This is a genomic window from Oceanicola sp. S124 (genome assembly GCF_000220565.1).
In the GTDB taxonomy this organism is placed as follows: domain Bacteria; phylum Pseudomonadota; class Alphaproteobacteria; order Rhodobacterales; family Rhodobacteraceae; genus Pseudooceanicola.
In genome coordinates this window covers 1-46,633 of sequence record NZ_AFPM01000230.1, presented here as the reverse complement: position 1 = coordinate 46,633, position 46,633 = coordinate 1, and the positions used below count along the sequence as shown (strand labels likewise).

Genomic DNA, 46,633 nt, shown 5'->3' with positions numbered 1-46,633 from the left:
TCGTCGGTCAGGTAGCTGACCGACGCGCGGCACACCGACTGCCCCGGCGCGCCGAGGGTGGCATAGGGCGCGACACTGCCGGGCATGGCCTTCACCGAGATGTCGCGCAGCGCCAGCTCATGCTGGATCCGCGCCGCACTGAGGCCCGGGTGCAGGAAGGTGGTGATATGGCTTTCGGCCGGCCCGTCCTCGCGCAGCACCAGCCCCGGCACCTGCCGCAGGGCCCGGCGCAGCGCCTCCGAGCGCTCAAGCACCCGGTCGCGGATCTCCTCGGCGCCCAGCCGGTTGGCCAGCCGCAGCGCCGCCCCCAGGCCCAGCCGCAGCGCGGGCGAGAACTCGGCCGCCTCGAAGCGCCCGGCATCAGAGCGCAGCACGATGCTGCCGGTCACCACCGAGGCCGCGTGAAGGTTCAGCGCGAAGGGCTTCAGCCCGGCGAGGAAACCCTCGCGGACATAGAGGAAGCCGGTGCCCTTCGGCCCCCGCAGGGACTTGCGGCCGGGCGCCACCAGCACGTCGCAGCCGATCCGCGCCACGTCGATTGGCAGCACGCCGGCCACCTGAGCGGCATCGACGAAATAGGGAATACCGTGCGCCCGGGCCAGCTCTCCGAGCTTCGCCACCGGCACCGCATGGCCCAGGTGCGCCCCGACCCAGGTCACGGCGATCAGGCGCAGCCGTGCATCGACAATCTGCGCCAGTTCGGAAAGGTCCATGCGGCCATCCGGCGTCTCGGGGAGACGCTCCAGCCGGGCACCGACGCGGGCGCATTCCTGGGCCAGGGTCAGCACGTTACCGCCCCACTCTCCCGAGCCGACAAGCACGCGGTCGCCGGGGCGCAGGGGCGGCAGGGCCCCGAAGGCGGCATTCCAGCCATCCGCCGTGCCCGTGGTGAAGGCGATCTCGAAAGGAGTGGCGCCGATCAGCCGGGCGGCTTCCTCGCGGGCGTCCTCGATTGCGGCGGCGACGCCCTGCGCGGCCGTGCCACCATCACTGCGCAACTCTCGCGCGAGGTGATCCTGAAAGACCTCGGCGACCTCGGCAGGCAGCAACCCGTTGCCGGCAGCGTTGAAATGCACGATCCCCGGCAGGGCGGGCGTCGCCCTGCGCAGCGCATCGACATCAAGGCCGGCTGCGGCCTGCAAACTCGTGAACATGTAAGAACCCACCAAGCGATCACGTAAGGACTTCCCGTCCGACGCAGTTCACGCCACGACGGTGACGGGTTCAAGAACCTTTTCCATACACCTTTTCGCCCCGTGACCTCTTTCCCATGGCCCGGGTGCCTTCCCCCCGGGGCCGCCCGGAGACGGTCCCGAAGAGGGCGGGGTCAGACTGCCATCTCCAGCAGTTCGGGGGGCAGGTCACAGGCGGTTTCCGCCAAGGTCATCTGCGCCGAGGCGAAATGCAGATGGTAGCGCGCCCATGCGCTGCCCTGCGCCCCCAGACCAGCCATCCGCGTCGCCAGCAGGGCCGAGGTGGCGGCAAAACCGGCGCGCAGATAGCCATCGGCCTGCCCCAGAAGATCGCTCATCGGCGCACCCGAGCCCGCAATGCGGCCCGCAAGCGCCTCGAAGCGGTCGAGCACCGCCCCGGCCTCTGCCGCGCCTGGGGGGGAGGCTGCCAGCTCTGCCCGGGCAGCTGCGAGGAAGGCCGCAAGGCTGCGCCCCTCGTCCTTCAGCAGGCGACGGACCAGGAAGTCCTGGGCCTGCATGCCCGTCGTGCCCTCGTAGATCGTGATGATCCGCGCATCGCGCAGGTAGCGCTCGGCGGGCCATTCGCGGGTGTAGCCCGCCCCGCCCAGCACCTGCATGGCACCGGAGGCGGTCTCGAAGGCCAGTTCTCCGCCGAAATTCTTGGCCAGGGGCAACAGGAAGGCCTGGCGCAGTTCGGCGCCCTCGTCCCCGGTACGGGCCTGGTCGGCGGCCACGGCCGCCTCGAGCACCAGCGCCACCAGCAGCGCCGCCTGGGCATCCAGATGCAGCAGCTGGCGACGGACATCCGGGTGCGACAGGATCGGCACCGGCGCCGCATCCGGGCGGCCGCCCTGCAGCCGCTCGCCCGCGTAGCGCCGCGCCAGCGCCGCCGCCCGCAGGGCAATCCCCGCCCCCTGGCAGCCGGTCTGCAACCGCATCCTCTCGATCATCGCGAAAAGCGCCGACAGGCCACGCCCCGGAGCGCCCAGCATCTGCGCCTCGGCCCCCTCGAAGGACAGCACGCAGGTCGGAGAGCCATGCAGGCCCAGCTTTTCCTCGATCCGCTCCAGCCGGATCGCATTGCGGCGGCCATCGTCCAGCACGTCCGGGATCAGGAACAGCGACAGGCCCCGGGTGCCCTCTTCCGGCGCGCCGGTGCGGGCCAGGCAGAGGTGGCCGATACGCGTCGTCATGTCGTGATCCCCGAAGGAGATCCAGCACTTCTGGCCGGTGATCCGCCAGTGATCCCCCTGCGCCTCGGCGCGGGTACGGATGCGTCCCACGTCCGAGCCCGCGTCAGGCTCGGAAATGCAGATCGTCGCCGCCCAGTCGCCCGAGGCCAGTTTCGGCGCCCAGGTCGCGGCCAGCTCCGGCGCAGCCGAGAGCAGGCAATGCGCCGCCGCCCGGGTCGAACCGGCCAGCATCATGAAGGGCATGGCCGCGCCCTCGAAGCCCAGCGAAGTCGCCGCGTGGATCGCCAGCGGCAGGCCCTGCCCGCCCACGTCTTCCGGCAGGTCGGCCGCCAGCCAGCCATCGGCGCCGAGACGTGCAAAGGCCTCGGCATAGCCGTCAGGGGTGCGCAGGCGCCCGTTCTCGATCCGGCACCCCACCTCGTCGGCATGGGCGGCCAGCGGCTCCAGCAGCGCTTCGCCGAGGCGCCAGGCCTCGGAAAGGATCATGGCGGTGTCGTCGGCCTCGAGCCCCGCCGAGGCTTCCAGCGCGTCCCAGCCCGGCGTGGCCTGCAACAGGCCCGCGATCAGCTCGACGCTCATTTCGGTTGCATGCGGACCGCGCCGTCCAGGCGGATCACCTCGGCGTTCAGATAGGCGGTTTCGAAGATGTATTTCACCGTCGCACCGTATTCCGCCGGATCGCCGAGGCGCTGCGGGAAGGGAATGGTGGCGGCGATGGACTTCTGCACCTCTTCGCCCAGGCCTTCCAGCAGCGGCGTCAGGAAGAGACCCGGAGCGATGGTGTTCACCCGGATGCCGAACCGCGCCAGCTCTCGGGCGATCGGAAGCGCCATGGCGACGATGCCGCCCTTGGAGGCCGAATAGGCCGCCTGCCCGATCTGGCCGTCGAAGGCCGCGACCGAGGCAGTGTTGACGATCACGCCGCGCTCGCCATCTTCCAGCGGGTCCTGCAGGGTCATCCGCGCCGCGGCCAGCCGCAGCATATTGAAAGAGCCCAGCAGGTTGACCCGGATGGTGCGCTCGAAGTCCTCGAAGGGCAGCGGGCCCTCGCGGCCCACTACGCGGCCCGCCTCGCCGATGCCGGCGCAGTTGACCAGCCCGCGCAGGGGGCCCAGTGCCGCGATGGCTTCGTCCAGCGCCGTCTCGGCGGCGACGGGATCGGCCACGTCGATCACCTTTGCCACGCCCGACAGCTCTGCCGCGACGGCCTCGGCCGCTGCGGCATTGCGGTCGATGATGGTGATCTTCGCGCCCGCCGCATGAAGCGCGCGCGCGGTCGCCGCGCCCAGCCCCGATCCGCCGCCGGTGACGGCCACATGCACATCCTGCAGTTTCATGACTTCAGCCTTTCTTCACAGTCAGCCACGCGGCGGCACCTAAAGGGCCGGCGCGCGACGCAATTCTCAGACGCGTTCGCGCGACAGCAAAATCACCCGGGGATCCTCGGACCAGAGGTTGCCCACCAGGTCGGCCCGGTGGCGCAGCACCGCGCGCTGGTTGATCGAGCCCTTGTCGGTGACCTCGCCCTTCTCGAACGAAAGCGGCACCTCGAGGAACATCATCCGCGTCACCCGGCTGGCCGAGCCGGTGGCCCGCGCCGCATGGGCATCCAGCAGGTCGGAAGCGACCCGGCGCACCTTCGGGTGGTTCAGCAGGGCCTCGCCCTCCAGCCCCTTCTCGTCGACCAGCGCGCGCAGGGCATCCCAGTCAGGCACCACCAGCGCACCAAGATCCGTGTGCCCCTCGCCCGCGATGACGACGTCCGAGGCCAGGCCCTTCAGGTCATTGGTCAGCTTGGCGCGCAGCGCGCCGACGGCGACCCAGGTGCCAGAAGCCAGCTTGAAGTTCTCGGCCAGGCGGCCGTCGAAGTAGAAGCCCGCCGCCGCATTGCCCGGCTCGACGAAGCGGAAGGCATCGCCGAAGCAATAGAAGCCCTCTTCGTCGAAGGCCTCGGCGGACAGCTTCTCGTTGCGCCAGTAGCCGGGGGTGATGTTGGGCCCCTTGACCCGCGCCTCGTACTTGTCGCCCTGCGGTGCCAGCTTCAGGATGATCCCGCGCGAAGGCACGCCAAGGTTGCCGGCGGTGTCCTGCTTCTCGCAGCACATGAGCGAGAACGGCCCGGTCTCGGTCGAGCCGAAGCCGGTAGCCAGCACCACGCCGCCCTCGACCTCCTGTTCGGCGATGCGGGTGATGCGGTCCCAGACCGGCTGGGACATGCCCGCGCCGGCGTACATCAGCATCTTCACGCGCTTGAAGAAGGTCTTGCGCAGATCGGCGTCGGTTTCCATCGCGTCCAGCAGCATCTGGTAGCCGAGCGGAACGTTGAAGTACCAGGTGGGCGAGACCTCGCGCAGGTTGCGGATGGTCTTGCCGATGTCCTTCGGCGTCGGCTTGCCATCGTCGAGATAAAGCGTGCCGCCGTTGTAGATCACCAGGTTGAAGACCTTGTTGCCGGCGGCGGTGTGGTTCCAGGGCGCCCAGTCGCAGACGACGGGCGGTTCGTGGTTCAGGAAGCGGTAGCTGTCGTTGATCATCACCTGGTTGGAACAGAGCATCCGCTGGGTCTGGATCACCGCCTTGGGCGAGCCGGTGGTGCCCGAGGTGAACAGGAACTTGGCCACGGTATCGGGGCCGAGCGCCTCGTAGGCGGCCTGCATCGCCTCGGAGGGCGCGGTGGCGGCGAGGCTGTCGAAGCTCAGCACCTCGCGGTCGGACAGGCGGCCCTGCGCGCAGACCACCGGGATATCGGCGGCGAAGACCTCGGCGATGGCACGGCCGAAGGGGGTGGCATCCTCGGCGTAGACCATGCCGGGGGTCAGCTGCGCCGCCACGTCGACCAGCTTGCCCAGGTCGCCCTTGGCCAGCGCATAGGCGGGGGCCAGCGCCGCCGAGGGCACGCCCACATGCTGCGCCGCCAGCGCCATGATGGCATGCCGCACTGAGTTGCCCGAGAGAATCAGCAGCGGGTTTTCCGGCGACAACCCCATGGACAGCAGCGCCGAGCCGATGGCGCGAATCTTCCCTGCCGCCTCGCCATAGCTCATGTGCTCCCAGGAGCCATCTGCGCCGCGTTCGACCATCCAGCTGCGATCCGGCGCGACCTCGGCCCAGTGCAGGAATTTCTCGGTCATGCAACGGGGATACGGCCCCAGTTCGTCCTCCTGCCAGACAAGGATAGAACCGTCCTCGCGGGTCTCGGAATGGATAACGGGCGCCCAGAAATCGAGGGCCTCGGAATTGTCTGGCATAGCCACCTCCCATGTCTTGCCCGGCACGGGGATCTCTCTCCATTCCCTGTCCCGGCGTTGATCGGAGATTGACTCAGCAATTTAATTTTGTCTACTAGGAAACAAATAACGATCGACAGACGATGTGAGAGGATGGGTCGCGTATGGCTGGTTCGGACGAAAAAACCTTTGTTTCCTACGAGATGCGCGGTGATATTGCGATCATCGGCCTGACCCGGCCGGAGAAGCGCAACGCCATCAGCGATGCGGTCATCGAAGAGTTCGCCCTCAAGGTCGACCGCGCCAGCGCCGAGGCGAAGGCCGCCGTGATCTTCGGTGAGGGCCAGCATTTCTGCGCCGGTCTCGACCTGCTCGAGCACTCCGCGAAGCCGCTGCTGGAATCGGTTCTGGGCTCGCGCCGCTGGCACGAGGTCTTCGCCCGCATGGAGCGCGGCCGCATCCCCTTCATCGCCGCCCTGCATGGCGCGGTGGTCGGTGGCGGCTTCGAGCTGGCCTCGGCCTGCCATCTGCGCGTCGCGGATGAGACGACCTATTTCGGCCTGCCCGAGGGGCAGCGCGGCATCTTCGTCGGCGGCGGCGGCTCGGTGCGCATCGAGCGGCTGATCGGCACCAGCCGGATGACCGACATGATGCTGACCGGCCGCGTCGCCAAGGCCGCCGAAATGGAACGCTGGGGCGGCGTCAACTACGTGGTCGAGGCTGGCGGATCGCTGGACAAGGCCGTGGCACTGGCCGAGGTCACCGCGACCAATTCGACCTTCTCGAACTACGCGATCATGAACGCCCTGCCCCGCATCCGCGACATGTCCTCGGAAGACGGCCTGTTCGTGGAATCGGCGGTCTCGGCGCTGGCCTCGATGACGCCCGAGGCCCAGGACCGTCTGCGGGCCTTCCTCGAGAAGCGCGCCGGCAAGGTTCTGGCGAACTGATGCGATGAACCAGCCGGGCGGGATCGACAAGCCAGAGGAAGGCATCAGCAAGGAGAGCCTGCGCGGCTCTCTCGGCTTCCTGCTGCGTGTCGCCCAGTTGCGCAGTTTCAGCCACTTCTTCACCGTGCTGGCCGATGAGAACATCCGCCCCGGCGAGGCGACGGTGCTGGACCTGGTGCGCGAGAACCCCGGCATCCGTCAGGGCGCTGTCTCGAAGACGCTGAAGATCAAGCGCGCCCAGATGTCGAAGATGGTGCGCGAAATGGAGGCCTCGGGCCTGATCTCGCGCCGGGTGCCGCCCGAGGACCGCCGCTCGGTCGAGCTGCGGCTGACGCCCGAGGGCGCGGCGCGCATCGCCCAGATCACCACGCATTTTCCCGAGGTCGAGAAGCGCACCGTCAAGCGCCTCACCCCGGGCGAGGCACGCGAACTCAGGCGCCTTCTGATCAAGATGGCCGGGTTCGAGGAAAGCAAGGGAGAGTAGACCATGAGCCCTACCATGAATGTCGACGAGCTGGTCGCCATCGATTTCCACACCCATGCCGAAGAGCCCTGCAAATGCGGGCGGGATGACGGCTACAACGAATTCCAGGCCGGCATGGCCAAGTACTTCAGGAACCCCGCGGGGGCCGACGGGATGCTGCCGACCGTGCCGCAGACCGCCGCGTACTTCCGCGAGCGCAAGATCGGCGCGGTGATCTTCCCCGTCGATGCAGAGCGCGAGACCGGGTTCCACCGCTATTCCAACGAGGAAGTGGCCGAGCTTGCGAATGAGAACGGCGACGTGCTGATCCCCTTCGCCTCGATCGACCCCCACAAGGGCAAGGCCGGTGCGCGGGAAGCGCGCCGCCTGGTGCGCGACTTCGGGGTGAAGGGCTTCAAGTTCCATCCCACGATGCAGGGCTTCTTCCCCAATGACCGCATGGCCTATGACCTCTACGAGGCGATTGCCGAGGAAGGCGCCATCGCGCTGTTCCACTCGGGGCAGACCGGGGTCGGCTCGGGGATGCGCGGCGGCATGGGGATGCGGCTGAAGTATTCCAACCCGATGCATGTCGATGACGTGGCGGTGGATTTCCCGGACATGCCCATCGTGCTGGCGCATCCGGGTTTCCCCTGGACCGAAGAGGGCCTGTCGGTGGCCACCCACAAGCCCAATGTCTACATCGACATGTCCGGCTGGGCGCCGAAGTACTTCCCGCCGATCTTCGTGAAATACGCCAATTCGATCCTGAAGAAGAAGATGCTTTTCGGCTCTGACTGGCCGGCGATCACGCCGGACCGCTGGCTGGCCGAATTCGACGAACTTGACCTCCGCGAGGAGGTGAAGCCGCTGATCTTGAAGGAGAACGCTAGGAGGCTCCTCAAGATCTGATAAACGCAAAGCAACCAGGGAGGAGAAAATGGGAGCTTTCAGCAAGACACTGATGGTGGCCGCGGCTTTCGGGCTGGGTCTGACGGCAGCCGCTGACGCGCGGGACCTGCGCATCGCTTCGGGGGCGCCGCCCGCGCACCCGTCGAACGGCTATCTCTACAAGCCCTTTGCCGAATACCTGGCAGAGGAAACCAACGGCGAACTGACCACCATCGAGCTTGGAACCGAGGTGGTGGGTCTGGGCCAGATGAAGGACGCCCTGCAAACCGGGCTGGTGGATGTCGGCAACCTGCTGCCGCTCTACTTCCCGGCCGAGCTGCCGAACTTCGCCCTGGCGGGTGAACTGGCGCTTTCGGGCCGCGATGCCCATGCCATGGGCGCAGCGCTGACCGAATACACCGTGACCTGCGACACCTGCCAGAAAGAGCTGTCGGACTTCGGTATGGTCTACCTGGGCTCGGGCTCGTCCGACCAGTATGCGCTGCTGACCAAGACGCCGGTCTCGACCCAGGCCGATGTCGAGGGCCTGCGCCTGCGCTCGGGCGGCGCCCCCTACTCCCGCTGGGCCGAGCACTTCGGCGCGACTCCGGTATCGGTGTCGGTGCTGGAGACCTTCGAGGCGATGTCCCAGGGCACCATCGACGGCTCCATGGCCTCGATCGGCGACCTGCTGGCCTTCCGGCTGGTCGAACTGGTGAAGAACGTGACCGTGCTGCCGCTCGGCACCTACTTCGCCACCTCGAACCTGACCACCGCCGCGCCGACCTGGGCCTCGCTCAGCCCCGAGCAGCGTGAGGCCATGGCGCGGGCCGCCAACCGTGCCAATGCCGACATGACCCAACGCTGGGGGTACGACTTCCCGCAGATCGCCGAGAAGGCGGCCCTGGAAGCCGGCATCACCATCGCCGAGGCCGACCCGGCCTTCGTGCAGGCCGCGGCCGATTTCGCCAAGGCCGACCAGGAGGCCGCCGCGGCCATCTCGGCCGAGCGCTACGGCATGGAGGACGCCCCCGAACGGATCGCCGAGTTCAACCGCCTGATCGCGAAGTGGGAAGCCATTTCCGAAGAGGTCGGCCATGATCGCGACGCCATCGTCGAACGGGTCTGGGACGAAGTCTGGAGCAAGGTCGACTTCGCCACTTACGGCATGTGACCTGCCCTGCCCGCGGCCAGGCACCCCCTGGCCGCGGGTTCCCCTTCCGACCCCCTCACATCGGATACTGCCATGAAAAGCTTGGAAAAGGCCGCCGACCGCCTGTCGCAGGGCCTCGCCCTCATCGGGTCGATCGGGCTGCTGGCGATGCTGGTGCATGTCACGCTGGACGTGGCGCTGCGCAACTTCGCCGATACGCCGATCCCCGCCACCAACGAGATCGTCTCGCGCTACTACATGGTGCTGATCGTCTTCCTGCCCCTGGCCTGGGTCGAACGCCAGCGCACCATGATCACCGTCGAGGTGATGGAGATGCTGCTGACCCCCACGGGGCGCCGTATCTCGGATGGGGCGGTCGCCCTGCTGGCCACCGTGATCTATGCCGCCATCGGCTGGGTCACCTGGGCGGTGGCGCTGAAGAACCTCTCCATCGGCACCTTCGTGGACGTGCTGGGGCACAAGGTCGCGGTCTGGCCCAGCTATTTCCTTCCCACCCTGGGCTTCTTCCTGGCCGCTGCCATGACCGCCCTGCGTCTTGTCATCATCATCGCGGGCCCCTCGGCCCCTGCCCAGGAAGGCGCTGAAACATGAGTGTTGAAACCGGCTTCTACGGCATCGCCGCGCTTCTGGTGCTGCTGATCCTGCGGGTGCCCGTGGCGCTGGCGATGATCGCGGTCAGCTTCGGCGGCATCGTCTCGCTTCTGGGCACGACGCCTGCTGTCGGCATCCTGCAGAACACGCCCTACGACTTTGCCGCCAAGTGGACGATGTCCGCGGTGCCGATGTTCCTGCTGATGGGCTTCGTGGCCTACCATTCCAACCTGACCTCGGGGCTGTTCACCGCCGCCAAGGTGGCCTTGAGGAGGATCCCCGGCGCGCTGGCCATCGCCTCGATCTTCACCTGTTCGGGGTTCGCGGCGGTCTGTGGCAGTTCGATTGCCACCGCCGCCTCGATGGGCCGCATCGCCATCCCCGAGATGGTCAAGGCGGGCTACTCGCCCTCCATCGCCGCCGGATCCATCGCGGCCGGCGGCACCATCGGCGCGCTGATCCCGCCCTCGATCATCATGATCATCTACGGGGTCTTTGCCGAAACCTCGATCACCCAGGTCTTCATGGGCGGCGTCACCATAGGCATCATGACCGCGATCTCCTACGCCGTGGTGATCCTGATCGGCGCCTGGCTGCGCCCCGACCTGATCCCGCGCCAGCCCATCGAGGAAGACACCCCTCCGCTCGGGCGGGCGCTGATCGACACCTGGCCGGTGCTGGCGCTGATCGCGCTGGTCTTCGGCGGTCTCTTCTCGGGCCTGTTCAGCGCCACCGAGGCGGGCGCGGTCGGCGCCGCGGGCGCGGTTCTGTGCGCCATGGCGGTCGGTCGGCTGAACTGGACCGTGCTGCGCACCTCGCTGCTGGAGACCCTTCAGACCACCGCCTCGCTGCTGATCATCGGCATCGGCGCGGCGATGTTCACCCGCTTCCTCGGGATCACCGGCCTGTCGAACTTCATCGCCGCCCAGGTCAGCGGAGCCGACCTTTCCTACTATCACCTGATGCTGATCGTCGTGGTGATCTACTTCCTGCTGGGCATGGTGATGGAGCCCTTCGGCGCCATGCTGGTCACCCTGCCGATCTTCATCCCGATCCTGAACGCGGAAGGGATCAGCCTGGTCTGGTTCGGCGTGCTGGTGGTGAAGCTGCTGGAAATCGGCATGGTGACCCCGCCCGTAGGCCTGAACGTCTTCGTCATCCGCAATGTCGCCTCCGAGCATGTCACCACCATGCAGGTCTTCAAGGGCGTCGGCCCCTTCCTGCTGTCCGACCTCGTGGTCACGGCGCTGGTGGTGATATTCCCGGGAGTGGTGCTCTACCTGCCGCAGCTGATGCAATAGCGCGGCTGCGCCCCCCGAAACCTCCTGTCGAGGGCGGCCGACGACCGGCCGCCCTTGGCGTTTCAGCCTTCCAGGTTGCCCAGAAAGCGGCGCATGACGTCAAGAAAGGCCAGTCTTTCCTCTTCGGACACGCCCTGAAGCATCCGCGTCTCGGTCTCGAGAGCGACCACCAGCAGATCCTCGAACAGCACCTGCCCCCTGTCAGACAACCGCCACTCGCGCCGCCGCATGTCGCCCGTGGGTGCCTCGTGGTCCAGGTAGCCCCGTTCCGCCAGCAGGTGCAGCGAACGGCTGATTGCGGACTTGTCCATGCGCAGCAACTCGCAGATCTGTGATGCGGCGATCCCCGGCTGGGCCGACAGCACCGCCACCACGCGCCATTCCACCACCCCCATGGCGAACCTGTCCTTGAAGACGCCGGCGATCTGCCGCGTCCAGGCCAGCGACACGGCATTCAACAGGAATGGCGCATATTCATCCAGGTCCAACGCTGGCACGCGCCCTTCGGGTTTCTCCCTGGTGGCGTCCAGCACTGCGGCCGAGCCCCCTTGTCCCTCGCTCATACGGCTGCCCTCCTCCGGCTCCGGTTGGCTTTCTCTGCGCGACAGAATGTCACGAAATCCGCCGAGATGACCAGACCGTGAACAGGCAAAAAGGCGTCCCCGCCTGAGGTTGCACGGTTTAGACACCTCTTGTCGGCCGCGCAGGCGAAAGGGGCCTTGACCCCTCCCCGGAGGATGCTCTAGTCATCGGGTCCAGCCCGAGCGGGCGTTGTGTAATGGTAAGACCCTTGCCTTCCAAGCAAGAGATACGGGTTCGATTCCCGTCGCCCGCTCCATTCCCAATCACAAGATCATTATATTTCTGCCTCTTAAGGGCGAAAGTGTCCCATGTAGGATTGGCACATGGGACACATCGGCCGCTGACCATTCGCGAGATGGACGCGACCGACGGTCCGAACCTTCGCTTCACAACGTGAAATCTGAGCCAAACCCTCGGATCGAGGACGTCAGATAGCCTATCCCCGTCTCCTCCTAAGCTCCGGTTCTGCACCATCGATCCTGCGGACATCCACGCCTGCCGCAGGGTAGTGGCCAGCATAGGCAGGCAGGGCGGAGAGCCGCCGTGCGCTGCGCCCTGAACGAACATCAGAGAAGCGCAGGAAGCGGACAAGCCAAACAGACTGTCTCCAGCCGCACCTTCCGGCGTTTTCGGCCCGGAGCTGCCGTTGAGCGAGTCGAGCCAAGCCGCAGCGCAGCATCGCCGAACCGGCCCTAAGCCGACCTTCGCCAGGTCTGGCCTCGCTGCGGTGCAGCTTCCCTAGAGCGATCATTCGCGGCATCGTGCAGCATGGCGGTGCAGGCGCAGATCACCAACGCGGAGCAAGCTGACATCCGCCATACCCGAGGCCATAACGGCTTCGGGGCTGTCTCTGGCCAAATAAGTCCTTGCGCTCAAGCTTTTGATGCAAACATTCGTAAAACCCGCTCACGACGAAGCGACCAGCCATCTTGGCCGTAAGTGCTCGATTGCGACCGCCTACTAGAGAGCGGCGTGATGGCCTAACCCGCTGCCGATGAAGAAGAGCTTGGTCATCAGGCGGCGCTCGGCTGTGGCGGCAGGCAGAGGCTTGCTTCGATCTTGGCTAGAGAGGCGTCGACCTTGGCGATGAAGTCGTTAACCGGCCCGCCGCGCAGGATCTCATGTGCAGGGGCGACGACGAGTTCTCGTACGCGCTTGGTGCTGGTCAGAAAATCGAGGGGCACAGCGTAGAACCAGCTCTTGTCCTCGTTGTCCTCTGGGCGCCAGAAGCGCTGTTCGGCGACGCAATATTCTGTCTGCCCCGCCTCGTTGACGGCGTCCGTTGTGAATTCCCATGCATCCTGGATCTCGTTGCCGATCGAATACCCGACTATGACCTTTGACCGCTTGCCGTATACCCAATCGGCCTCCGTGCCTTCGTCCGCGGTTAGCTGGATGGCGATAGTCACGAATCCTCAGGTTTTGCTGTTTGCGCGCGTGTTCCTCCGGTGGCGGAAATAGGTGTTCCAAACAGGCTGGATGAAATCCGATACAGATTCGTCTTCGTCGAACGCTTCGATTTTCAGGTCAGCGTCGCTGCATTCGATCTGCCAGAAGGCGTCATACAACTTATTTAGGTGTTTGATCCCACGGTTTGATGGTGTGATCCTTTCGAAGGAATGGAAGGATGCCCTATGGGACAGGTTCGTCACGGAAGCGCCACGACCACGCACGCCGTCAGAGCAGCAATACAGCAATCGCAAGCTTCGCTCGCGACGCTGAGCCGGGAGTTGGGGATCAACCCAAAGACGGTTGCGAAGTGGCGTAAACGGCAGACGGTCGATGATCTCAAGACCGGCCCAAAGGAGCCACGTTCGACGGTCCTCACGGAGGCTGAGGAGGCGGCCATCGTCGCGTTTCGGCGCCACACGCTGCTGCCGCTTGATGACTGCCTATATGCCCTTCAGCCGTCCATCCCGCACCTGACACGCTCGGCGCTGCACCGCTGTCTACAGCGGCATGGTATCTCACGCTTGCCTGACGTCGAGGGCGACAAACCGAGGCGGTCGAAGTTCAAAAGCTACCCGATCGGCTTCTTCCACATAGACATTGCCGAAGTGCAGACTGCTGAAGGAAAGCTCTTCCTGTTCGTTGGCATCGACCGCACGAGCAAGTTTGCGGTGACCCAGCTCGTCGAGAAAGCAGACAGGAAGACGGCCTGGGAGTTCCTGCAACACATGCTCGAAGCCGTGCCATATCAGGTTCACACTGTCCTCACCGACAATGGCATTCAGTTCGCTGAGCAGCCTCGGAACCGGAACACTGCTTATTCTCGGCCCATGCGTTTCGACATGATCTGTGAGGGCGAGCCTTTGTCCGCCATTGGTCCGAGGACAATGGCGAGCGGGATTGAGCACCGGCTGACCAAACCCAACCATCCCTGGACCAACGGACAGGTCGAACGGATGAACCGCACGATCAAGGAGGCCACCGTCAAACGCTTCCACTACGAAAGCCATGATCAGCTGCAAACGCACCTCTCGGACTTCATGGCAGCATACAACTTCGCGCGCCGGCTCAAGACCCTCAACGGGCTCACACCCTACGAATACATCTGCAAGATCTGGACATCAGAGCCGGACAGATTCATCTTGCATCCGATCCACCAGATGCCGGGACTGAACACCTAGTTGTCCGCTGCATAGAAACTGACATGGATCCGGCATTCTATCTTCGTTCTGTTCGAGGATGAGAGGGGCCCTGACCTGCTCCCCTAAAAAGTCCGCCCATTGAAGTTAGTCTGTTCTCCACATGAGGAGACAGACGATGCGGAAGAGCCGTCTCGGCAAAGAGCAGATCATTGGCGTCCTGAAGGAGCACCAAGCCGGAATAGGCGCCAGGGAGCTCTGCCGGCAGCACGGGACAAGCTATGGCATGTTCTACAAGTGGCGCTCGAAGAATGGCGGCCTGGCTGCACCTCTAGCGCAGGCCATCGCGGCGGGTCAGCACCAGCAGCAGGTAGGCACCGCCGAGGCTGCCGGTGACCAGCCCGATCGGCATCACCAGGCCAAAGCTGGCCGCCTGGCTGATCAGATCCGCCGCCAGCATCAGAACCGCCCCACACAGCGCCCCGGTTACCATCGGCACGTCCGAGGAACGGGACAGCGCCCGGGCGATCTGCGGCGTGGCCAGGGCGATGAAGGCGATCGGTCCCGCCGCAGCCGTGGCCAGCGACGTCAGGCCGACGGCGGTGACGACCGTCATGATGCGGGTCGATGCCACAGGCAGGCCCAGCTGGCGCGCCATGTCCTGACCCATTTCCAGCACCGCGAGGCGGCGCGACAGGGCGACCAGCACCGGCCCGAAGAGCATGAGGCCGGTGCCCGCGATCCAGACATGGCCCCAGTTGCGGGCATTCAACGAGCCCGCCAGCCACAGCTGCGCCGACATTACCCGGTCCAGCGCGCCCTTGGCCAGGAGCAGGGTGTTCAGCCCGGTCAGTACCGCGCCGACACCGATCCCGATCAGAACTAGACGGTAACCGCCGCCCGCCCCGCCCCGGCCCGACAGGACCAGTACGGCCAGCGCCGTCAGCATCCCGGTTGCCACTGCGGCCGCGGCGGTGTCGAAGGCCCCGGGGGTGCCGAAGACCAGCAAGGCGATGGCCCCGGTCGCGGCCCCGGTGGTGAAGCCGATCACATCGGGCGAGCCGAGCGCGTTGCGCGAGATCGACTGGAACGCCGCCCCCGCCATGCCAAGCGTCGCACCGACGCAAGCGGCGGTCAGCAGGCGCGGCAGACGCACGTATTGCAGGATGCGGTTGGCGACCGGGTCCTCGCCGCTGCCCGACAGGGCCGACAGGACTTGCGTCGGGGACAACTGCATTGTCCCGGTGCCCAGCAAGAGCAGCGCCAGACCGAGCGCCAGCACCAACGCGCTCAGTCCCACCGCCAGGGCGCGCGGGCGCCACAGTAAGCTGACGCGACCGACGCGCAGCAGGCGTTGCCCCCCCGGCGTCACAGCTGCACCAGGCGGTAGCGCCGCACCACATGCACGAAGAATGGCCCGCCGATCAGCGCCGCCACGATCCCGGCGGCCACCTCGCCCGGCATGGCCACGACCCGGCCCAGGATGTCGGCGGCCAGCAGCATGATGCCCCCATCAGGGCCGAAAGCGGCAGCACGCTGCGGTTCGCGGGCCCGGCCAGCATTCGCGCCACGTGAGGCGAGATCAGCCCGACAAAGGCGATGGGTCCGGCGGTGGCCGTGGCGGCGCCCGCCAGCAGCATCACCGCCAGGCAGGCCAGCGCCCAGATCCGGCGCGGGTCCAGCCCCAGGGTACGGCCCAGGTCCTGGCCAAGCGCCAGGGCATCCAGCGCGGGCGCCACGATCACGCTGGCCACAGCTCCTGCCAGCAGCGCCAGCGCCATGACGCCCGCCGCCCCGTAGCCGCGCCCGTCCAGCGTTCCGGTCTGCCAGTTGCGCAGCATGTCGAGGACCCGCAGGTCCGAATTGAGCATCAACAGGCTGGTCAGTGTGCCCAGCAGGATGGTCAGCCCGGCCCCGGCCAGGATCAGTCGAACCGGGTCGGTGCCACTGTCATGGGCGCGGCCCAGCACGAAAACGGCGACACCCGCGAGGCCGGCACCGAGGAAGCCGAACCAGACATAGCCCGCAACGGAGGTCAGCCCGAAAGCCATGGTGCCCAGCACTACCGCCAGCGCGGCGCCCGCGTTCACCCCCAGAAGCCCGGGCTCCGCCAACGGGTTGCGCGTCAGCGATTGCATCAGGGCGCCCGCAAGGCCGAGCGCCGCACCGGCACTGACTGCCAGCAGGTCGCGCGGCAGCCGCAGCGCCCGGACGATCACGTGCAGATCACTGCCCGGGTCAAAGGCCACCAGAGCGCGCCAGACCTCGGCGGGCGGGATGGGGCGTGACCCGATGGCGAGACCCAGCACGAAGAGAAGGGTCAGCACCGCAAGCCCTGCCAGCACCCCCGTCCTGACCCGCTGCAGGCGCCCTGCCCCGGTCATTCGGCGAACTGCGCCGCGATCCTGTCGACCATCGCCCGCCCGGAATAGTAGTCCATGCGGAAGGATGTGGCCCCCAGCGGGTAGACCCGACCGGCCCTCACTGCCGGCAGATTGGCCAGCACCGGATCGTCCAGCACCGCCTGCACGTCCTCCGGCTCTGCCGCCAGAAGGAAGATCGTGTCGCCGCTGATCGCAGCCGAGAGATTCTCATGCGAGACGAAGTCGAACTCGCGCGAGGCCTGCACCAGACCCTGTGACGCCTGCGGCACGCCGGTCACCTTGAACCCCATCTCGGCCAGGACGCGGGCCTGGGCGCCCTCCGGCTTGCTCACGCCGTAGGAGCCGTAGAAGTTGTAGGAAATGATGCTGACGCTGCCCTCGGGGTGGGGGATGGCACGCCCCGCCGCCCGGGCATGCTCCGCGAAGGCCTGGGTGACGGCCCGGGCTTCGGCCTCTTGCCCGGTGGCGCGACCCAGGGTCTGTGCCAGCGCCTCCCAGGGGTTGATGCCGTAATTCAGCACCAGCACCGGGAAGCCCATGGCCTCCAGTTCGGGCACGAACTCGACCGCGCTGTCGCCGCCGGTCTGCGAGACGACGATCAGATCGGGATTGGCCAGGATCACCGCCTCGATGTCGAAGCTGAGGTCGGGGTACAGCATCTCGACCCCGCGCGCATGGGCCACGTCGGCCCACTGGCGAAAGAAGCCGTCATCGTCGGACAACTGGCTGCGGGTGGCCGCAGCGGTGGCGATCAGCGGCGCCTCGATGGCCAAAAGGGTGCCGGTCAGGCTGGGGGAGGTCGACACGATCCGCTCGGGCGGCGCGGGCAAGGTCAGCGTGCCGTTGGCGTGCTCGATCCGGCGCGGCCAGCCCTCCTCGGCCAGGGTCAGCGCGGGCAGCAGGGCAAGGGCAAGGGCAAGGGCGGCGAAAGTCTGTCTGAACATGCGTCTGTCTTCCGGTTCAGATGTCGAGGTCGGCGTCGCTGAGGTTGTCCAGCCCCGCGCCACGCGCCTTCAGCGCCTCATAGGCGGCCAGGCGGTGGCGGTCGATTTCGGAACTGCTCATCCCCCGCTTCCAGTAGCCCATGATCTGCTGGCCCTCGCGGCCAATGCCCTTGTCAGCGCAGACCGCGCGGATCTCGCGCATATCGCGGCGCTCTCCCGCGGCCCAGACCGTCCAGTTGCCATCGGTGATCGCCGCGCGGGCGGCAGCGGCCAGGGCACCGGTGGTGCCGGCGGGCGCCTCGGGGGCGCGCGGCAGGTGGTGCAGGGTCACGCCCCTGGGCCGGGGCAGCTCATCGAAGGCCGCGCGGTCGGCGGTCTCGATCCAGGCTTCGGCGGTTTCTCCCTCGGGCCAGGCATCAAGGATCGAAAGTACCGCGGGAATGGCGGTTTCATCGGCCAGAATCGCGACCTTCCTGCCCGCGTCGAAGGCGGGCGAGAAATGCGGGCGCGGCCCGATCATCTGTGCCGTGGTGCCGGGGCGAGCGGCGCGCAGCCAGAGCATCGCCGGGCTGTCGTCCTCGTGCAGCACAAAATCGATCTCGGCCTCGCAGGTCTCGGGATCGAAGCGGCGGATGGTGTAAATGCGAGAGATCGGACGATGCCCCTCGATTTCCGCCACTTCCAGCCGGACGGCGACATTCGGCACGCTCCAGGCGGCGGGGTCCTCGGTGTGAATGCGGACCGTCACACGGGCCACTGTCGGGAACGGGTGATCGATCTTCAGCACGGTCAGCTGCACCCGGGCCATGTCGCCCATGTGATCCTTGCCCGCCAGCGCATTGGTCCGGTCTTCGACAACTTCGTTTCGCAAATCTGGCATGGCGGCCTTTCTTCCGGGCGTGAAGGGGCCCGGTTCGCGTGTAGGAGTGGTGATGATGGCTGGCTGCCGCAAAGCGAGACGCGTGGCGTTGCTCAACGTGGCTGCAACCATATTGCAGAGCGCATTCCGCAATGCAATACGGGTGCCGACCGGCAGAGAGGCCGGAACGCCACCGGAGACGGAGATGACGGATCGCCTGAGTGCCGAAGACCTGACGCTGCGCTACGAGGCGCGGGTGATCTCGGAAGGTCTGTCTCTGTCCATTCCCGATGGCGGGTTCAGCGTGATCGTTGGTCCCAATGCCTGCGGAAAGTCGACCCTGCTGCGCGCCCTGTCACGCCTGCTGCCACCAGAAGCCGGGCAGGTCATCCTAGACGGCAAGGCAATCAGCGAACTGCCCTCGCGCGAGGTCGCGCGGCGTCTGGGCATGTTGCCGCAATCGCCCGTGGCGCCCGACGGCATCACCGTTTCGGACCTGGTGGCGCGCGGACGCTTCCCGCATCAAAGCTTTCTGCGCCAGTGGTCTCCGGAGGACGAGCGCGCCACCCGCGACGCCCTGGCGCTGACCGGCACGCTGGATCTGGCAGAGCGCCGCATTGCGGAGCTGTCGGGCGGGCAGCGCCAGCGGGTCTGGATAGCCATGGCACTGGCCCAGGAAACGCCCATCCTGTTGCTGGACGAACCCACGACCTTCCTCGACATCGCGCATCAGATCGAGGTGCTGGAGCTCTTGTCGCGGCTCAACCGGCAGGGGCGCACGGTGGTGGCGGTGTTGCACGAGCTGAACCTGGCGATCCGCTACGCCAGCCACCTGATCGCCATGCGCGACGGCGCCGTGGTGGCCCGGGGCGCGCCCGAAGAGGTCGTCACCGAGGCGCTGATCCAAGAGGTCTTTACCCTGCCCGCCCGCGTCATGACCGACCCCGAAACCGGACGCCCGATGATCATTCCGCGCCGGCCGACCGCAGGCTGATCGACCCCGGTCAGCCCAGTCAGGCCTGCCTATCCTAGCCAGGCCTGACCGCCCGTGGCGCGGTTCACCAGCCGGGCCACGTCTTGCAGCACCAGCCGGTCATCAGCGGTGCGCAGGCGGCCAAGGTCGGTCGTCGTGGTCACGACACAGGCCAGCTGCCCCTGGGCATCCAGGATCGGCGCGGCCTGGCCGGTCACCTGCGACAGAAGATGGTTGGTCAACTCGGCCCAGCCCGCGTTGCGGATGCGGTCGATCTCGGCCTTGGAGGGGGGCTGGCCGCGGAAATGATCTGGCTGCTGCCGCCGTGCGGCCTCGACCCGGGCCGCTGTCAGGTAGCCCTGAAACACAAGACCGCAGGCCGTGTTGTCCAGCGGCAGGACATCCCCGAGGCCAAGCGGCGTGATCGAGAACTCGGCGCTGCGATACCAGCGCACCAGCGTCGGGCCGCGCTCGGTCCAGATCGCCACACCGCCGCTCATCGGATGGGTTTCAGCCAGGATCTTCATCTGGGCCCCGGCCAGCTCGACCTCTTCCACCCGCCGCAGCGCCGCGATGCCGAGGCTCAGCGCCTCCGCGCCCAGCTCGTAGCGGCTGCTGACGGGATCCTGTCGCACCAGACCCTCCTTCACCAGCGACTGCATGTAGCGATGCGCCGTCGACCGCCCCGTCTCGGCGCCGCGTGCAAGTTCGTTCAACGGCATCGCAATGTTCGAGCTGGCCAGCAGACGCAGGAACCGTGCGGCCATGCTGATCGACTGGATAGTACTGGACCGTCGCGACTCCGTCGCGTCCTCGGCAGAGTGATCGGCGCAGGCCTCTTGCATGGCTGGTTCCCTCCCGGCTGGCTGTCAGGTTGTGACCTTAATCAGACAGCCGGCCTCGGGTAAAGGTTTTCCGCCGCGAGGCGGTTTGACATACGGGATGCGTCATGCAATGCGAAACACATCATCGCGCCAGCCGGACCCCTCCACGCCAGCCGTTCCATGCAAGGACCCGGGGGTCACAATGAACAACACCAATCGCGCCCGGCTCGCGCGCCATGCGAGCTTTCTGTCCCTGACCATCGCCCTCGCCGCCGGCAGCGCCCAGGCCCAGACCGGGCCGTCGATCACGCTGGCGCCGATCACCGTCACCGGTGAAAAGGTCGATCGCGACATGATGGACACCGCCTCCTCCGTCGCCGTGCTGTCGGGCGAAGAGATCGAGGCCAAGGCGGGCAAGTCCGACGTGGCCTCCGCCATCGCGGGCACGCCTAACGTGATCTACACCGACAGCGTCAGCACGCCGATCATTCGCGGCCAGAACTCCGAGGGGCCGCATACCGGGGCGAACGCCTTCTTCGGCGGCACGGTGCCCCGGGCCACCGTCAACCTTGATGGTCACTACCTCGACTATAACGAGCTCTACTTCGGCGCGACCTCGGCCTGGGACGTGGACAGCGTCGAGGTATTTCGCGGCCCGCAGACCACCTCGCAGGGGGCCAATGCCATCGGTGGGGCAATCATCGTCAACACCAACGATCCGACCTTCGAACGGGAAGGCGCCTACCGGCTTGAGTTTGGCAACTACAATCACCGTCGCGCCTCTCTGATGTGGAACACGCCCCTCGGCAGTGATTTCGCCGCCCGCGTCACGCTGGATTACAGCGCGCGGGACACCTTCATCGACTACGTCGAGCCCAGCTTCATCCAGAACGAGATTGGCGAGGACTTCGAGACCCTGAACGGCCGGGTGAAGCTGCTGTGGCAACCCTCGGAACTGCCCGGGCTGGAAATGCTGCTGACCTACAGCAACACCGACACCACCCGCCCCAGTGCCGAAGGCGCCTCGCCGCCCTACGACGACCTCGACACGATCACCACCATGATGCCCGGCTGGCACCAGCTGACCGATACGCTGGTCTGGGACACCACCTATGACTTCGCCAACGGCCTCACCCTGACGAACCAGATGCAGGGCTCGACGCAGACGATCCACCGCCGCACCGGCGCGGCGGGTCGGGGCGACGCCGACATCAGCCGCGACAGCTGGAGCAATGAGACCAAGCTGACCTTCGGCCAGACCGGCGACCTGGTCAGCGGCGTCGCGGGCCTCTACTACGCCGATGTCACCCAGGATGACTGGTTGGACCAGGGCGGCATCTCAACCTTCGACGACGACAAGAAAAACCTTGGCCTTTACGGCGAGATCAGCTGGCGCTTGGCTGACCGCTGGACCCTGACCGGCGGGCTGCGCTACCAGCGCGACGAGGTCAGCCGCAGCGGCGAGGTCTCGCCGCTTTTCGCCAACAGCGACCTGGACTATTCCGAAACCTTCGAAGAGCTGCTGCCCAAGCTGACCCTGGCCTATGAGGTCAGCCCCGAGCTGACCATCGGCGGCCTGATCTCCAAGGGCTACAACCCGGGCGGCGTCTCTCTCGATTTTACCGGGTCGAACGACTGGACGGAATATGATGCCGAAACCGTCTGGAACTACGAGCTCTTCGCCCGCGCCAACCTGATGGATGGCCGCCTCCAGCTCAACGGCAACCTGTTCTACATGGACTACCGCGATGCGCAGAACTCGATCACCCAGGTTGTCGGCGGCGTTGCGAATATCCACACCATCAACGCCGACGAGGCGGAAGCCTACGGCCTGGAAATCTCAGCCACCTACCAGCCGAACGAAGATCTGCGTCTGAACGCCGGGCTGGGCCTGCTGCACACCGAGGTGACGAAGTTCGTCGCCGCCCCGGACTATACCGGCAACGCCTTTGCCCGCGCGCCGGGCAGCATGATCAGCCTGGGGGTCGACTGGCAGGCGACCGAGGCCCTGACGATCGGCGGCCAGGTCCGCTACGTCGGGGGCTACGAGTCCGACATCGGCAATACCGACAGTTACGAGATCGACAGCTACAGCCTGGTCGACCTCAACGCCAGCTATGCGCTGTCGGGCGGGCTTGAGCTCTACGGCTACGTCAACAACCTGTTCGACGAACGCGCGCCCGTGCTGAAACAGGCCGCCCGGGGCAGCGCCGCGGCCTTCACCCAGGCCAGCATGACCGCCCCGCGGATGATCGGCCTGGGCCTGCGCGGTCAGTTCTGAGCGACGCCCGGACGAACGGAAACCGGGCCGGCCTGTCAGGGGCCGGCCCTTCGCGATCAGCAAGGACAGCCCCCGATGAAACTGCGTGACACCCTGTGCATTGGCATGTCCCTGGCCCCGACCTGGCTGCGCGATGAAGGCTGGCGGCGGCCCGGCAGCGGGATCGAGGGGTTGTTCTCGGCCGAGTTCGCCCTCGACATCGCGCGCCGGTCCGAGGCCGCGCATCTTGACTTCGTCTTCCGCCCGGACACCCACAGCCTGCCGGTGCCGGTGATGGAAACCTCCTTCGGCTTTGCCAGCCTGGATTCGGTGCTGATGATGGCGGCACTGGTGCAAGGCACCTCGCGGATCGGGCTGGTGCCGACGATTTCGACCACCTTCGCCCACCCCTACCCGACCGCGCGGCAGCTGATGTCGCTGCATTGGATGAGCCAGGGCCGCGCCGGGTGCAACATCGTCACCGCCTTGCAGGGGCAACAGAACTTCGGCCTGACCGAGATGCCCAGCTCGGCGGACCGCTATGCACGGGCCGGCGAATTCGTCACGGCGATGCAGGCCCTGTGGCAAAGTTTTCCGTCCGAGGCCCTGCGCATCGACCGCGCGACGGGACAGTTCGCAGATACCGCCCTGATCCGCCCCGCCGACCACCACGGCGCTGCCTTCGACATAGAAGGTCCGCTGAACATTCCCGCCTTTCCCGGCCCCCACATCCCGATGATGCAGGCCGGGGCCTCGGCGGGCGGGATTGCCCTGGCCGGGCAGATGGCGGAAATGGTCTTTGCCCAGACCCTGACCCGGCAAGACGCCCTCGCCGCCCGTCAGGCCCTGTCGCGGGCGGCCAAGACCGCCGGGCGGGCGCCCCGGGACGTCCGCCTGCTCCCCGGGCTCAGCCTTTACCTGGCCGACAGCCGCGCCGAGGCGCGCGATCTCTTCGAGGCCAATCATGCCCGGGTCGACCGCCCCGCCCGGCTGGCCCGGCTTCGCGAGGCAACGGGCCTGGACCTGACCGCCTGGCCTGGAGATCGACCAGTGCGCTGCGCCGATCTGCCCGCTGTGCCGCCCCCCTCGCGCTTCCCCACCTACGGCGCTCTACTGCGCGAGCTGATTGCGCAGGAAGAGCTGACGGTGGACCGCCTGCTGGCGCGGCCCGAATTGCTGGCCTCAGTCCACTGGCAGATCATCGGAACGGTCGAGGATGCATTCCAGACCATCTCCCACTGGTTCGAGACCGGGGCGATCGACGGCTTCGTGGCGGTGCCCGGCGGCGCCCCCCGTTCGATGCATCTGACACTTGAGCAGCTGGTGCCGCGCCTGGCCGAAGCGGGCCTGTTCCGAAAGCGCTATACGAACAGCACCCTGACCGGGCATCTCGCAGAGGGCTAGGACAAGCAATGCGCCCCGAGCACTTGGGGTCCGTCCTGACGAGCGCGAGGCAGAGCGCAAGCTGAATTCTCAAGTGTCAGGACTTAAAAGACCAAGTTAACAGGCAAGATTGAGCGTGGGTCATCGATCGACCCGGCGGCGTCACAAGACCCTGCCAGCTTAACTACGCGCTCCACCACCGAGCGCCAACAAACACATCTGGTCCGAAATCATGCGACCACCTCTGCCGGCCTCGACCGCACCGCAGCCCCCGATGGGCACGGCATGGGCCACCGCGACACCGGCGGCGCGGCCCCCGGGGCACTGCGCATAAGTCGGGCCCGGTCTCAGCCTGTCACGGGGGATCGAGATCACGCGGTCCCCGGGGCCGTTCGGCGAGCTCGTACTGAGAGACTTCGCCACGGGCATGGGGCAGAGAGGGAACGCCAGCCTGTGTGCGACGTATCCCGCCGCCCGTGCGTGTTGTCGCGAGGGTCTTCGGGCTTCCCCGTTTGACCTCAGTTGCGTCGAGACGGGTCGCAAGCGCCCTCGGCCCGACCGACCGCCCCTCCGCAAAGTGCACGTCACGGGAACCGCCCCGTGCGACCACCCCGTGCCCGGGCGATCTCAGGGAGGCGATGGCCGCCGGTCACACCTCGAACGCGGCGAGGATCGGACAGGCCTCTGACTTGCCTTCCGCACATTGCTCTGCCAGCCGTTGCAGGCTGAGCCGGGCCCGCTGCAGCTCTGCGATCTGCTCATCCAGCTTGACCATCCGCCTTTGCGCCATCTGATGTGCCCGGTGCCGGTCGTGCCCCGAATCCAGGGCCAGCAGTTCGCGGATCTCTTCCAGGGTGAACCCGGCCTGCTGGGCCTTGCGAATGAAGCGTAGGCGGCGCACATCCTCCTCTCCGTAGCGACGGATGCCCCCGTCGCGCGGCGGCGTCCCCAGCAAGTCCCGGCGCTGGTAGAAACGGACGGTCTCGACGCCGACGCCGCCCGCTTCGGCAAGTTTTCCGATGGTCAGCATCTTTCCCCCTTGATCCCGTACTATGGTACGGCACTTACATACGGTCCGACCGCTCCAAATCAAGGATGAGAATGAGACATGAAAATGTCAGACACCGCAGGCGCCACGAAGACGGCGCACCTTTACCGGATGATGATGCCGGACCACACCTGCCCCTATGGCCTCAAGGCCATGGACCTGCTGAAGCGGTCGGGTTATGCGATCGAGGATCACCACCTCGCCTCGCGCGCGGCCGTCGACGCCTTCAAGGCTGATCAGGGGGTCGCCACCACGCCCCAGATCTTCATCGGGGACAGGCGCATCGGCGGCTACGACGACCTGCGCCGCTTCCTCGGCAAATCGGTGGCCGATCCCAAGGCCACGAGCTACCGCCCCGTCATCGCGCTGTTCGCCATGACCTTCTTCATGGCGCTGGCGGCCAGCCAGGCCGTCTACGGCACGCCCTTCACGATCCGTGCCGGGGAATGGTTCATCGCCTTCAGCATGGCGGTGCTGGCGCTGCTCAAGCTGCAGAACGTCGAGAGCTTCGCCACGATGTTCCTGAACTACGACCTGCTTGCGAAACGCTGGGTGCCCTATTCCTACATCTATCCCTTCGCGGAAGGGCTCGCGGGCATCCTTATGATCGCCGGAGCGCTGACATGGCTGTCGGTCCCGGTCGCGCTGGTCATCGGCTCCATCGGCGCGGTCTCGGTGTTCAAGGCGGTCTATGTCGACCGTCGCCAGCTCAAATGCGCCTGCGTGGGCGGATCGAGCAACGTGCCGCTCGGCTTCCTGTCGCTGACCGAGAACCTGATGATGATCGCCATGGCGGTCTGGATGGCGCTTGGCGCCTTCGGCCTGCTGCCGGGCTGGATGCCGGGGATGTAACCCCGCCGCCCCCCGCTCGCGGGGCCTGACCTGTCCGATCGCCGGCACGGACCGGCTGCAGGCAACCGGGAGAAGCGGCGGATTGCGCCATCGCTGCTCCCGGTCCAGGCGTCCGGCGCCTTCCAGTCCGGGCATACGCGTTCCTGCCGAAAGACGACACGTGACCGGATCATAGGACGGACTCCCTTCTTTCTGCGCCTGCTTTCGATTATAGGATGAAGCCGTGCAGCCTGTGAGGAACAGATGAACGCAAAGAGCTTCGTGGCAGAGAAGGATGGCGAATCCGTCGGCGATTCCGTCCTGCGTCGTTTGCGCTTCGACATCATCCGGGGCGCGCTGCTCCCCGAGACGCGCCTGCGCCTGGAACCGCTGCGGGCGACCTATGGTGTCAGCGTCACCACCCTTCGCGAGATCCTCAGCCGGCTGGTGGTCGAGGGCTTCGTGGTGGCAGAGGGGCAGCGCGGGTTCGAGGTCGCCCCGGTGAACGAAGCAAACCTGCGGGACATTTGCGAGCTGCGTCTGCTGCTGGAGTGCCACGCGCTGCAACGCTCGATGACACTTGGGTCACTTGACTGGGAAGCGCATGTCGTCTCTGCCCATCACAAGCTTCAGTCCGTCGAGGGGCGACTGATGTCCGGCGACCCGACATCGGTCGAACAATGGGTCCAGTTCGACTGGGACTTTCATCATTCGACGGTTTCGGCCTGCGATATGCCGGCGCTGATGAACACCCATTCGAACGTCTTCGACCTCTACCTGCGCTATCACATGCTGGCGCTCAATTTCCGCGGCAAGCCGGCAGCGGACGAGCACCTGAGATTGCGGGACCTCGTCGTCGCCCGCAAGACTGAGGCCGCGATCGCCTTGCTGACCTCGCATGTCCGTGCCGGGATGGAACACATCTTGGCATCGGGCAAGTTCACCTGACTTCAGTCCCTCCCGTCCTCGAGCATCTCGCGCAGGATGCGGATCGCATGGGCATAGCCACGGGCGCCCGTGCCCGCCATGACGGCGGTGGCCACCGGAGAGACCAGCGACTGGTGGTACATCTTCTCGCGCTTGTGGACGTTGGAGATGTGGAACTCGATCATCGGGTGGGGGTACATCTTCAGCGCGTCCATGACCGCCATCGAATAGAAGGTGAAGGCCGCCGGGTTGATCAGCAGCGCCGCCGAGCCGTCGATGGCTTCATGGATCCAATCGATCAGTTGCGATTCCGAATTGGTCTGGCGGAACACGATCCCCCGGGGGCCTGCCGCCTCTTCGCATAGCCTTTCGACTTCGGCCAGCGTCGTCTTCCCGTAGATTTCGGGTTCGCGTTTGCCCAGTCGGTTCAGGTTCGGACCGTTGAGGACATGGATTGGCTTGGACATGGTCTTCTCTTCTTCACGCCGGTGAAAAGCGGCGCGCAACGGGTCCCGGCGGGGGCGCGGGACGGGTTCAAACGAGGGTGCCCACCCGGTCGCAGCCGGATGGGCGGAACAGTCAGAGCGCGTTGATGCGCTCCAGCATGCCGTCCGGCCAGTCCTTGGACAGCTCGGACTTCAGGTACATGTCCTGCGCGTACTTGCGGAAGGCTTCGACGTCCGGAGTCGAGATCCTGATGCCCTCGCTCTCGAAGAAGGCCCCAAGTTGGGCTTCCTGGTCGAGGTGCTGCGCGGTGCTCCAGGCGATAGCCTTGTCGGCGGCGGCCTGGAAGGCCTCCTGCTGCTCGGGCGTCATCGAGTCCCAGAGGTCTTGCGAGATCACCAGAAGATCGAAGGCCACAAGGTGCGACGTGCGGATGATCTGGTCGGTCACCTCGTAGAACTTCATGTTCTCGACGTTGGGATAGGGATTGTCCTGGCCGTCGATCGCTCCGGTCTGAAGCCCGGTGTAGACTTCGGAATAGGCCATCGGCGTCGGGTTCGCGCCAAGCGCGGATCCAAGGAACTGCCAGGCGTCGCCTCCGGGCATGCGCAGCTTGATCCCGGCCATGTCCTCGGGCGTGTTCACGACCCTGTCGCCACGGATGTTGACCTGACGCGTGCCGAAATAGGTCGGCCCAAGGATATGGATCCCCAGCTGCTCTTCGGCCATCCCCTTCATTTCAGCCCCGACTTCGCTGTCGAAGAAGGTCTTCAGATGTTCGGCGTCCCGGAACAGGTAGGCCGAGGTCAGGATCGAGAACGCCGGGATCTGCTTGGCGATATCCTGCGGGGCCACGTTGCCCATGCTCAGGTTGCCACGCTGGATCGCGGTGATCTCGGTGCCCTGATTGAACAGCGTGGCACCGAAGTAGAGTTGCAGGTCCGCGATATCCGAAACCGCTTCCTTGAACTCCTCCATCATTTCAGCCCGGATGTCCTGCTGCGAGAACACGGCAGAGAAGGTCCATTCAGGTTTGTCCTGAGCGCTTGCGGGGACCGAGACGCCGAGCAGAAGCGCGGCGCCGGCAATCGAACTGAGCAAAGTTCTACGTTGGATCATGTCGTTTCCTCCCTTTTGACCATACGAAATAAGATTCGTATGATAATCCTGATAACGTAGTACGCATGAGAAAAGCGCGCAATTGGTTTGCGAGGCGGCTCCGGCCGCGTGAAACGCCCCTCGCCCCTTACATGGATGCAATGATTTCAAATGATAAAATGACCCTCCACCCTTCCGGGCCGGGTCAACTTGGAGGCCGGCCCGCAGGCCTCCACTGTCCAAGCAGGCGCCACGGGGGCGCGCCGGGGTCCACTCGGGTTTGGACCGCCGCCATGACACGGCATGGCGACAGGGCAGCGCGAAACGCCCCCAAGGGAAGAATGCCGCAGGGCAGCCCGGCACGGCCGCCCCTCGCCCGGACTGGATGCAGGAAGAAACGGCGCAGGCCCCTTTCGATCCGAGCGGGGCCCGCGCCGGTGTCGTCAGTCGCTCACGCGCTGCCACCCTCGACACAGTAGCGATGCCCGGGCGAGACCATCTCCCAGCGGGGCAACTGCATCTGGGCGCCTATCGGAAAGATCGGAGCCCGTGTGACGGGGCCGGACATGTCCCGGATGAACCTCTGGCCAGGGTGGGAGACCGGCACCGCCTCGAGCAAGCGCCGCGTGTAGGGATGTGCCGGCGCGGCCAGCACCTTTTCGGCCGGCCCCTCTTCGACGATCATGCCCCGGTACATGACGAGGATGCGGTCCGCCACCCGCTCGACCACGGCCATGTCGTGGGAAATGAAGATCAGCGCCAACCTCTGCTCGCGCTTCAGGTCGGCCAGAAGCGCGAGGATCTGCGCCTGGATGGCGACATCCAGCGCCGAGACGGGCTCATCCGCGATCAGGACCTTGGGTTGCATCGTCAGAGCCCGCGCGATGCAGATCCGCTGGCGTTGCCCTCCGGAGAACTGGTGTGGATACCGGTCGAGACTGTCAGACGGCAGCCCCACACGTGCGATCAGCGCGCCGAGCCGCGCATCGCCTGCCGCATCGGTGCGGTGCAGCCCGCGAATGCGCAGGGGCTCTCGCAGGATCTGGCGCACCGACATGCGCGGGTCGAGAGCCGCATAGGGATCCTGGAAAACCATCTGGATATTGTCTCTTGCGGCGCGCAGTGCGTCGCCCTCGAGCCCCAGAAGGTCCTGCTTCGCCAGATAGGCCTGCCCCTCCTGTGCCGGCACCAGCCGCAACAGCGACTTGGCAAGGGTGGACTTGCCGCAGCCGCTTTCGCCGATGACGGCCAGCGTCTCGCCCGCGTGCAGATCAAAGGACACGTCGCTGACCGCGTGCAGGTTGGCCCTGTGCCGGCGCAACAGGCCCGAACGCACGGGAAAGCGGGTGGACAGGTGTCGCACCCACAGCACCGGGGCCTCGGCCCTCTCGCGCTCTGCCGCAAGCCTGTCCGGCAGTTTGCCGGCGGTGCGGAACTTCGGCGCGGCATCGAGCAGCTTGCGCGTATAGGCATGCTCCGGTGCGTCGAAGATACGCGCCACCGGTCCCTGCTCGACGACCCGCCCCGAGAGCATGACGGCAACACGGTCGGCAACCTCGGCAACGACGCCCATGTCATGGGTGATGAACAGGACTCCCATGCCGGTCTGCTCCTGCAGGCTGCGGATCAGTTGCAGGATCTCGGCCTGCACCGTGACATCGAGTGCGGTGGTCGGTTCGTCGGCGATCAGGATGTCCGGCTCGCAGATCAACGCCATGGCGATCATCACGCGTTGCCGCATGCCACCTGACAGCTCGTGCGGGTACTGGTCGAAACGGCGCATCGGATCAGTCAGCCGGACCCGTTCGAGCATCTCGATGGCCCGCGCCTTTGGCGGCGTTCCGACGTCGGGCCGGTGCTCCCTGATCGCTTCGGTCAGCTGATGACCTATGGTCATCACCGGGTTCAGCGAGGTCATCGGATCCTGGAAGATCATCGCGATCCGCGATCCACGCACCCGGCGCATCTGCCGTTCGCCAAATCGGGCAAGGTCGGCCGGTTCGGCCGGCCCCCGATCATGGAGCAGGATGCGCCCGGCCGTGATGTGACCCCCCTGGTGATCGATCAGCCGCATGACCGACTTGACGGTCACCGACTTGCCCGACCCGCTCTCCCCCACCAGCGCAAGGATCTCACCCCGTGAGAGGCTCAGCGAAACGTCCTGCACAACGGGTCGCCTGTCGCCCCCGAAGCAGACGTTCAGGTTCTCGATATCCAGCAGAGGGTCCTTCAAGGTGGTCACAGCCGGTCTCCGTTGTCAGGCCGCGGCAGGGCGGTCGGCCCAGACACGGATTTCCAGGCGCGAGTCCCGGCGCGAGGCGGCCATTTCGACCACCGACAGTCCGGGGGCATGTGCAGCCCCCACCCAATCGTTCCAGAGCGGCACGAACTCGGGCCAGTGCTCCATCCCGGCCAGCCAGACCTGGGCATAGATCAGGGCCGAGCGATCAGAGCCCATCTGCGCCAGCAGATCGTCGATCACCGCGAAGATGCCCCGGGTCTGTTCGGCGAAGCTGCCGGACTTGTCCGGCGCCGTCAGGCAGACCGAGGCGATGTCGCCCGCCGCCGACCCCAGGAAGATCTTCGGCCCCCATCTGTCGATCCGCCCGGTCTTGAGAATGCTCATGCTGCCACCTCGCTCTTGTAGGCCACGGCCACCACTTCCAGCAGCAGGTCGGGACGGTAGAGCTCACCCGAGACACAGGTGCGGGCCGGCGGGTTGGCGTCATCGACCCAGCCGTTCCAGACTGCGTTCAGCGCCGAGAAGTACCGCATGTCCTTCAGCCAGATGGTGACGGTGAAGAGATCCTGCTGCGCAAGGCCGGCCTCTTCCAGCAGGGCTTCGAGCTGGGCGACTACATCTGCCGCCTGCTCCTTGATGTCCCCGTCCAGGTTGCGCGGCTGCAGGCCGATGAAATGGGTCCAGGCCCCCGTCTTGCAGACCAGCGAGCGCTTTGCTCCGTCCATTGTCTCGGTGTGGCTTCGGGTGAGGGTCGTCATGGGGTCGTCTCCGTGAGATCAGTGAGGTGTCAGTGGGATTTCAGCTTGGGGTCGAACTGGTTGCGCAGCGCATCGCCGAGCAGGTTCAGCCCCAGAACGGTGAGAAAGATGGCAAGCCCCGGGAACAGCGCCATCCACCAGGCGCTGGAGATATAGGCCCGGCTGTCGGACAGCATGCCGCCCCAGGTGGGGATATGCGGTGGCACGCCGAGGCCCAGGAAGCTGAGCGAGGCTTCGGCGATGATCGCGTTGGCCATGGCGAAGCTGGTCATCACGATGATCGACAGCATCACGTTCGGCAGGATGTGGTGCAGGATGATGAACCGGCTCGATGCGCCGAGCGATCGGGCCGAGAGAATGAACTCGCGGTCCCTGAGGGCCATGGTCTCGGCGCGGGTGACGCGGCAATAGGGAATCCATCGCTGCGCGGTCAGGGCGATGACGACGATCACCAGCCCCTGTCCGATGAAGGCGACGATGGCGATCGCCAGCATGAGCGGCGGGAAGGACCAGAAGATCTCGGTCACCTTCTGGACGGCCGCGTCGATCCGCCCGCCGAAGTAGCCGCCCACCACGCCCAGGAAGACCCCGAGCAGGCTGGCGAAGACCGCCACGGCGATGGCGATCACCAGCGACACGCGGGACCCGTAGATGATGCGGCTCAGGATATCCCGCCCGAGGTGATCCGTGCCCAGCACATGTGGCCCGGTCCAGTCCGGCGGGCGCATGGCGCTCATCAGGTCCTGGCTGTTGGGGGCATGCGGCGCCAGAAGCGGGCTGAAGAGCCCCATCAGCAGCAGGATCGCGACCATGCCCAGCCCGAACAGCGCCTTGAACCCGGTCATCTGGCGATAGCGTTTCCGCAGACGTGCGCAGAGGCCGGGCAAGGTGGCAGGGGAGGTTTGGGTGTTCATCTTGAGAGCCCCTCAGCTGACCCGGATCCGGGGATCGATGAGCGTGTAAAGAAGGTCGATCAGCAGGTTCACCAGGATGAACAGGCCCGTGTAGACCAGTACCAGGCCGATGATCAGCGGAAAGTCCCGCGCGGCGATGCCCTGGATCAGCAGGCTGCCGATCCCCGGCCATGCGAAGACCGTCTCGACGATCATCGCCCCTGACAGCAGCGCGCCGAACTCGAGCCCGATGATCGTCACCACGCCGATCAGGGCGTTGCGGAAGGCATGCCGCCACAGCACCCGCTGACCGCTGAGACCCTTGGCCCGGGCGGTCACGACATAGTCCTCGTGCAGGGCCTCCTGCACCGAAGCCCGGGTCATCTGCGCGATGATGCCCATCATGTTGGTGCCCATGACGATCGAGGGCAGCGCCAGATAGCGAAGCGTCGAGAGGAAGGCATCCCACCGGCCCTGCAGGACGGAATCGACAAGGTGGAAGCCGGTGATACGCGGCAGATCCAGCCCCCATGGGGTCCGTCCGCCAGAGGGCAGCAGGTGCCATTGCCCCGCAAAGAGCAGGATCAGCAGGATGCCGAGCCAGAAGTTGGGCATCGAGATGCCGGCAAAGCTGAAGGCCGACGCCATGCTGTCCCAGACCGAGCCGGGCCGTGCGCCGGCCAGGACACCAAGGGGGATGCCGATCACCACCGCAACGAGGGTCGAGGCCAGCGCAAGCTCGATGGTCGCCGGCAGCTTTTCCATCACCAGCTCCATCACGGGGACCTTGTACTTGAACGAGGTCCCGAAATCGCCGGTCACGGCATTGCCCAGGAAGCTGAGAAACTGCACGAGCGGCGGCCGGTCCAGGCCCCAGGCCTCGCGGATCGCGGCCTTGTCCGCCTCGGAGGCCTCGTCTGATACCAGCATGTTCACCGCATCGCCCGGCGCAAACTGCATCAGGGTGAAGACCACGGCAGCCACCACGATCAGCACGGGGATGGCCCCGAGAATACGTTTGGAGAGATACATCAGCATCCTTGGTCCTCGCGAAGCCCGAGCCGCCATGCGGACGGCCCGGGCAGTTGGGGTCGGGCACTCACTCGACGAGGATTTCCCAGCCGTTGACCTGATCCGCGGGATGCGGATTGAAGGTCACGCCATTGGCGACACCCCAGGCCATTTCGTGCTGCCACATGAAGGCGGCGGGCGCCTCGTCGACCAGCTTGACGATGGCCTCCTGCATCCTGGCGGCCCGGGTGGCAGGATCGAATTCGGCACGCTCGGCGGCCAGCAGCGCGTCCAGCTCGGCATTCGAGAAGCCCAGGCGCGGCGATCCACCGGTCGCGAAGTACTGGTGCAGCGCCCGCGACGGGTCGATCATCGAGCCTCGCCCCATGTAGTAGAAGGGCACGTTGCCCTGCTGCACATTGGCCCAGAGCGTGGCCCATTCCGGCGTGTCGAGCGTGACGCTGAACCCGGCCTCCTCGAGCATGGGCACCATCGCCTCGGTGATCTGGCGGTCCGCAGTGTAGCGACCGACCGGCGTCGAAAGGGTGACCTCGACCCCTTCCAGCCCGACAGAGGCCAGCAGCTCGCGGGCGCGTTCGGGGTTGTAGTCATAGGGGCTCTTGAAGTCGGGATCGAACCCCAGCTGACCCTGGCTGACCGGGCCATCCAGCAGCTTGGCCTGGCCCTGCAGGATCGCCGCGACGATGGCTTCGCGGTTGATCGCATGGGCGACAGCCTGGCGCGCTTCCTTCACCTCCCAGGGATGGGTCTTCGGCGACATGCCCAGGAACATCATCTCGACCGAGTTGGTCGTTTCGATCCGGGCATTGGGCAAGCCTTCGACACGGGGACGAAGCTGCGGCGGCACCAGCTGAGCGATCTGCACCTCGCCGTTGGCCAGGGCGGTGACCCGCTGCTCGGGCTCGGGCATGATGCGGAACATGATCTGCCGCGGGTTCTGCGCCTGCACCATCGGGTGATCGTCGTTGCGTTCGATGATCATGTGCTCGCCGATGCTGATGTCGGACAGCTTGTAGGGGCCCGCGCCATAGGGCGCCTGGCGGAACATGTCGTCACCCATCTCGTCGAAAAGGGCCTTCGAGGTCACCGCGACCCCGGCAAGGTTGTCCCGCAGCGTCGCATCAGGTGTCGCGGTGGTGATATGGACCCTGCGGTCGTCGATCGCCTCGACCTTCTCCCATCCCGCCACGAGATAGGACTTGCCCGAGCCGGGATTGGAGCCGAGATATTCGATCGAGTGGACGATGTCCGCCGCCAGGACCGGATCGCCATTGTGACGGGTCAGCCCCTCGGGCAGCGTGATTTCCCAGGTCAGCTCATCCAGGGTTTCGACCGACTCCGCGAGGAAGGGAACGAACTCTCCTGCCTCCCAGTCGTAGCGCGTGATGCAGCCGTAGACCTGGCACCAGACACTCCCCAGCAGGACGACGGGATCCGCATAGGGATTGTAGCCCGAAATCGTTTCGGTGATCGCGACGGCAACGCGCTTGTCGGTGAAGTCCTGCGCCAGCGCAGCAGAGCCTGCGGCGGCGATTGCCGTACTTGCCAGTATCATGTGCAGTTTCTTGGTCATCTCGATCCAATCCGTTGGGCCATGCCGATGTGGCAGGGACGTTTCGCTTTTTGACCTTGCGCCCGCTGAGAGCAGCAGTCAGAAAGTAAGTGAACGTTTACTTACCATTTGCGGAATGTGTATCGGCCTCCGCGACGGAAAATGAGACGAGAAAAGTCTGAAACCGCCCAAAGCCAGCGCACAGAGCCTTAAAATTGAGCAGGATTTGAATGATGACGGGTCAATCCAACGAAGACTCGAGCCCGGCCGAGGCCTATGGGGCGGTCGCCCGGCGGCTGATCGACGCCGCCACCGCCGACTTCGTGCGCCACGGATACGAGGGCGCGAGCGTGGCGCGAATCGTCAAGGACGCGAATTGCAACGTCCGGATGCTCTACCACTACTTCGGCAACAAGCACGGCCTCTACCGCGCCTGCCTGGAACAGGCCTACGACCGCCTGCGAAAGGCAGAAGCGGAGGCGACCTTCTGGGATCTGCCCCCCGTCGAGGCCATCGACGGGCTCGTCCGCTTCACCTTCGACTACATGTGCCAGAACCCGCAGTTCCAGGCCCTGATGCGGATCGAGAACATGACAGACGCAAAGGAGGTGCGCGACCTGGGCAGCGTCAATGCGCGCGCAAAGACCCTGATCGAGGCCATCGACGCGGTGCTCGACCGCGGCCTGAAGGACCGGTCCTTCGCGCGCCGTCCGGACCCGGGCATGCTCTACCTGTCGATCCTCGGGCTTTCGACCATCCACATAGCCAACGGCCAGACGATGAGCGTCGTGCTCGGCCGGGACCTTGGCGATCCGGCCTTCCTCGACCTCCGCCGGGAAGAAGTGGTGGGCATCATCCGCGCCTCGCTCGCGGTTCCGCAACGATGACATCTGGCGCCATGACCACGCCGCACCCGCTTGCGACCGAGATTGGTCAGCGGGTTCTGGACGCAGGCGGAACCGCGCCCGAGGCGATCATTGCCGCCGGGGCGGTGCTATCCGTCGTCGCACCGCATTTCTGCGGCTTGGGCGGTGATGCGGTTTGGCTGGTCGCCGACCGCAAGGGAGACAGGCGCTGCTTCCTCGCCATCGGACAGGGCCTGCAGCGCCCCGCCCCGACCGCTCCGATCCCGGACCGGGGACGCGACTCCGTGCTGACGAGCGCCGCCGTGGTCGACGGCTGGGCGCATGCGCTGGATTACTCCACGCAGGCTCTCGGCGGGACCGCCCGCTGGGAAGATCTCATCGGCCCTGCCGCGTCGATCGCCCGCGAGGGCCATCGGGTCTCGCGATCCCAGGCCTTCTGGACCGCCTACCGACACCCCGAGATTGCGGATTGGCCCGGGTTTGAGGGCGTCTTTGTTCTCGACGGCCGGCCACGCCCGGCCGGGGCGCTGATGCGCCAACCCGCCCTGGCAGAGACCCTTGAGACGCTTGCCGAGCGCGGGGCCCGGGACTTTTACGAGGGAACGCTGTCGCGCCGCATCCTCGCCGGGCTGAACGACCAGGGCATTGCCATCTCCGCCGCGGATCTGGCACGGACGCGCACGAGGGAAACCGCTCCGCTCTCCACCCCCTACCGCGACCGCTGTCTTCTGGCACCTCCGCCGCCGACGCAGGGCATCACCTTCCTGCAGATCATGGGCAGTCTCGGACGGCTGGACCTGGCCGACCTGAGCCCGGGAAGCGCGGCGCACCTGCACCTCTGCATCGAAGCCGTGAAACAGGCCTTTCGGGACCGCCGGCAGATCGCCGATCCGCGCTTTGCCAATGTGGACGTGCAGCGGCTTCTCAGCGCAGCGACACTCGACACGAAGGCGGCAGCGATCTGTCCCAACCGCGCGTTGCCCTGGCCAGACCCATGGCAGCACGGCGACACCGCGTTTCTCGGGGCCATCGACAGCGCGGGAAATGCGGCCAGCGTGCTGCAGAGCACCTATTTCGACTGGGGTGCGGGCGTGATGGCCGGCGACACCGGGATCGTCTGGCAGAACCGTGGCGCCGCGTTCAGTGCGTCTCGGGGCCACCCGAATGCATTCGCCCCCGGGAAGCTGCCTTTCTACACCCTGACGCCGGGAATTGCGCTGGATGCCGACGGCCACCCCGAGTTCGCCTTCGGAACCCAGGGCGCCGACGGCCAACCCCAGACGCTTTCGGTGGTTCTGACGCATCTGATCGACTACCACGCCTCTCCCTCCGATGCGCTGAGCGCCCCGCGCTTCCTGTTGGGGCGTACCTTCTCTGACCAGAGCCATTCCCTGAAGGTCGAAGGACATGCGGGGCAAGAGGTCATGGCAGGCCTTGCGGCGCGAGGCCACGACGTTGCCCCCATCCTGGCATACAGCCCGCTTGCGGGGCAGGCAGGCCTCGTGCTGGGCGCGGCCTCCGGCACGACCGGCTACCACGACCCTCGGCACTAGAACCAGGCCAGTCCATCGCTGCCCCGCCGCCTGCCCGATGGCGCCTCTCGCCCCCATCGACCGGATGCAGAGCATCATGACCCGGACATGATGCCAAAGGATCTGACGCGGACCGGGACGGAGACCAGAGACCTCGGGCCGGGAGGTCCGGCGCGACAGGGCCGTGCAAGAAGGCGACAGGCCCCTGCCACCCGGTCCCGTGCCCTCCGCAGACGTTGCGGAGGCTTTCCGTTGCCGCGCCCATCCGGCGCCGAATGTGCCGCCAATTGTTCCGCAGGACGAGGGCCGGCCCCGGTGTATGGCGGACGATCCGGCGAGCGCACCACCCTCACCGGGCCCCGACAAGGCGCACCACGGGGCAGGCCCGCCGCCTGATCCGGATCAGCGGTAGAAGGCCCGGGGCAGATGCCTGTAGGGCAGCAGCGACATGTCCGCCGGCGCCACACCGGGGCAATCCACCTCGAGGATCGGCCCGCAGAGCGGCTCGAACCCGGCGCGGAAGTGGTTCTTGGCCTTGATGCCGAACAGCGCGACCTGCGCCAGGTCGATGCCATTCAGATCGCACCAGGCGGGGTCGTTGGCGCTCTGGCAGGTCTCGCTGATGACCACGCGCATCTGCCCGGCGCGCAGCACGGCGGTGCGGCCCATGTCGATCTCGCGCCCGTATTCGAAGGGACCACGGTTGCGGAACCGGCCATCGGTCAACCGTTCGACCACGCCCTGGAAGGGCACCGGAGCGCCGAAGTCGGGCGCGATCCGGCCGCCAAGCGCACAGTCGATCTCGGCCCCCTCACCCAACTCATGCGCCAGCGCGACCAGCGCCGGATCGTAGAAGAAGCAGAAGAGCATCGGCAGATCGCTTCCGCAGGCCAGCATCGCGCGCAGCAGCGCCGTGGTATCCCCGATCCCGCCCGAAAGCGGATTGTCCGCCGCATCCACCAGAACCACGGGCCAGCGCGCGCCCCGGGCGAGGTGGTCCAGCGCCAGTGCCACGCCCTCTTCGGCGCCGGGCAGGTCCACCCGGAAGGCGTCGCGTCGCGCCAGGTAGGCCGCCGCGAGCGTCCCGAGCATCGGCGCCGGGGCGACATCGGGCTGATGGGTCACCGCCACCGTGGCGCGGGTGTTGGGGGTATCGGCATAGGTGAAGCCGCCGAAGAAGGTCACATCCTCAAGCCCCGCGTCGCGACAAGCCTGCCGGCCAAGCGCCACCAGCTCGGCCATTGGCCCTTCGGCGGTCCGCATGCCGTGCGAAAGCGGCGCAAAATCCAGCTGGCTCAGGGCGATGGCGGGGCGCGTGCCAAGGGCAAAGGCGCGCTCCATCGTGCTCAGCGCCCGGATCGCGGTATCGTCCATGTCGACATGGGGGTAGGTCTGGTAGCCCGACAGGATGTCCGCCGCGCCCGCCAGCGAGGGGTCGATGCAGGCGTGCATGTCCAGGCTGACCGCCAGCAGCGGATCCGGTCCGATCACCTCGCGCACCGCGCGGATCAGGCTGTAGTCCGGCGCCAGATCGCCCTCGGCCACCATCGCACCATGCAGCGAGAGGTAGACGCCATCCCAATCCTGCCCGGCGAGGTCGGCCAGGATCTCGTCACGGATCGTCGCCAGCGCCGCCTGCGTCACCGGCCCCAGGGGCGGCGCCGAGGTGCAGCGCGAGACCGTCACTTGCCAATGCGGATGCGCATCGAGAAAGCGCACCAGCCCACCCAGTTCGGTCGCCGTGCCGCGCGCACCCTCCAGCGCCGCCGCGCCCCGCGTCCATTCCCGGCGGCGGAAATCCTCCAGCCCGGTCGGGACGGGATTGAAGGAATTGGCCTCGTGCCAGAGGCGGGCGACGGCAATGCGGCGGGGTCTTGTCATGTGGCTTTCCGGTCAGATCCTGCGGCGCGGGATCGTGTTGGCATAGATGTTGAGGGCGGCAAGATGCTGGTCCGCCTCCTGCAGCGCCTTCAGCGATCCTTCGCGATCACGCGCCGCCAGCAGGCCGCAGAGCACCTCCGAAACCGCCAGCGCGGGGGTGAGGGTGTGGAAGAAGGTGCGGCTTTCGGTTGAACAGAGGATCACCCGGTCCGAGATCGCGACCAGCGGCGAGACCTCGCTGTCGGTGATCGCCACCACCGACAGCCCCTTCTCGCGCGCAAGGCTCGCCAGCTCGAGCGAGTGCAGCGCATAGGGGCTGATCGAGATCACCAGCAGAACGTCCTCGGGGCCCGCACGCAGCAGCCCGTCGGTGCCGGTGCCCGCCGGGCCATCCAGATGCACCGTCCGGTCGCCCAGCAGGGTCATCACGTAGTGGAAGTGCCAGGCCACCGAATGGCACGAGCGCAGCCCCAGCACGTAGACCCGGCGGGCGCCGGCCAGCAGGTCGGCGGCGGCCTCAAGCTGGGCCAGGGTCTCGGGCTCGCTCAACCGGGCGACCTGGGCCGAAAGACCCTGCAACATCTCCTGCGCCAGACCGCCACCGACGGCCCCACCCTGCCCCTCGCGCGCGCGCGCCCGGGCGGCAAAGCCATCGGCCCGCAGGCGCAGCGCGTCGGAATAGTGGCTGCGGATATCGTCATAGCCCGGCAAATCCAGGAACTTGGCCAGCCGGGTCATCGTTGCCGGCTGCACCCCCGCGTTGCGTGCCAGCTCGCGCATCGAGACAAGGGCGACTTCCTGGGTGTTCTCGAGGATGTAGCGCGCCGCCTGCTGCAGCTGCGGCGACATCTCCTCGAAGCGCGCGACGATGCGGTCTCGCAGGGCATCCTGTTGCAACATGTGTTTCACCTCCCCGTTCTGCACTGGGTCGTTTCTGCGCCACGGAGGGAAGGAAAACAAGAAATCATTGCACTTCATGGGCTTGCGAAACTGCCTGCACAGGATTTGAACGTTTCACGAGCGCAAATCAAGTATCAATCGTTTCTTATTATAATTTTATGAAACACTTGTTGCAATGCGCGAGCCATCCTGCCAACCAAGAGAGGACGGCGGGCCAGCCCCGCGATTCCCGGCCCGGCCGCAACGACAGACGGAAAGACCATGACCAGACTTCTTCACCGCAAGATCGGGGCCAGCCTGTCCCGCGCCGTTTCGGGCCAGGGCGTGACGATCACCGACGCGGCCGGGCGCCGCTACATCGACGGTTCTGGCGGCGCGGCGGTCAGCTGCCTCGGCCACGATCACCCCGAGGTGCTGGAAGCCATGGTCGAACAGATCGGGCGGCTGTCCTATGCCCACACCTCTTTCTTCACCACCGACGCCGCCGAGGAGCTGGCCGAACGGCTGACCGCCCTCGCCCCCGATCCGCTGAACTATCTCTACATGGTCTCGGGCGGCTCCGAGGCGGTCGAGGCGGCGCTGAAGATGGCGCGGCAGTACTACGTCGAGATCGGACAGCCGCAGCGGCGCCACATCATCGCCCGCCGCCAGAGCTATCATGGCAATACCATCGGCGCGCTGGCCACCGGCGGCAATGCGATGCGGCGGGTGCAGTTCCAGCCGATCCTGCCCGAGACCCACCATGTCGCGCCCTGCTACGCCTATCGCGACCAGCGCGAGGGCGAGGCGCCCGAGGCCTATGCGGCCCGTCTTGCCGCCGAGCTGGAACAGAAGATCGACGAGCTGGGCGGCGATCAGGTGATGGCCTTCGTGGCCGAGCCGGTGGTCGGCGCCACCCTTGGCGCGGTGCCTGCCGTGGCCGACTACTTCCGCCGCATCCGGGCGCTCTGCGACCGTCACGGCATCCTGCTGATCCTCGACGAGGTGATGTGCGGCATGGGGCGCACCGGCAGCCTCTTCGCCTTCGAGCAGGAGGGCATCGTTCCCGACCTCGTCACCATCGCCAAGGGGCTGGGCGGAGGCTACCAGCCGGTCGGCGGCGTGCTGCTGTCGCAACAGGTTTTCGAGGCCTTCCGCGACGGCTCGGGCCTGTTCCAGCACGGGCACACCTACATCGGCCACCCGGTCGCCGCCGCCGCCGCCAACAAGGTGGTCGAGGTCATCTCGCGCCCCGGCATGATGGAGCGGGTCAACCGGCTGGGCGACAGGCTGCAGGCCGGGCTTGATGCCGCGCTTGGCCAATCGCCCTACGTGGGTGACATCCGCGGGCGCGGGTTGTTCCGCGGCATCGAGATCGTCGCCGACAAGGACAGCAAGACGCCCTTCGATCCGGCCCGCAAGATCCACGCGCGCATCAAGGCCGAAGCCATGGCCGAGGGCCTGCTCTGCTATCCCATGGGCGGCACCATCGACGGGGTGAACGGTGATCACGTGCTGCTGGCGCCCCCCTATATCTGCACCGAGGGCGAGATCGACCAGATCACCGAACGCCTGTCGCGCGCCATCCGCCGCGTCACCGAGGCCTGATCATGACGCGCCGCATCGCCTTTGCCGGTCTCAACCTCGAATCCGTCACCGCCGCGCCCCAGGTCTCGACCCTTGCGGATTTCGAGCGGGTCTGTGTCCGGGGCGCCGAGATCCCGGCGCAGTACCGGGGCACCAACACGGTGGCGGGCGGCGTGCTGAAGGTGCTTGAGGATGCGGGGGCCGAGATGGTGCCGCTGTTCCATTCCCTGCTGGGCGCCCTTGGTCCGGCCGAGGATGCCGCGATCATCGCCTTCGCCGATGAGCTGGCGCAGGGCCTTGCGGCCTCGGGGCCGCTGGACGGGCTGGTGCTTTACCTGCACGGGGCCTGCTGGGCGCCGGGCTTTGCCGACGTGGAACGCTATCTGATCGAGCGCGCCCGCGCCCCCGACCTGCCGATCGCCGTACCGCTGGACTATCACGGCAATGTCGATGCGGCGACCTTCGCCGCCGCCGATATCGCCGTGGCCTACCGTCATTCGCCGCATATCGACATGGGCGAGACCGGCGAACGCGCCGCCCGGGCCCTGCTGCGGATGATCGAGACCGGAGAGCGCCCCGGCCTTGCCGTGGCCCGTCCCGGCGTGGTCATCCCCTCGATCCTCTCGGCCACGGCCCTGCAGCCGCTGGCAGGCCTGATCGAAATGGCCCGGGCCGAGGAAGCCGCAGGCGATTGTGACATCTCGGTCATGGGCGGTTTCGCCTATGCCGACAGCGCCAATACCGGCATGTCGGTGATCTGCCTCGACTGGCAGGGCCAGCAGGCGGCAGAAGAGAAGGCCGCGCGCCTCTCGGACGCGCTGCATGCCGCCCGGGTCGAGCTGTCGGACGCCATCCCGATCTGGCAGATGGACGCGGCCCTGGCCGAGGCCGCCCGCCTGCGCGGCAACGGCGCGCCGGTGGTGATCCTGGAACATGCCGACCGGATGAACGACAGCACCCATGGGCTGCGCGCCGTTCTGGGGACCGACCCTGGCCCAGATCTTGGCCCAGATCTTGGACGCGTCATGGTGCCCTTCCTGCTGGATCCCGAAAGCGCCGCCGCCGCCCATGCGGCGGGCGCGGGTGCCGAGGTCACGCTGAGCATCGGCGGCAAGAGCGCCCCGGAAACCGGCGGCCCGCTGGATCTGACCGTCCGCGTGCTCTGGAGCGGCGAAAAGCGCTTCACCGTCTCGGGCCGCTACCAGCAGGGCGCGCCGGTCGACCTGGGCCTGACGGCACTGGTCGAGGTCGGCGACATCCGCATCTCGCTGGTCTCGCATTTCGCCTTCGCGGTGGATGGCGACCCGTTCTTCATCTTCGGCGAGCGGCCCGAGGACTACGACGTGATCCTGCTGCGATCAAAGACCCACTTCCGCGATTTCTACACGCCGCTGGCAAAGGCGATCCTGGTCACCGACACGCCCGATCTCGGCCCTGCCGACGTGCGGCTGATCCCCTACCGGCAGTTCGACACCACCGGCGCCTACCCCTGGCGCCCCTAGCACCCACCGAAACAACAACAAGAAACCATCCACCCAACACGGAGACCAAGAATGACCTTCCACCCCCTCAAGTCCCTCGGCATGGCCGCCCTGCTGGCCGGCACCGTGGCCCTTCCGGCCTGGGCCGAAACCACCCTGACCGCCGTCATGCAGGCGCCGCTGCGCTCGCTCGATCCGCATCTGAGCACCGCGCAGATCGTCCGCACCCATGGCTTCATGGTCTTCGAGACCCTGCTGGGCATGGACGCCGATTATCAGCCGCAGCCGCAGATGGCCGACTACGTCGTCTCGGACGACATGCTGACCTACACGCTGACCCTGCGCGACGGCCTGATGTGGCACGACGGCACCCCGGTCACCGCCGAGGATTGCGTCGCCTCGCTGATGCGCTGGTCGCAAAGCGACGGCTCAGCCAAGACCATGATGCAATATGTCGACAGCATCGAGGCCACCTCCGAGCGCGAGCTGGTCATCCACATGAAATCCCCCTTCGGCCCGCTGCTCGAGCTGCTGGCCAAGCCCTCGCCCATCCCCGCCTTCATGATGCCCAAGCGGCTGGCCGACACACCCGTCGGCGAACAGATCCCCGAGATCATCGGCTCGGGCCCCTTCAAGTTCGTGGCCGACGAGTACCGCCCCGGCGACCAGGCGGTCTACGTGAAGAACGAGGACTACGTGCCCCGGGATGAGCCCGCCAGCTGGACCGCCGGCGCCAAGGTGGTGAACGTCGACCGCGTGGTCTGGCAGGCGATGCCCGACATGCAGACCTCGATCAACGCCATCCAGTCGGGCGACGTGGACCTGATCGAACAGGTCACCATCGACCTGCTGCCGCTGCTGGCGATGAACGACGAGGTCGAGACCGGTATCCTGAACCCGCTCGGCGCCCAGGTGACCGGCCGCTTCAACCACCGCCTGCCGCCCTTCGATGACCCGGAAGTCCGCAAGGCCGCCATGTATGCGCTGGACCAGGAAACCCTGATGCAGACCGCCATCGGCAACTCCGAGTACTACCAGCTCTGCCCCTCGATCTACGGCTGCGAAGTGCCGCTGGCCTCTGACGTGGGCGCCGAATACCTGGAAGGCAGCGCGGACGAGCGGATGGCCAAGGCGCAGGAGCTGCTGGCCGCCTCGGGCTACGACGGCACCCCGGTGCTGATGATGCAGCCCACCGACCTGACCGTGCTGACCACCCAGCCCATCGTCGCCGCCGAGCGGATGCGTGAAGCGGGCTTCACCGTCGAGGTCGCCTCGATGGACTGGTCCACCCTGCAATCGCGCAAGAACGGCTGGCAGCCGGTTGCCGAGGGCGGCTGGAACTACTTCTTCACCTACTGGGGCGTCGCCGGCATCTGGAACCCGCTGGTGCATTCGCTGATCAACGGCTCGGGCGATGACAACAGCTGGGCCGGCTGGCCGGTCAATGCCCGCATGGAAGAGCTGCGCGCCGACTACCTGACCGCCGGCACCCTGGACGAGCAGAAGCAGATCGCCGAGGAGATCCAGCAGATCGCCTGGGACGACAGCTTCTACTTCAACGCGGGCGAGTTCAAATCCGTCGCCGCCTGGCGGACCGAGCTACAGGACATCCAGTCCGGCCCGATCACCCTGTTCTGGGGCGTCCACAAGTAACCTCTCCCCGACTAGGGCGGGCGGCCTGTTCCGGGCCGCCCGCCCCTTTTCCATCTCTCGCCCCCGCCGCACCCCCTGCGCACCACCCAGTTCCCGAGGCCCATGATGCTCAGCTATTTCCTGCGCCGGCTGCTGATGGCGATCCCCGTGATGTTCTTCGTCGCGGTCTTCGTCTTCCTGCTGCTGCGCCTCACCCCCGGAGACCCGGCCCAGGCGATTGCCGGCGACCAGGCCTCGCTGGCCCAGCTCGAGGCGATCCGCGAAAGCCTCGGGCTGAACGAACCGCTTTCGGTCCAGTTCGTCACCTGGATCGGCCAGATGCTGCAGGGCGATTTCGGTCGCTCGCTGATCTCGGACCGCCCCGTGCTGGAGATGATCGGCCAGAGGCTGGGCCCGACGCTGGCGCTGGCACTGCTCGCCATGGCAATGACCCTGCTGTTTGCCCTGCCCATGGGCGTGCTGGCGGCCTGGCGGGACGGCGGCATGACCGATCGGCTGGTGATGACGGTGTCGGTCATCGGCTTCTCGGTGCCGATCTTCGTCATCGGCTACGTGCTGATCGGTGTCTTCGCGGTGAACCTGCGCTGGTTCCCGGTGCAGGGCTACAAGGCCCTGGCCGACGGGATCGGCCCCTTCGCGCATCGCATCTTCCTGCCCGGCCTGGCCCTGGCCTCGATCTACATCGCGCTGATTTCCCGCATGACCCGCGCCTCGATGCTCGAGGTCCTGCGCGAGGACTATGTCCGCACCGCCCGTGCCAAGGGCCTGCCCGAGGGGCTGGTGCTGTTCCGCCATGCCCTGCGCAATGCCGCCATCCCGATCCTGACCGTGGTCGGCACCGGCTTTGCCATGATGATCTCGGGCGTGGTGGTCACCGAGACGGTGTTCAACATCCCCGGCCTTGGCCGCCTTGTGGTCGATGCCGTGCTGGCCCGCGACTACCCGCTGATCCAGGCGATCATCCTGCTGACCGCCGGCACCTACGTGCTGATCAACCTGGCCATCGACCTCTCCTATGCGCTGACCGACCCGAGGATCCGCTACCAATGAGCCAGACCCAAAGCCTGCGAAAGCGCCTGATCGAGACCCCGCCCCACTGGACCACGGTGCTGGCCCTGATCGTGCTGCTGGCAATCGTCGCCATGGCGCTCTTCGCGCCCCGCATCGCCAATTTCCCGCCGACCGAGCTGAACGCGATGATGCGCCTGAAGCCCGCCGACGGCACCTACTGGATGGGCACCGACAGCTTCGGGCGCGACCTTTACTCACGCGTGATCCACGGTGCCCGTGTCTCGCTTCTGGTCGGGGCCGGCGTGGCGCTTGGCGCCATCCTGATCGGCCTGCCCCTCGGCCTGCTGGCCGGGTGGTTCCGGGGCCTTGATGCCGTGCTGATGCGGGCGATGGACGGGCTGATGGCGATCCCCGGCATTCTGCTGGCCATCGCCATCGTGGCGCTGACCAAGGCCGGGCTGACCACCGTGATCATCGCCATCATGCTGCCCGAGATCCCGCAGGTCGTGCGGCTGGTGCGCGCCCGGGTGCTGGCCACCCGGTCGGAAACCTTCGTCGAGGCCGCCGTCCTGCTGGGCACCAGCCCGATGCGGATCATCTGGCGCCACCTGCTGCCCTCGACCATCGCGCCGCTGATCGTCCAGGGCACCTATGTCTATGCCTCCGCCATCCTGACCGAGGCCGCGCTGTCGTTCCTCGGCGTCGGCATCGGCACCGAGACCCCCACCTGGGGCAACATCATGGCCGAGGGGCGCCTCTATTTCGCGCTGAACCCCTGGCTGGTCTACTGGCCGGCCATCGTGCTGTCGCTTTGCATCCTGTCGATCAACCTGCTGGGCGACGCCCTGCGCGACCGGCTGGACCCCAAGATGAAAGGCCGCTCGTGATGACTGCCTCCCAACCCGGCCAACCCGTCCTCTCGGTGCGCGACCTGAAGGTCGCCGCCATGGGCCGCCGCCCGGCCGAGATCCTGAAGGGCATCTCCTTCGACATCGCGCCGGGCGAGACGCTGTGCCTCGTCGGCGAAAGCGGCTCTGGCAAATCCGTGACCTCTCTGGTGACCATGGACCTGCTGCCGCGCGGCGAATTGCAGGTGACCGGCGGCAGCGCGGCGCTGAACGGCGAGGATATCGTCTCG

General features: G+C 66.6%; 43 protein-coding genes, 1 tRNA gene and 1 pseudogene. 22 read left to right on the top strand and 23 right to left on the bottom strand.

Features of this window, described 5'->3' with window-relative positions:
* From OS124_RS0115940 to OS124_RS0115925, 4 genes are all read right to left on the bottom strand, one after another.
* Positions 1–1,154 (bottom strand): aminotransferase class V-fold PLP-dependent enzyme (locus tag OS124_RS0115940; RefSeq protein WP_040607382.1); only part of this gene is annotated, 1,154 nt, incomplete at its 3' end.
* A gap of 173 nt (positions 1,155–1,327) precedes the next feature.
* A complete protein-coding gene (locus OS124_RS0115935; RefSeq protein WP_010140784.1) occupies positions 1,328–2,965 on the bottom strand; it encodes an acyl-CoA dehydrogenase family protein in 1,638 nt (545 codons plus the stop codon).
* Positions 2,962–3,723, bottom strand: coding sequence for an SDR family NAD(P)-dependent oxidoreductase (locus OS124_RS0115930; RefSeq protein WP_010140782.1), 762 nt, complete (start codon positions 3,721–3,723; stop codon positions 2,962–2,964). Before OS124_RS0115930 ends, OS124_RS0115935 begins: the two co-directional genes overlap by 4 nt.
* A gap of 66 nt (positions 3,724–3,789) precedes the next feature.
* Complete coding sequence (locus tag OS124_RS0115925) at positions 3,790–5,634, bottom strand: feruloyl-CoA synthase (RefSeq protein WP_010140781.1); 1,845 nt, start codon at positions 5,632–5,634, stop codon at positions 3,790–3,792.
* A gap of 143 nt (positions 5,635–5,777) precedes the next feature.
* Here OS124_RS0115925 and OS124_RS0115920 point away from each other — a divergent pair, with 143 nt between their 5' ends.
* The 6 genes from OS124_RS0115920 (at position 5,778) to OS124_RS0115895 (ending at position 10,983) form a co-directional block, all read left to right on the top strand.
* Positions 5,778–6,563 carry a crotonase/enoyl-CoA hydratase family protein gene (locus tag OS124_RS0115920; protein ID WP_010140780.1) on the top strand — a complete coding sequence of 262 codons (786 nt, stop codon included), beginning with the start codon at positions 5,778–5,780 and terminating at the stop codon, positions 6,561–6,563.
* A 4-nt stretch (positions 6,564–6,567) separates the two neighbouring features.
* Positions 6,568–7,047 carry a MarR family winged helix-turn-helix transcriptional regulator gene (locus OS124_RS0115915; protein WP_010140779.1) on the top strand — a complete coding sequence of 160 codons (480 nt, stop codon included), beginning with the start codon at positions 6,568–6,570 and terminating at the stop codon, positions 7,045–7,047.
* Positions 7,048–7,062: 15 nt separating this feature from the next.
* A complete protein-coding gene (locus OS124_RS0115910) occupies positions 7,063–7,938 on the top strand; it encodes a 4-hydroxyphenyl-beta-ketoacyl-CoA hydrolase (RefSeq protein WP_010140778.1) in 876 nt (291 codons plus the stop codon).
* A 28-nt stretch (positions 7,939–7,966) separates the two neighbouring features.
* Positions 7,967–9,091 carry a C4-dicarboxylate TRAP transporter substrate-binding protein gene (locus tag OS124_RS0115905; protein ID WP_010140777.1) on the top strand — a complete coding sequence of 375 codons (1,125 nt, stop codon included), beginning with the start codon at positions 7,967–7,969 and terminating at the stop codon, positions 9,089–9,091.
* Positions 9,092–9,163: 72 nt separating this feature from the next.
* A complete protein-coding gene (locus tag OS124_RS0115900; RefSeq protein ID WP_010140776.1) occupies positions 9,164–9,682 on the top strand; it encodes a TRAP transporter small permease in 519 nt (172 codons plus the stop codon).
* Positions 9,679–10,983 carry a TRAP transporter large permease gene (locus OS124_RS0115895; RefSeq protein WP_010140775.1) on the top strand — a complete coding sequence of 435 codons (1,305 nt, stop codon included), beginning with the start codon at positions 9,679–9,681 and terminating at the stop codon, positions 10,981–10,983. The genes OS124_RS0115900 and OS124_RS0115895 overlap by 4 nt, the downstream gene beginning before the upstream one ends.
* A gap of 62 nt (positions 10,984–11,045) precedes the next feature.
* On the opposite strand, the gene OS124_RS0115890 is transcribed toward OS124_RS0115895, so the two are convergent.
* Positions 11,046–11,546 (bottom strand): MarR family winged helix-turn-helix transcriptional regulator, encoded by a 501-nt coding sequence (locus tag OS124_RS0115890; protein WP_138919566.1) that lies wholly within the window; start codon positions 11,544–11,546, stop codon positions 11,046–11,048.
* Between the two features lie 201 nt (positions 11,547–11,747).
* Here OS124_RS0115890 and OS124_RS0115885 point away from each other — a divergent pair.
* A tRNA-Gly gene (locus tag OS124_RS0115885) sits at positions 11,748–11,821 on the top strand.
* 757 nt (positions 11,822–12,578) lie between these two features.
* Here OS124_RS0115885 and OS124_RS0115880 read toward each other — a convergent pair.
* Entirely contained in the window at positions 12,579–12,974 is a 396-nt protein-coding gene (locus tag OS124_RS0115880) for a hypothetical protein (protein ID WP_010140773.1), read from the bottom strand.
* A 225-nt stretch (positions 12,975–13,199) separates the two neighbouring features.
* Here OS124_RS0115880 and OS124_RS0115875 point away from each other — a divergent pair, with 225 nt between their 5' ends.
* Positions 13,200–14,195 carry an IS481 family transposase gene (locus OS124_RS0115875; protein WP_010140769.1) on the top strand — a complete coding sequence of 332 codons (996 nt, stop codon included), beginning with the start codon at positions 13,200–13,202 and terminating at the stop codon, positions 14,193–14,195.
* 136 nt (positions 14,196–14,331) lie between these two features.
* Positions 14,332–14,475, top strand: a pseudogene (locus tag OS124_RS26635) (transposase); the annotation flags it as partial.
* A 9-nt stretch (positions 14,476–14,484) separates the two neighbouring features.
* Here OS124_RS26635 and OS124_RS0115870 read toward each other — a convergent pair.
* From OS124_RS0115870 to OS124_RS0115855, 5 genes are all read right to left on the bottom strand, one after another.
* Complete coding sequence (locus tag OS124_RS0115870; protein ID WP_443189685.1) at positions 14,485–15,435, bottom strand: FecCD family ABC transporter permease; 951 nt, start codon at positions 15,433–15,435, stop codon at positions 14,485–14,487.
* An 86-nt stretch (positions 15,436–15,521) separates the two neighbouring features.
* Positions 15,522–15,617: a hypothetical protein gene (locus OS124_RS28080; RefSeq protein ID WP_010140767.1), complete on the bottom strand. Its 96-nt coding sequence runs from the start codon at positions 15,615–15,617 to the stop codon at positions 15,522–15,524.
* Positions 15,578–16,537, bottom strand: coding sequence for a FecCD family ABC transporter permease (locus tag OS124_RS24930; protein WP_010140766.1), 960 nt, complete (start codon positions 16,535–16,537; stop codon positions 15,578–15,580). Before OS124_RS24930 ends, OS124_RS28080 begins: the two co-directional genes overlap by 40 nt.
* On the bottom strand, positions 16,534–17,481 hold the full coding sequence (gene fepB / locus OS124_RS0115860) for a Fe2+-enterobactin ABC transporter substrate-binding protein (RefSeq protein WP_010140765.1): 948 nt from the start codon (positions 17,479–17,481) through the stop codon (positions 16,534–16,536). Before fepB ends, OS124_RS24930 begins: the two co-directional genes overlap by 4 nt.
* A gap of 16 nt (positions 17,482–17,497) precedes the next feature.
* Complete coding sequence (locus OS124_RS0115855) at positions 17,498–18,361, bottom strand: siderophore-interacting protein (protein WP_010140764.1); 864 nt, start codon at positions 18,359–18,361, stop codon at positions 17,498–17,500.
* A gap of 184 nt (positions 18,362–18,545) precedes the next feature.
* Between OS124_RS0115855 and OS124_RS0115850 the strand changes: the two genes are divergently transcribed.
* On the top strand, positions 18,546–19,334 hold the full coding sequence (locus OS124_RS0115850) for an ABC transporter ATP-binding protein (protein WP_010140761.1): 789 nt from the start codon (positions 18,546–18,548) through the stop codon (positions 19,332–19,334).
* 29 nt (positions 19,335–19,363) lie between these two features.
* Here OS124_RS0115850 and OS124_RS0115845 read toward each other — a convergent pair whose 3' ends face one another.
* Positions 19,364–20,158 (bottom strand): IclR family transcriptional regulator, encoded by a 795-nt coding sequence (locus tag OS124_RS0115845; RefSeq protein ID WP_010140759.1) that lies wholly within the window; start codon positions 20,156–20,158, stop codon positions 19,364–19,366.
* A 181-nt stretch (positions 20,159–20,339) separates the two neighbouring features.
* Here OS124_RS0115845 and OS124_RS0115840 point away from each other — a divergent pair, with 181 nt between their 5' ends.
* Entirely contained in the window at positions 20,340–22,418 is a 2,079-nt protein-coding gene (locus tag OS124_RS0115840) for a TonB-dependent receptor (RefSeq protein ID WP_010140758.1), read from the top strand.
* 75 nt (positions 22,419–22,493) lie between these two features.
* Positions 22,494–23,801, top strand: coding sequence for an NtaA/DmoA family FMN-dependent monooxygenase (locus tag OS124_RS0115835; protein ID WP_010140757.1), 1,308 nt, complete (start codon positions 22,494–22,496; stop codon positions 23,799–23,801).
* 628 nt (positions 23,802–24,429) lie between these two features.
* On the opposite strand, the gene OS124_RS0115830 is transcribed toward OS124_RS0115835, so the two are convergent.
* Positions 24,430–24,810, bottom strand: a complete 381-nt coding sequence (locus OS124_RS0115830; protein ID WP_010140756.1) for a MerR family transcriptional regulator — start codon at positions 24,808–24,810, stop codon at positions 24,430–24,432.
* Positions 24,811–24,888: 78 nt separating this feature from the next.
* On the opposite strand from OS124_RS0115830, the gene OS124_RS0115825 reads away from it, so the two are divergent.
* Together OS124_RS0115825 and OS124_RS0115820 are read left to right on the top strand one after the other, a co-directional pair.
* A complete protein-coding gene (locus OS124_RS0115825; protein WP_010140755.1) occupies positions 24,889–25,680 on the top strand; it encodes a MauE/DoxX family redox-associated membrane protein in 792 nt (263 codons plus the stop codon).
* A gap of 243 nt (positions 25,681–25,923) precedes the next feature.
* A complete protein-coding gene (locus OS124_RS0115820) occupies positions 25,924–26,607 on the top strand; it encodes a GntR family transcriptional regulator (protein ID WP_010140754.1) in 684 nt (227 codons plus the stop codon).
* 2 nt (positions 26,608–26,609) lie between these two features.
* Here OS124_RS0115820 and OS124_RS0115815 read toward each other — a convergent pair whose 3' ends face one another.
* The 8 genes from OS124_RS0115815 to OS124_RS0115780 all read right to left on the bottom strand — a co-directional run bounded on the left by OS124_RS0115815 (position 26,610) and on the right by OS124_RS0115780 (position 34,626).
* Positions 26,610–27,053: a type II 3-dehydroquinate dehydratase gene (locus OS124_RS0115815; protein ID WP_010140753.1), complete on the bottom strand. Its 444-nt coding sequence runs from the start codon at positions 27,051–27,053 to the stop codon at positions 26,610–26,612.
* Between the two features lie 112 nt (positions 27,054–27,165).
* Positions 27,166–28,149, bottom strand: a complete 984-nt coding sequence (locus OS124_RS0115810; RefSeq protein ID WP_029375491.1) for a sialic acid TRAP transporter substrate-binding protein SiaP — start codon at positions 28,147–28,149, stop codon at positions 27,166–27,168.
* A gap of 430 nt (positions 28,150–28,579) precedes the next feature.
* Positions 28,580–30,370 (bottom strand): ABC transporter ATP-binding protein, encoded by a 1,791-nt coding sequence (locus tag OS124_RS0115805; RefSeq protein WP_010140751.1) that lies wholly within the window; start codon positions 30,368–30,370, stop codon positions 28,580–28,582.
* Positions 30,371–30,385: 15 nt separating this feature from the next.
* Positions 30,386–30,754, bottom strand: coding sequence for a Rid family hydrolase (locus OS124_RS0115800; protein WP_010140750.1), 369 nt, complete (start codon positions 30,752–30,754; stop codon positions 30,386–30,388).
* Positions 30,751–31,128: a Rid family hydrolase gene (locus tag OS124_RS0115795; protein WP_010140749.1), complete on the bottom strand. Its 378-nt coding sequence runs from the start codon at positions 31,126–31,128 to the stop codon at positions 30,751–30,753. The genes OS124_RS0115800 and OS124_RS0115795 overlap by 4 nt, the downstream gene beginning before the upstream one ends.
* A gap of 29 nt (positions 31,129–31,157) precedes the next feature.
* On the bottom strand, positions 31,158–32,042 hold the full coding sequence (locus OS124_RS0115790) for an ABC transporter permease (protein ID WP_085994668.1): 885 nt from the start codon (positions 32,040–32,042) through the stop codon (positions 31,158–31,160).
* Between the two features lie 12 nt (positions 32,043–32,054).
* Positions 32,055–33,059, bottom strand: a complete 1,005-nt coding sequence (locus tag OS124_RS0115785) for an ABC transporter permease (RefSeq protein WP_029375489.1) — start codon at positions 33,057–33,059, stop codon at positions 32,055–32,057.
* A gap of 61 nt (positions 33,060–33,120) precedes the next feature.
* Positions 33,121–34,626 carry an ABC transporter substrate-binding protein gene (locus tag OS124_RS0115780; RefSeq protein ID WP_029375488.1) on the bottom strand — a complete coding sequence of 502 codons (1,506 nt, stop codon included), beginning with the start codon at positions 34,624–34,626 and terminating at the stop codon, positions 33,121–33,123.
* A gap of 212 nt (positions 34,627–34,838) precedes the next feature.
* Between OS124_RS0115780 and OS124_RS0115775 the strand changes: the two genes are divergently transcribed.
* Positions 34,839–35,492, top strand: coding sequence for a TetR/AcrR family transcriptional regulator (locus OS124_RS0115775; RefSeq protein WP_237708128.1), 654 nt, complete (start codon positions 34,839–34,841; stop codon positions 35,490–35,492).
* A gap of 11 nt (positions 35,493–35,503) precedes the next feature.
* Positions 35,504–37,024, top strand: a complete 1,521-nt coding sequence (locus OS124_RS0115770) for a gamma-glutamyltransferase family protein (RefSeq protein ID WP_010140744.1) — start codon at positions 35,504–35,506, stop codon at positions 37,022–37,024.
* Positions 37,025–37,405: 381 nt separating this feature from the next.
* Here OS124_RS0115770 and OS124_RS0115765 read toward each other — a convergent pair whose 3' ends face one another.
* Together OS124_RS0115765 and OS124_RS0115760 are read right to left on the bottom strand one after the other, a co-directional pair.
* Positions 37,406–38,884, bottom strand: a complete 1,479-nt coding sequence (locus tag OS124_RS0115765) for a M81 family metallopeptidase (protein WP_010140743.1) — start codon at positions 38,882–38,884, stop codon at positions 37,406–37,408.
* Positions 38,885–38,896: 12 nt separating this feature from the next.
* The gene (locus OS124_RS0115760; RefSeq protein ID WP_010140742.1) at positions 38,897–39,784 is read right to left on the bottom strand and encodes a MurR/RpiR family transcriptional regulator; all 888 of its coding nucleotides are present in this window, start codon (positions 39,782–39,784) and stop codon (positions 38,897–38,899) included.
* A gap of 261 nt (positions 39,785–40,045) precedes the next feature.
* Between OS124_RS0115760 and OS124_RS0115755 the strand changes: the two genes are divergently transcribed.
* The 6 genes from OS124_RS0115755 to OS124_RS28215 all read left to right on the top strand — a co-directional run.
* Positions 40,046–41,371, top strand: a complete 1,326-nt coding sequence (locus OS124_RS0115755) for an aspartate aminotransferase family protein (RefSeq protein ID WP_010140741.1) — start codon at positions 40,046–40,048, stop codon at positions 41,369–41,371.
* A gap of 2 nt (positions 41,372–41,373) precedes the next feature.
* Positions 41,374–42,852: a M81 family metallopeptidase gene (locus OS124_RS0115750; protein ID WP_010140740.1), complete on the top strand. Its 1,479-nt coding sequence runs from the start codon at positions 41,374–41,376 to the stop codon at positions 42,850–42,852.
* Positions 42,853–42,903: 51 nt separating this feature from the next.
* Entirely contained in the window at positions 42,904–44,484 is a 1,581-nt protein-coding gene (locus tag OS124_RS0115745) for an ABC transporter substrate-binding protein (protein ID WP_010140738.1), read from the top strand.
* A 105-nt stretch (positions 44,485–44,589) separates the two neighbouring features.
* Positions 44,590–45,534: an ABC transporter permease gene (locus tag OS124_RS0115740; protein ID WP_010140736.1), complete on the top strand. Its 945-nt coding sequence runs from the start codon at positions 44,590–44,592 to the stop codon at positions 45,532–45,534.
* Positions 45,531–46,382: an ABC transporter permease gene (locus OS124_RS0115735; protein ID WP_010140735.1), complete on the top strand. Its 852-nt coding sequence runs from the start codon at positions 45,531–45,533 to the stop codon at positions 46,380–46,382. Before OS124_RS0115740 ends, OS124_RS0115735 begins: the two co-directional genes overlap by 4 nt.
* The coding region (locus OS124_RS28215) for an ATP-binding cassette domain-containing protein (RefSeq protein ID WP_010140734.1) at positions 46,382–46,633 on the top strand (252 nt) is incomplete at its 3' end. The genes OS124_RS0115735 and OS124_RS28215, both read left to right, overlap by 1 nt.

Bases quoted from the DNA above. Each gene is read 5' to 3' on its own strand.
- OS124_RS0115755 (WP_010140741.1), top strand. From the start codon at position 40,046: ATGACCAGACTTCTTCACCGCAAGATCGGGGCCAGCCTGTCCCGCGCC.
- OS124_RS0115745 (WP_010140738.1), top strand. From the start codon at position 42,904: ATGACCTTCCACCCCCTCAAGTCCCTCGGCATGGCCGCCCTGCTGGCC.
- OS124_RS0115915 (WP_010140779.1), top strand. From the start codon at position 6,568: ATGAACCAGCCGGGCGGGATCGACAAGCCAGAGGAAGGCATCAGCAAG.
- OS124_RS0115820 (WP_010140754.1), top strand. From the start codon at position 25,924: ATGAACGCAAAGAGCTTCGTGGCAGAGAAGGATGGCGAATCCGTCGGC.
- OS124_RS0115825 (WP_010140755.1), top strand. From the start codon at position 24,889: ATGAAAATGTCAGACACCGCAGGCGCCACGAAGACGGCGCACCTTTAC.
- OS124_RS0115855 (WP_010140764.1), bottom strand. From the start codon at position 18,361: ATGCCAGATTTGCGAAACGAAGTTGTCGAAGACCGGACCAATGCGCTG.
- OS124_RS0115810 (WP_029375491.1), bottom strand. From the start codon at position 28,149: ATGATCCAACGTAGAACTTTGCTCAGTTCGATTGCCGGCGCCGCGCTT.
- OS124_RS0115925 (WP_010140781.1), bottom strand. From the start codon at position 5,634: ATGCCAGACAATTCCGAGGCCCTCGATTTCTGGGCGCCCGTTATCCAT.
- OS124_RS0115840 (WP_010140758.1), top strand. From the start codon at position 20,340: ATGAACAACACCAATCGCGCCCGGCTCGCGCGCCATGCGAGCTTTCTG.
- OS124_RS0115850 (WP_010140761.1), top strand. From the start codon at position 18,546: ATGACGGATCGCCTGAGTGCCGAAGACCTGACGCTGCGCTACGAGGCG.
- fepB (WP_010140765.1), bottom strand. From the start codon at position 17,481: ATGTTCAGACAGACTTTCGCCGCCCTTGCCCTTGCCCTTGCCCTGCTG.
- OS124_RS0115775 (WP_237708128.1), top strand. From the start codon at position 34,839: ATGACGGGTCAATCCAACGAAGACTCGAGCCCGGCCGAGGCCTATGGG.
- OS124_RS0115790 (WP_085994668.1), bottom strand. From the start codon at position 32,042: ATGAACACCCAAACCTCCCCTGCCACCTTGCCCGGCCTCTGCGCACGT.
- OS124_RS0115905 (WP_010140777.1), top strand. From the start codon at position 7,967: ATGGGAGCTTTCAGCAAGACACTGATGGTGGCCGCGGCTTTCGGGCTG.
- OS124_RS0115835 (WP_010140757.1), top strand. From the start codon at position 22,494: ATGAAACTGCGTGACACCCTGTGCATTGGCATGTCCCTGGCCCCGACC.
- OS124_RS0115830 (WP_010140756.1), bottom strand. From the start codon at position 24,810: ATGCTGACCATCGGAAAACTTGCCGAAGCGGGCGGCGTCGGCGTCGAG.
- OS124_RS0115780 (WP_029375488.1), bottom strand. From the start codon at position 34,626: ATGACCAAGAAACTGCACATGATACTGGCAAGTACGGCAATCGCCGCC.
- OS124_RS0115760 (WP_010140742.1), bottom strand. From the start codon at position 39,784: ATGTTGCAACAGGATGCCCTGCGAGACCGCATCGTCGCGCGCTTCGAG.
- OS124_RS0115895 (WP_010140775.1), top strand. From the start codon at position 9,679: ATGAGTGTTGAAACCGGCTTCTACGGCATCGCCGCGCTTCTGGTGCTG.
- OS124_RS0115935 (WP_010140784.1), bottom strand. From the start codon at position 2,965: ATGAGCGTCGAGCTGATCGCGGGCCTGTTGCAGGCCACGCCGGGCTGG.
- OS124_RS0115815 (WP_010140753.1), bottom strand. From the start codon at position 27,053: ATGTCCAAGCCAATCCATGTCCTCAACGGTCCGAACCTGAACCGACTG.
- OS124_RS0115795 (WP_010140749.1), bottom strand. From the start codon at position 31,128: ATGACGACCCTCACCCGAAGCCACACCGAGACAATGGACGGAGCAAAG.
- OS124_RS0115770 (WP_010140744.1), top strand. From the start codon at position 35,504: ATGACCACGCCGCACCCGCTTGCGACCGAGATTGGTCAGCGGGTTCTG.
- OS124_RS0115890 (WP_138919566.1), bottom strand. From the start codon at position 11,546: ATGAGCGAGGGACAAGGGGGCTCGGCCGCAGTGCTGGACGCCACCAGG.
- OS124_RS0115910 (WP_010140778.1), top strand. From the start codon at position 7,063: ATGAATGTCGACGAGCTGGTCGCCATCGATTTCCACACCCATGCCGAA.
- OS124_RS0115800 (WP_010140750.1), bottom strand. From the start codon at position 30,754: ATGAGCATTCTCAAGACCGGGCGGATCGACAGATGGGGGCCGAAGATC.
- OS124_RS0115900 (WP_010140776.1), top strand. From the start codon at position 9,164: ATGAAAAGCTTGGAAAAGGCCGCCGACCGCCTGTCGCAGGGCCTCGCC.
- OS124_RS0115750 (WP_010140740.1), top strand. From the start codon at position 41,374: ATGACGCGCCGCATCGCCTTTGCCGGTCTCAACCTCGAATCCGTCACC.
- OS124_RS0115785 (WP_029375489.1), bottom strand. From the start codon at position 33,059: ATGCTGATGTATCTCTCCAAACGTATTCTCGGGGCCATCCCCGTGCTG.
- OS124_RS0115735 (WP_010140735.1), top strand. From the start codon at position 45,531: ATGAGCCAGACCCAAAGCCTGCGAAAGCGCCTGATCGAGACCCCGCCC.
- OS124_RS0115740 (WP_010140736.1), top strand. From the start codon at position 44,590: ATGCTCAGCTATTTCCTGCGCCGGCTGCTGATGGCGATCCCCGTGATG.
- OS124_RS28080 (WP_010140767.1), bottom strand. From the start codon at position 15,617: ATGCCGGGCGAGGTGGCCGCCGGGATCGTGGCGGCGCTGATCGGCGGG.
- OS124_RS24930 (WP_010140766.1), bottom strand. From the start codon at position 16,537: ATGACCGGGGCAGGGCGCCTGCAGCGGGTCAGGACGGGGGTGCTGGCA.
- OS124_RS0115765 (WP_010140743.1), bottom strand. From the start codon at position 38,884: ATGACAAGACCCCGCCGCATTGCCGTCGCCCGCCTCTGGCACGAGGCC.
- OS124_RS0115845 (WP_010140759.1), bottom strand. From the start codon at position 20,158: ATGCAAGAGGCCTGCGCCGATCACTCTGCCGAGGACGCGACGGAGTCG.
- OS124_RS0115920 (WP_010140780.1), top strand. From the start codon at position 5,778: ATGGCTGGTTCGGACGAAAAAACCTTTGTTTCCTACGAGATGCGCGGT.
- OS124_RS0115875 (WP_010140769.1), top strand. From the start codon at position 13,200: ATGGGACAGGTTCGTCACGGAAGCGCCACGACCACGCACGCCGTCAGA.
- OS124_RS0115930 (WP_010140782.1), bottom strand. From the start codon at position 3,723: ATGAAACTGCAGGATGTGCATGTGGCCGTCACCGGCGGCGGATCGGGG.